The following is a 53,805-nucleotide window of genomic DNA, read 5'->3' as shown; positions in this document are numbered from 1 at the left end:
CACCCGCCTGGAGCAGGAACTGGAGATGGTGGGCGCCTATCTGGTGCTGATGCAGCTGCGCATGCCGGACCGCCTGCGGTTCGCGATCGACGTCGCGCCCGGCTGCGCGCGGCTGCAATGCCCGCCCATGACCCTGATGACCCTGGTCGAGAACGCCGTGCGCCATGGCATCGACCCCGGCCTGGACGGCGGGCGCATCGACGTGCGCATCGGCGAAGCGAACGGCCGCTGCCATATCGAGGTGAGCGACACCGGCGTTGGCCTGCAAGCGGGCAGCCCCGGCCTCGGCACGGGCCTGGGCAGCCTGCGCGAACGCCTGGCGCTGATGTTCGGCGCCGAGGCGGCCTTGCGCATCAGCGAAAATGCGCCCCACGGTTTCCGTGTTTCCATCGAGTGTCCCGCATGGCCATGACCATCACCGCCCTGATCGCCGAAGATGAACCCCTGCTGCGCGCCAGCCTGCGGCGCCAGCTGGCCGAGTGCTGGCCGGAGCTGCAGGTCGTGGCCGAGGCGCGCAACGGGCCGGAAGCGCTCGCCCTGTTCGAGCGGCACCAGCCCGCCGTGTGCTTCCTCGACGTGCACATGCCGGGCCTGTCCGGCGTCGAGGTGGCCAGCCAGATCGGCCGCCGCGCCCACCTGGTCTTCGTCACCGCCTACGACCAGTATGCGGTGCGCGCCTTCGAACAGGGCGCGCTCGACTACCTGGTCAAGCCGGTGCAGCTGGCCCGCCTGGCCGGCACCGTGACGCGCGTGCGCGAACGCCTGGCGCAATCCCGGCCCGGCCTGGCCGGCGAGGCGCTGTTGCAGCAGCTGGCCGCCTGCCTGCAGGCCGCGCCCGCGCGCGCAGCGGCCCCGCCGCCGCTGCGCTGGTTGCGCGCCTCCGTGGGACCGGCCGTGCGCCTGATCCCCGTCGACGACGTCGATTACCTGAAGTCCGACGACAAGTACACGCTGGTGGCCTGGCGCGACGGCGGCAAGCCCGCCGAGGCGCTGCTGCGCAACACGCTCAAGGAATTGCTGCCGCAGCTCGATGCGCAGCAGTTCCAGCAGATCCACCGGGCCGTGGTGGTCAACCTGCATGCCGTGCGCCAGGTCGTGCGCGGCGCCCATGAAACGGCGGAACTGACCCTGAAGCACCGGCCGGAAGTGCTGCCGGTCAGCCGCACCTTCCTGCACCTCTTCAAGGCGGAATAGCCGCCGCCTGGCCGGTGCCGCCCGCCTTTCGCCGGGCGCCGCCGCACCACTCGTCGCGCCCTGGCGCGCTTCGGCACCCCGCGCGCGTGCCGCGTCGGATCGGCCTTGCCGCAGCGGCCCCGCTTGCCGACACTGCGCCCACGGGTCCTGCACGGACCGCCACTTGCCAATCCGACAAAGGTGAACCGATGAAACCACAATTTTCCGCCGCAGCCCCCCTCCATGACGCTCCCCTGCCCCGCCGGGCCGCCTCGCACGACGGCGCCGCCGCGCCGGGCCGCTGGCTGGGCGCGGGCCTGCTGGTAACGTTCGGCGTGGGCATCTGCTCGAATTTCCAGCTGCAGCCGCAGGTGTTTGCCGCGCCGGGCTTCCTGTCGCGGGCCGCCGGCATGCCGCTGCAGGTCGGCCTGATCGTCCTGCTGGGACTATTCACGGCCCTCGTCGGCGTGGCCATGGCGGCGGCCCTGCGCGGCTGGTATGGAACGCAGCAGCCCTTGCTGAGCCGCTGCTACGTGGCGCTCGTGGCGGCGGCCCTGGCCACCAGCCTGTTCGAGGGCACGCTGGTGCTGGCCATGCGCAGCCTGAGCGCTGCCTACCTCGCCGCCGGCGCCGACGCCCTCGCGTACGAGCCGGCGCGCGCCCTGCTGGCCGGGCTGCGCAACGGCGTGCACTTCCCGGACAAGCTGCTGGGCGGCCTCGGCGTGACCCTGATGTATCTGCTGCTGTACCGCGCCGCGGCGATCCCGCGCACGCTGGCCATGGCCGGCATGCTGGCCGGCGTGCTGCAGTGGATCGCCGTGGCGCGCGAACTGTTCGGCCTGGACGTCATGTATGCCCTGCTGCTCCCCCTGGGTCTCGTGTACCCGCTCACGGGCCTGTGGCTGCTGCTGCGGGGCCTGGCGCCGCGGCCAGCCGCTGGCTGATGGGCCAGCTGTGGTCGTGGCCTGCGGCAGTGCGCGGGATATTGGCAATGAGATGCAGGATATTCATAGTCTGCATCTATTGATTCGGTTGAAATATTTTACTTCCTTTTGTAAATGAGAATCGTTACTATCTAACTCAAGGATAAGCGAATTCTACAGAAAGGAGCATCCCTTGTTTACAGCCATCAAAACATTCAGCCAGGTCTGCACGCACATGTCGATCGCCTTCGGCCTCGCCTATTTGCTGACGGGGTCCCTGGCGCTCGGTGGCTTGGCGGCAATTATCGAACCCGTCATCAACGTTGCCCTGCTGCCCTGGCATGAAAAGGCCTGGCATGCGCTGCGCCGCCGCCACGCGGACAGCCCCCTGGGCCTGGCCGCGCGGGCCGGCGAAAAGATCAGCCAGACCTGCCTGCACATGGGCGTGGCCTTCGGCGTGATGTACTGGGCCACGGGATCGATGGCCTTCGGCGGCTTGCTGGCCGTGGTCGAGCCGATCTGCAACGTGATCGTCCTGCCCTTCCATGACCGCCTGTGGGAACGCATCCGTTCCCGCATGGAAAGCCGCGGCGCGGCCCGCCTGGCGGCCCTGTAATCAGCTTTCCGTATTCCCCGCCCACACGGGCGGCCGCCGTTGCCCCCATGGCGCCGCCCGCTCCAGCTGCCCTGCCAGGCGCAGCAAGGTGCCATCGTCGCCATACGCCGCCATGAACTGCATGCCGATCGGCAAGCCATCGGCCGACTGCGCCAGCGGCACGGACATGGCCGGCAAGCCCGCCACGTTGGCCAGCGGCGTGTACGGCGAGTGTTCGAACAGGCGCGCCGTCCAGCCCGGGCCGTCCAGCGCCGCCTCGTTCTCCCCATAGCGTCCCAGTGGCCACGGCAGGTCCGGCAAGGTGGGCGTGAGCAGCACGTCGTAGCGGCCGAACAGGGCGCCCGCCTGGCGCGTCACCGTGTTGCGCACGTCGAGGGCGGCGACGAAGTCCACCGCCGACACGCTCTGCCCGTAGCGGTAGCACGCCAGGGTCGCAGGCTCCAGCGTGTCCGGCGACATGGCGCGCCCGCTTTCCTGCGCCAGGCCGTCTATCCACGGCACCAGGTTGGCGCACCAGATGCGCGCATTCGCCTGCACGAAGGCGTCCCACGGCACGCCCAAGGCCGGCGAGACTTCTTCCACGTGGTGGCCAAGTTCCTCCAGCAGGCGCGCGCTGGCGTCCAGCGCGGCGCGCACGGCAGGCACGGGACGGGCACCATTGCAGGCCTCGCGCTGCACGCCGATGCGCAGCCTGCCCGGCGCCACGTCCACCTGCGACAGCCAGGTGTCGCGGGGCGCGGCCGTCACATACGGCTCGCCCCGCATCGCGCCCTGCACGCCATCGAGCAAGGCGGCGCTGTCGCGCACGCTGCGGCTCACGCCCAGCTGCACGCCCAGGCCGCTGAAGATCTCGTCCATGGCGGGGCCGTTCGAGACCCTGCCCCGGCTCGGTTTCAGGCCGAACAGGCCTGTCGAGGCGGCCGGCACGCGGATGGAACCGGCCGCGTCCGTCGCATGGGCCAGGGGCACGATGCCGGCCGCCACGGCCGCTGCCGCGCCGCCGCTGGAGCCGCCCGCGCTGCGCGCCAGGTTCCACGGATTGCGCGTGGCGCCGTACAGCACGGGTTCCGTGGTGGTGGCAAAGGCCATTTCCGGCGTGCTCGTGCGGCCAAAGGTGCTCAATCCCGCCTGGCGCAGCTGCGTCATCAGGTGCGAGTCAAAGGCGGCCACGTGGCCGGCGCCCAGGCGGCTGCCGTATTCGCTGCGCCGGCCCGCCATCGTGACGGCCACGTCCTTGATCAGGAAGGGCACGCCGGCGAAGGGCGCGGCGCTGTCGATGGCGGAACAATCGGCCGGCCACAGCTCGACCACGGCGTTGATGTGCGGGTTGACGGCGGCGCAGGCGCGCACGGCCGCATCGTGCAGTTCGGCCGCGCTGACCTGGCCAGCGCGCAGCAGCTGGGCCAGCCCCAAACCATCAAAGCTTGTATATTCATGGAGTTGCATCCGTTAGTTCCTGTAAAAGGTGAAGAATAGAAGTGACAGGAACTACTCTAGGGCTTGCGCTATCATAGTAGAAATGAATAAGGTAAATACTAGGTATAGCCATGAACAATTTGCATAAGCTGGATTTGCACAGGCTGGACTTGAATCTGCTGCTGACCCTGAACGCGCTCCTGATCGAACGCAACGTCACGCGGGCGGCCGAGCGCCTGCACCTGAGCCAGCCGTCCGTCAGCGTGCAACTGGGCAAGCTGCGCGCCGCCTTCGGCGATCCGCTGCTCCTGCCCGGCCCGCGCGGCATGCTGCCCACGGCGCGCGCCCTGGCCCTGTTCGCGCCCCTGCAAGCCGTGCTGGCCCAGCTGGAGCAGGTCCTGCAGCCGGAGCCGGCGTTCGACCCCGCCACGGCCCAGGTGCGCTGGAACCTGGCGGCGGCCGACGCCACCGAGTACGCGATCCTGCTGCCCATGCTGCCCGCCCTGCGCGCCCAGGCGCCCCTGTCGCGCATGGCCGTCTTCGAGGCCGTGCCGGCGCGCATGGCGCACGAACTGGAAAGCGGCCAGGTCGACCTGGGCTTCCTGGCGCAGGAAGAAGCGCCGCCCGGCCTGCGCCACCGCACCCTGTTGACGGAGCACTATGTGCTGGCGGGTCGCCACGACCACCCGCTGCTGCAGTCGCCGCCCGGCCTCGATCAATTCTGCGCGCTGGAATTCATCGTCGTCTCGCCCAATGGCGGCGGCTTCCGCACGGCCGTCGATGCGGCCCTGCAGCAGCTGGGACGCACGCGCAAGGTGGTGCTGTCCGTGCCCCACTTCCTCATCGTCCCGCCCCTGCTGGCCGCGTCCGACATGGTGGCCCTGCTGCCGTCGCGCCTGCTGAAAAATGCGCTGGGCGCGCTGCGCACGTGGGAGCCGCCCGTCAGCCTGCCCGATTACGACATGGCCATGGTGTGGCACGAGCGCATGCACCTGGACCCGGCGCACCGCTGGCTGCGCGAGCGCATCATGGCCAGCCTGTAGCCTGCCTACACGATTTTCCGCTGTAAGGCACTAGGGAAGATTACCTAGGCGATCGCGAGAAACTCCCAATGTTCGCCTTGGCGGCGCGTGCGTATGCTTGGCCCTGATAATAAAGGGTCACCATGAACGCCAATTCCACTTCCACCTTGTCCTGTGGCGCGCCGCGCCGCATTGCCTACCCCTTTGCACTGATGCAGGCGCTGCTGCTCCTGGCAAGCATGCTGCTGTGCGCCGTTTCCGCAACAGCCGCCGCGCCGCCAGCCGCGGCGGCGCAGGCGGCGCCATCCGCCGACCTGATTAAGCGGGGCGAATACGTGGCCCGCCTGGGCGACTGCGTGGCCTGCCACACGAGCCCGAACGGCGCCGCCATGGCGGGCGGCCTGGAGCTCAAAACCCCGTTCGGCACCATCTACAGCACGAATATCACGCCGGACGCGAAGACGGGCCTGGGCCGGTATTCGTTTGCGCAATTCGACCGCGCCATGCGCAAGGGCGTGGCGGCGGACGGCCACAACCTGTATCCGGCCATGCCCTACCCGTCCTACGCGAAGATCACGCCGGACGACATGCAGGCCCTGTACGCCTACCTGCAGCGGGGCGTGGCGCCCGTGGCGCAGCAGAACCGCGACACGGACATGAAATGGCCGTTCAGCATGCGCTGGGGCCTGTTCCTGTGGAATGCCGTCTTCCTCGACGACGCGCCGTTCAAGCCGGACGCCAGCAAGTCGGCCGTGTGGAACCGCGGCAGCTACCTCGCCCAAGGGCTGGGCCATTGCGGCTCCTGCCACACGCCGCGCGGCGTGGCCTTCCAGGAAAAAACCATGGGCCAGGATGGCAGCGGCGGCAAGCACTACCTGTCCGGCTTCACGTTTGACGGCTGGCATGCGGTGAACTTGCGCAACCTGTGGACGCCGGTGGAAATCGTGCGCCTGCTGAAAACGGGGCGCAACAGCTTCGGCACGGCAGCCGGCAGCATGACGGAAGTCATCACGCACAGCACCCAGTACTTCACGGACGGCGACCTGGACGCGCTGGCCCAGTACCTGCATGGCCTGCCGGCCAAGCCGGGCGCGCCCGTGACGCAAAAGGCCCCGGCGCCCCTCGTGGCGGCCGGCGACGATGCCCTGTACAACACGCGCGGCGGCCTGGGCTACCTGCAGTTCTGCGCCACCTGCCACCGCCGCGACGGCCGTGGCGTGGACAACATCTTCCCCACCCTGGCGCAGAATGATTCCGTGCAGTCGAAAGACCCCACCACCGTCATCCATATCGCGCTGACGGGCTGGCAGTCGGCCGTCACGCAGCACTCGCCCCGTTCCTTCGGCATGCCCGCCTACGACCAGCTGACGAACGATGAACTGGCGGAGATCCTCACCTTCGTGCGCCGCAAGTGGGGCAACCAGGGCGCGCCCGTCACGCCCGCGCAGATCGCCAGGGTGCGCAAGGACCTGCAGCTGAAAGGACCGCCGGCGACGGATTTCGACACGCCCCGCTACGCAGCACTGAAGGCGGAGCCGAATGCCAGGCAGTTGATCCACGGCATGCAGCTGATGACGGAAACGCGGGCGCGCCTGCCGAACAAGGTGGGCAACGACCTCAATTGCAGCAGCTGCCACCTGAACGGGGGCACGGTGGCCAGCGGCTCGCCCTTCCTGGGCATCGCGGCATTCTTCCCCGCCGAAGCGCCGCGCGCGGGCAAGGTGATCAACTTGGGCGAGCGCATCAATGGCTGCTTCAGGCGCTCGATGAACGGCAAGCCCCTGCCGGCGGACGGCCCCGACCTGCAGGCCATGGTCGCCTACATCGCGTGGATGAAGGGCGCCACGCAGGCGAAGGACAAGGTGCCGGGACGGGGCGTGGCGAAGATCGACCGCAGCCTGCTGCCGAATCCCGTGAATGGCAAGAAAGTGTATGCCGAGCAATGTTCCGTTTGCCACGGCGCGAACGGCGAAGGCATCCGCGGCGCCGATGGCGCGGTGGCCTTCCCGCCGCTGTGGGGCGAGCGCTCCTTCAATATCGGCGCCGGCATGGCCAGGACCTACACGGCGGCCGGCTTCGTCAAGGCCAACATGGTGATGGGCCATGGCCAGAAGTTCCCGCTGGGACAGGGCAACCTGTCCGACCAGGATGCCGTCGACGTGGCCGAGTACTTCAGCCACATGCCCCGTCCGGACTTCCCGGACAAGGTCAAGGACTGGCCGCATGGCGGCAAGCCCAAGGATGCGCGCTACTGAGGCGCAGCCGATCGCGCAATCTGCTACGCTCATGCCATGACCATCCCGGGAGTCTTGCATGAGCAGCAACATCCATCACGCGGCCGCCGACGGCTACGCCAGCGGCGCCGATACCTACGTCAAGGGCCGGCCCGACTATCCGCCCGCCACATCGGCCTGGCTGCGCGATACCCTGGGCCTGGAGCCGGGCAAGACGGTGCTGGACCTGGGCGCCGGCACGGGCAAGTTCACGCCCCGCCTGGTCGACACGGGCGCGACGGTGATTGCCGTCGAACCCGTGCCGGCCATGCTGGCAAAATTGTCCGCCGCCCTGCCGCAGGTCCGCGCCCTGGCCGGCACGGCCACGGCCATTCCCCTGCCCGATGCCAGCGTCGACGCCGTCGTCTGCGCGCAGGCCTTCCACTGGTTCGCCACGCCCGAGGCGCTCGACGAGATCCTGCGCGTGCTGAAACCCGGCGGCAAGCTGGGCCTGGTGTGGAATCTGCGCGACGCCAGCGTGCCCTGGGTGGCCAGGCTGGACGCCATCGTCAACGAGGCCGAAGGCGACACGCCCCGCTACTACACGGGCTCCTGGCGCCGCGTCTTTCCCCACGCGGGCTTGACGCCATTGCAGGAAACACAATTTTCCCAGGAGCACACGGGTACGCCCGAGGACGTGCTGTTCAACCGGGTGCGCTCCACCAGTTTCATCGCCGCCCTGCCGCCGCAGGCACGGCAAGGCATCGACGACGCGATCCGCGCGCTGATCGCGTCCGAACCGGCCCTGCGCGGCCGGGAGCGCATCGGCGTGCCCTACCGGACGGCCGCCTTCGTGGCGCAAAAGGCGGCATAGGCAGGTATGTGCGGCCTGTGTATGCCAGCAAACAGAAGAATGTGGCGTTGGCGGCAATGATGGAGCACACTCACCCATCACAAGGAAAAGCCATGTCCGCCATTCCACGCCCGCCCCTGCCCTACGAAGCACGCTACGAATATGAAGAGGAAGGCGAGCAGGAGACGCGCGCGCAGCTGCTGCAGGCCCTGTACGGCATTTCCGCCACCACCTGCGCCGATTCCGGCCACGCCGCCCGCAGCGTGCACGCGAAAAGCCACGGCTTGCTGCGCGCCCGCCTGCAGGTGCTGGACGGCCTGGCGCCCGAACTGGCGCAGGGCCTGTTCGCCGCGCCGGCCGGCTACGACGCCGTCATGCGCATCTCCACCATCCCCGGCGACATGCTCGACGACAAGGTTTCCGTACCGCGCGACCTCGCCGATTTCCCCGCCGGTTGAGCGCCATGCCCGCCGATACGCCCACGCAAGACAAGGCCGCCCCATCCGACACCTGGCTGGGCAAGCTTGGGCCGGGCCTCGTCACGGGCGCGGCGGACGACGACCCCAGCGGCATTGCCACGTATGCGCAGGCAGGGGCCCAGTTCGGCTTCGGCATGCTGTGGACCGTGTGCCTGACGTTTCCCCTGATGCTGGGCATCCAGGTCATCAGCGCCAAGATCGGCCGGGTCAGCGGGCACGGGCTGGCGACGAATATCCGCCGCCACTATCCACGCCCCCTGCTGTATGCCATCGTCGGCTTGCTGCTGCTGGCCAATGTCATCAATATCGCCGCCGACGTGGCCGCCATGGGCGACGCGCTCGCCCTCATCATCGGCGGCCCCACCCACCTGTATGCGCTGGGCTTCGGCCTGCTGTCCCTGCTGCTGCAAGTGTTCATTCCGTATCAGAAATACGTGCGCATCCTGAAATGGCTCACCCTGGGCTTGCTGGCCTACGTGGCCACCGTGCTGACCGTGCATATTCCCTGGGGCGAAGTGGCGCTGCGCACCGTCTGGCCGGAGATGGCCTGGACGGCGGCCTCCGTCACCATGATCGTGGCAGTGTTCGGCACGACGATCAGCCCCTATTTATTCTTTTGGCAAGCGTCGCAGGAAGTGGAAGACCTGCAGGCGGACGCGGGCGCGCAAGCCCTGCGCCGCACGCCCGAGCAGGCGCCGCGGCAGTTCCAGCGCATCAAGCTGGACACGGCCATCGGCATGGGCTTTTCCAACCTCGTGGCCTTCTTCATCATGCTGACGACGGCCGTGACCCTGGGCGCGCAAGGCATCACGCACATCGACACCTCGGCCCAGGCCGCATCGGCCCTGCGTCCCATCGCGGGCAACTTCGCTTTTGCCCTGTTCAGCCTGGGCATCATCGGCACGGGCTTGCTGGCCATCCCCGTGCTGGCCGGCTCGGCCGCCTACGCCATGGCGGGCGCCTTCCACTGGAAAAGCAGCCTGGAACTGGCACCGCGGGCGGCGAAAAAATTCTATGGCATCATCGCCACGGCCACCCTGATCGGCGTGGCCCTGTGCTTTACGCCGCTCAATCCCATCAAGGCCCTGTACTGGAGCGCCGTCATCAACGGCGTCATCTCCGTGCCCATCATGGCCCTGATGATGGTGATGGCCTCGCGCTCCGCCATCATGGGCACGCTCACCATTTCGCGCCGCCTGCGGGCGCTGGGATGGCTGTCCACCCTCGTCATGGCGACGGCCGTGCTGGCCATGTTTGCCAGCATGGCGTTCTGATCCCCGTCAACCCCGTGGCTTGAGCATGCCTTCCACGATGCCCAGCACGGTTTCACGGGGCAGCAGGCGGGGCAGCCAGGCCAGCAGGCGGTTGGGGCGGCCCGCCACGTGGCTGCTGCGGCCCCGGTCCAGCGCGCGCAGGGCTTCGTCGACGACGGCCTGCGGCGCCATGCGCCTGCCCACGGCCGCCTCGGGCGCGGCTACCACGTCGAAGAAAGCCGTTTCCGTGGCGCCCGGGCACAGGGCCAGCACGCGCACGCCCCGCTGGCGGTGTTCCGCCCACAGGGCTTCCGAGAACGACAGCACGAAAGCCTTGCTGGCGCCATACACGGCCATGTAGGGATCGGGCTGCAGGGCCGCCGTGGACGCCACGTTGATGATGGCGCCCCGTCCCTGCGCCAGCATGTGCGGCAAGGCGCAGTGCGCCAGCTCCATGAGGGCCGTGCAATTGACGGCCACCTCCAGCCGTTGGCGCGCCAGGGGAATGGTCTCGAACCTGCCATGCGTGGCAAAGCCCGCGTTATTGATCAGCACATCGGGCGCCATGCCCAGCGCGCAAGCCTGCGCGTAGGCCGCTTCCGCGGCGCCGGGCTGGCCCAGGTCGGCCACGAGGGCATGGGCGCGGATGCCGTGGCGCCGGCTCAGATCGGCGGCCAGCGCCTCGAGCACGGCGCCGGAGCGGGCCAGCAGCAGCAAATCGGCGCCGCGCGCGGCCAGGGTTGCCGCAAAGACGCGGCCGATGCCGGACGAGGCGCCCGTGATCAGCACGGTTTGCTTGGTGTAGTCATATGGGAGCATGGCAAAAGTGTCGTAGTTGAAAGTGTTTCTACTGTAAACTGTGGTCTTTAGTCCACGGTCAAGGAAAAACCATGCGCATCGGGGAAATCACCCGCCTGACGGGCGTCAGCAGGGACACGGTGCGTTTCTACGAGCGCCAGGGCCTGCTGGATGAAGCGCCGCAGCCGGGCATGACGAACAACTATAAAGAGTACTCGGCGCAAGCCTTGCGGCGCATCGAGCTGATCGGCCACGCCAAGGCGCTGGGTTTTACCTTGAAGGAAATCGCCGAAGTCATTGCCGTCTGGCAGGAAAATGCCCTCGATGCGCACACCAAGCGGGCCATGCTGGAAACCAAGATCGCCCAGATCGACGACAAGGCCCGCTCGATGGCCGTGCTGCGCGCCGGCCTCGTCGATGCGCTGGCCAAGGTGGAGACGGGCTGCAACGATGTTGCGCCAGTGCATATATAGATACAAGAATAAATACAAGGAGAATCAATGAGCAACCATTACACGCAATACCGTCACCTGGCGCTCGAGGGCGCCAAGCCGGCCCCCACCGCGCAGCAGGTCGCGGCCATCGAGACCCTGCTGGAAGCGCCGCTGCCGCCCGCCTTCCTCGCCTTCCTGCAGGTGGCCAACGGCGCCTGGTTCGACTACACGACGGATGTGCCGGACGGCAATGGCAACGTGGAAAAAATGGGCTTCAATACCTTCTTCAGCGCCGATGAAGGCGATTTCTGCGATGAAACATTAATTGGCGAAATCCGCGCCGCGCGCGAGCATACGGGCATGCCCGTGAAAATCCTGCCATTCGCCCGCGATGGCGGCAATTCCATGCTCTACCTGGACTTGACGGAGGACGGCGGTGGCCGCGTGCTGGCCTATGTGCAGGAGTTGCCGGAGTGGACGGGCAAGCGCGCCCACGGTTTCATCGAACTGGCGCCCTCGTTCGACGCCTGGCTCGACAGCCTGTACATCGACCGCGACTCGGTGCTTGACGAACTCGAACACAGCGTCTCGGAGCCATCGCACCTGGACGCGATGGCCGAATGGCTCGATATCGGCATGCCTGCCTGGCGCCGCGATGCGGGCATCGCCGCCTTGTTTGCGCTGAAACAGGTCGAACTGTACGCCAGCGAACAGGACTAGTCCTACGGGAATCATCGTGCGTGTCCTATGGGTGTGCGCAGGCGGCTGGCTTAACATTGTCATCAGCTTGCAGAAAAAACCACACTTGAAAGGATTTCCCATGCGCATCGCCACCACCAGTTCCCGCACGCCGTCCCTGAAAAGCGTGGCCATCGGCGCCGCCGTGGCCCTCCTGAGCGGCATCGCCATCAACAGCATCGCGGCCGCCGCGCCGGGCGCGTACGACAAGCAATTCCTCGGCAAGGCCGCCGACGCGGGCAGCACGGAAATCGCCGCCAGTAAATTGGCGCAGAGCAAGAGCAGCAACGCCGACGTGAAGCAGTTCGCCGATGCCATGGTGACGCAGCATGCGCAAGTGGCCGACGAGCTGAAACAGCTGGCCGGCAGCAAGCAGATCGTCGTGAGCGACGCGCCCGGCGCCCGCCACAAGGCGCTGCTCGACAAGCTGGGCCGCCTGGAAGGCCGGCAGTTCGACACGGAATACGCGGCCAGCATCGGCGTGGCGGCGCACAAGGATGCCGTGAAACTGTTCACGGATGCCAGCCAGAAGGCCAGCGATCCCGACATCAAGGCCTTTGCCGTCAAAACCTTGCCAGCGTTACAACATCACCTGGACATGGCCAACGCCTTGCACGCGGCATTGGCAAAATAGACGGCAAATAGGCAGCAATAAGCGGGAAAATACTTGCCGTACGTGCTGTACAGCAAGTATTTCCGCTCTTGGCATACAATGCGGCAACTTCGTTTTTGGCGCCGCCATGACCTCATGCAGCTACTCAAGAAAACCGGCCTGACCGCCGCCGCCATCCTCTTCCTCGTCCTGCTGGCAGGCTGGCTGTTCATCAAGGTGGCGGCCGCCCGCAACGCCACCGTGTATGCGCAGCAATGGAACGACCAGGGCACCTGCGTGATCAAGACCCTCGTGCCCCATTACGGCACGGGCGTGCCGCAAAATATCGTGCGCGCCTTCAGCACCTCGAATTTCTTCCGCGTCTATCACAAGGATGGCACCTTGCTGGAAAGCACGGAATGGGTGCTGGACATGCATGAAGATGGCATCCTCGACCATGCCCGCTGGGGCCAGAACCGCGCCATCTATCCCACCGACCTGGGCTACGAGGGCTGGACCCTGCCCGCATGCGCGTGAGCGGGGAACCAGCATGCAAAAAATGAAACAGAAAGGCTTGCGCGGTCCCTGGAGCGACGCCCTCTACGTTCCCACGCTGCATCACTTCCTCGGCCCCTTTGACGTGTACGACCGCGAAGAGACCCTGGGCGCGGAGCTGGACGCCTGGGACATGAACGACCCGCTCCAGCGCGCGGCACTGATACGCCGCGACATCACTTCGCAATACCGGGAGCTCAGCTACCGGCACCGCTACCTGCTGCTGCAGGTGCTCGAACGCGCCCTGCAGGACCCTGCCTACGATTTTGCCGCCATCCTCGCGCATGACCCGGAAAGCACGCATGCCCTGCCCGCCCGCTGGGACGAAATGGACGCTCCGCGCGCCTTCTTCGCGGATATCTACGCCCTGGCGCAGCAGGACTGGCGCGACGACCTGGCCAGGGCGGCGGCGGAAGACCCGGCCACGTGGTAAGGCGCCGCCGGCGCCGCCCCTGCTGAATCGCAGGTCCGGCAGCCAAGCGATCAATGCGGCAGGTCGGTATGGCAGGCGCAGTCGTGGCCGCTGGCCGCTTCCGACAGGTTCTGCAGGATGGCGCAGTCTTGCGACGACTGCGGCTGGTCGCACTGGTGGCGCAGGGTCACCAACTGCTGCTGCAGGGTCTGCAGGTTCGCCATCTGCTCGGCGATGCGCAGGATGTGGTGATCCAGCAGTTCGTTGACGCTCTGGCAGCCTTCGGCCGGGTTGTTCTTAAACTCCAGCAAGGCGCGAATATCCGTCAGGCCGATCTGCAGCGAGCGGCAATGGCGAATGAATTGCAGCCGTTCCTGGTGCTCTTCCCGGTATTCGCGGTAGCCGGCACTGTTGCGGCCCGGTTCCTGCAGCAGCCCCGCCTTTTCATAGTAACGCACGGTTTCCACGTCACAATCTGTCCGTTTGGCCAGTTCTCCGATACGCATGGCATCTCCTTTTCATTCTTTCGTGCAAATTCTGCTTGACCCTGTAGCGGCTACAGGGTTTCTAATGCAAGCATACACGAATCCTGAAGGACGATGCGATGCCGCACGATACCCATAACCACGCACAGAATGATGCCTCCGGGCACGGCCATGACCACGGCCATGGGCACCCGCCTGCGCAGGGCCACGATCATGCGCACGGCGCGCAGCCGGCCACGGCGCCCAAGGCGGCCGGCTGCTGTTCCAGCCAGCACGCCTGCTCCTCCACGCCCGCGGCCCCGGCCGCGCCAGTGCTGCCGAGCAAGGCCATCGTCGGCGCGCAGACGGTGCAGTACCGCATCGTCAACATGGATTGCCCCACGGAAGAGCGGTTGATCCGCAACAAGCTGGCGAACATGGCCGGCGTCGTTGGCCTCGATTTCAACCTGATGAACCGCGTGCTCGACGTGCACCACACCCTGCCCTCGCTGGCCACGGTGGAAGCGGCCCTGCACGGCATCGGCATGCAGGCCGTGCCCATGGAAACGGGCGCCGCCATCGTGCGCGATCCGGCCGAAGGCAGCCTGTCCGGCCTGCAAAAAGGCTTGCTCGTCGTTTCCGGCCTGGCTGCGGCGGGCGCCGAGGCGCTGGCGTGGACCACGCATGCGGACAGTTCGCCCCTCGTCATCGCCCTGGCCCTGCTGTCCATCGCGACGGGCGGCTGGCCGACCCTGAAAAAGGGCTGGATCGCCCTGAAAAGTTTCACTCTCAACATCAATTTCCTCATGAGCCTGGCGGTGTTCGGCGCCATCGCCATCGGCCAGTGGCCGGAGGCGGCCATGGTCATCTTCCTTTTCGCCATCGCCGAACTGATCGAAGGCCTGTCACTGAACCGCGCCCGCAACGCCGTGCACAGCCTGATGCAGCTGGCGCCCGACGTGGCCACCGTCGCCGGCGCCGGCGGGGCATGGCAACAGGTACCGGTCGTCTCGGTGGCCATCGGCACCTTGATGCGCGTCAAGCCGGGCGAGCGCGTGGCCCTCGACGGCATCGTGCAAAGCGGCGTGTCGTCCGTCAACCAGGCACCCATCACGGGCGAAAGCATGCCGGTCGACAAGACCGTGGGCGACGTCGTGTATGCGGGCACCATCAATGAACGGGGCGTGCTCGACGTCACCGTGACGGCCAACAGCGGCAACAGCACCCTGGCCAAGATCGTCAAGGTGATCGAGGAAACGCAGGGCAAGCAGGCGCCCACGCAGCGCTTCGTCGACAGCTTCGCCCGCTACTACACGCCCGCCGTCGTCGTCTTCGCCATCCTCGTGGCCGTGCTGCCGCCGCTGCTGCTGGGCCAGCCCTTCATGGCCTGGGTCTACAAGGCCCTGGTGATGCTGGTCATCGCCTGCCCCTGCGCCCTCGTCATTTCCACGCCCGTGACGGTGGTCAGCGGCCTGACGGCAGCCGCGCGCCGCGGCATCCTCGTGAAAGGCGGGCAATTCCTGGAGACGGGCTACCGCATCAAGGCCATCGCCGTCGACAAGACGGGCACCCTGACCATGGGCAAGCCGGCCGTCACGGACGTGGTGGCGCTCGATGGCGGCGGCCGCGACGCCATCCTGCTGCTGGCCGCCAGCCTGGACGCCCATTCCGCCCATCCCCTGGCCGCCGCCATCGTCAAGGCTGGCCCGCCCGCCGGCAGCCACCTGCCCGTCACCCAGTTTGCCGCCCTGCACGGGCGCGGCGTGCGCGGCAGCATCGCCGGCCAGACGTATTATCTGGGCAATGCCCGCCTGATGGCGGACCTGAACGTCCTCACGCCGGCACTGCAAGCCATCCTGGCGGGACTGGAACAGCAAGCCTACACGGCCATGGTACTGGCGACGCAAGCGGGTCCGCTGGGCGTGATCGCCGTGGCCGACGTGCTGCGTCCGACGGCCGCGTCCGCCATCGCCCGCCTGAATGCCCTGGGCGTGGCCACCGTGATGCTGACGGGCGACAACCTGCTGACGGCGCAGCGCATCGCCGCCGAGGTGGGCGTGAACCTCGTCAAGGCGGAATTGCTGCCGGAAAACAAGCTCGATGAAATCAAGGCCCTGCAGCAGCGGTTCGGCGTGGTGGCCATGCTGGGCGACGGCGTCAACGACGCGCCCGCCCTGGCGCAGGCCGACATCGGCTTCGCCATGGGCGCGGCCGGCAGCGACACGGCCATCGAGACGGCCGACGTGGCCCTGATGGACGATGAACTGGGCAAATTGCCCGAATTCATCAGCCTGAGCCGCCGCACGCGCGCCATCCTCGTGCAGAACATCAGCTTTGCCATCGGCATCAAGGCCGTCTTCTTCGGCCTGGCGCTGGCCGGCATGGCGACCCTGTGGATGGCCGTGTTCGCGGACGTGGGCGCCAGCCTGCTGGTGGTGGCCAACGGCTTGCGCTTGCTGCGCGGCAGCAAGCCGGCCTCGTCCCAGGCATAAATAGTTTCATCTGGACAATTCATGCAAAAAACGCTACTTTGGGGGCTGTCCACAACCGCCCCAGGGTAGCCGATGCCTCCTTTGCTCCGCCTCACCGTGCTGGCCGCCCTGCTGCTGCCGCTGGCCTGCCTGCACGCCGCAGGGCCGCCGCCTCCCGCTGCGACCGCGGCTACCGCTGCCGCCTGCACCTCGCCCGCCCAGCCCCTCCGCGAACAGGGCTACGTGCCCATCAACGGCATCGGGCAATGGATCACGATCACGGGCGCGTCCTGTCGCAATCCCGTCATCCTCTTCATCCATGGCGGCCCGGGTAATGCCTTGAGCCCGTATGCGGAAGCCATCTATGCGGGCTGGCAGCAGGATTACACCCTGGTGCAGTGGGACCAGCGGGGCGCGGGCATGACGTACGCGCAGCAGCGCCCGTCCGACGACGTGCCCCTGACGGTGGCGCAGATGCGCGACGACGGCATCGCCGTGGCCGCCTATCTGCGGCAGCACCTGGGCCAGGACAAGGTCATCCTGATGGGCAGTTCCTGGGGCTCGATCCTGGGCGTGCACATGGCCAAGGCCCGGCCCGACCTGTTCCACGCCTACGTGGGCGCGGCGCAGGTGGTCAATGCGCGGCAGAACGAGGCGGGCATGTACCGGGAGGTTCTGGCGCTGGCGCAGGCGGCCGGCGATACGGCCACGGTGGACAGGCTGGCGGCGCTGGGTGCGCCGCCATGGCGCGACCCGCGCAACTTCGGCATCCTGCGCCGTTTCGACCGCAAATATGAAGCGCTGGCCACGGATGCGCCGCCGAAACACTGGTGGCAGCCGGCGCCGTTCTACGCCACGCCGGCAGCCCTGGCCGCTGCCGAGGCGGCCGACGATTATTCCTACCTGCAATTCATCGGCCTGCACGGCGACGGCATGTTCGCCAGCATCGACCTGCCCGCGCTGGGCACGCGCTTCGACGTGCCCGTGTTTCTCGTCATGGGCGAGGCGGACCTGCTGACCTCGCCCGCCATCGCGCGCACGTATTTCGACAGCATCACGGCGCCGGCAAAGGGTTTCACCGTGGTAAAACGGGCCGGGCACGACCCGAACCAGGCCATGCTCGACGCGCAATGGAAGGTCCTGCGCGAGCAGGTGGCGCCCCTGCTCAGGTAGAGCGCCCGGCGCCGCCCGCCTTAGGGCATGGCATCCCTGTCGATCCGCGCCGTCAGCCGGCGCTCGAAATCCCGCAGTTCCGCCCCGTTGAGGTCCGATATCAGCTGATAGTGCATGCCGGCGCGGCTCCAGCGTATCAGGTGATAGCCCTGCCGCGTGCTGGCGCGGGGCGGCGCCTCTGCCGCGTCGGGCCAGACATACAGGTTCAGCACGTGCTGGTGCCGGCGGTACGCGAGGGCGGCGACGGGACGCTGCCCGATATAGTCGAGGCGCCCGCCCACCAGGGGATAGCCTTCCTGCGCCAGGTCCACCACGGGCGGTGAAAAGTCGAGCTTGCCGCTGAACCACGGCTTGACGGTGTGCTGGTCGGACGATGCCACGTCGGCCAGGCGGTCGGGCAGCAGCGAACGGAAATGGCTGGCGACGATCTCCTGCTCCAGCCGCTCCGTGTCCGAGGGCGCGGACAGGTACAGGGCCAGGGTGACGGCCAGGGCGGCCGTGCTGGCGCTGGCCACGCCGAAGTTGATCCACGCCCACGGCAGCTGCGCCCAACGCCGGCCACGGCGCGCCTCTTTCGCCTCTTGCACCTTGGTCCCGTCCACCTCCTCCCGCAGCGCCGCGTGCAGGCGCTGGCGCAGGGCGGCCGGCGCCGCATGCCGCGTGCCATGCGTGCCGACGGCCGCGCGCAGGGCCTGCATCTGCGCGCTGGCCCTGGCGCAGTCCGGGCACCGGGCCAGGTGCTGGCGCAATTGCGCCGCCGCCTGGGCATCGAGTTCGCCATCGGCCAGGGCGGACAGCTTGCGTTGGGATTCCTTGCACTCCATTTCATTTCTCATCGGTATGTTGTTTCAGGTAGTCAAGCAGCAGCTTGCGTCCGCGCGCCAGGCGCGACATCACGGTGCCCAGCGGAATGCCGACGATGTCCGCAATCTCCTTGTACGAGCAGTCGTCCATCTCCTTCAGGACCAGCACTTCCCGGAAGTGGCGCGGCAGCGCTTGCAGGGCGTGATCGACGGCGTCCTTCACGTCGGCGCGGGCGAGGATGTCTTCCGGGTTGCCGACCGCCGCCGGCGCAATGCCGCATGCCCCGTCGTCCTGGCCATGGAGTTCCTCGTCAAAGCCGATGTCGCCCTGTTCCGCGCGGTTGTCGCGCAGGGAGGTGTAATACGTGTGGCGCACGATCGTCAGCAGCCAGGCGCGCGCGCCATCGCCATGGAAGCCATCCATGAAGCGGTAGGCCCGCAGGAACGCCGTCTGCACCAGATCCTGGGCATCCTGGTCATTGCGCGTGAGCCAGCGCGCCAGGTTGTAGGCGGCGTCCAGGTGAGGCAAGGCCATTTTTTCAAAGTACCTGGTTTTATCGATGTCACTCAAATGAACACCCGTCAGCCTGTCTATCGTCTCGGTCTCTCTTGTTAAGACTCGCCTTGCCCGCCGTTTATTCCCGCCGCCGCGATTTTTTTTACGCTGTGCCGGTATTTCACGGCCAGCCCCCCGCGCCCGCAAGAAAACTGGCGCAGGCGGGAATATTTTCCGCGCCTTTGGAGTTATAGCACTTGCAGGCCCCGGCTGCATCGCGCCGGTGCCAGGCAACTGCCAAGCGAAAGGATGCCGACATGAACCACCCCCGTTTTCTCCCCGGCCTGGCCGCCGCCATGCTGCTGGCCGCCGGCGGCGCCGCCAGCGCCGGCGATGCCGTGCATGGCCAGGTGCTCTACAAAACCATGTGCATGTCCTGCCACTCGATCGACTACAACGGCGTCGGTCCCGCGCACAAGGGCGTGTTCGGCCGCAAGGCGGGCAGCGCCGCCGGCTATGCCTACTCGCCCGCCGTGAAGGCGTCCGCCATCGTGTGGAACGAAAAAACGCTGGACCAGTGGCTGGCGGGGCCGGAAAAACTGATACCGGGCCAAAAAATGGGCTATCTGGTGCCGTCTGCGCAGGACCGCGCCGACCTGATCGCCTACCTGCGGCAGGAATCCGCCCCGGCCAGCCCGGCGCAAGCCGCCAAGTAAAGACCGTTGTACCACCGCCTGCCAGCCATGCCAGGCATTCAAGGAGAGTCATCATGATGGACCGCAGAAGTTTCATGAAACTGACCGCCATCGGCGGCGGCGCCGTGTTCATGTCCGGGCTGTACGGGCACGCACAGGCGGCAGCCGGCAAGACGGCCGTCCCCTACGACGATTTTTACTTCGTCCAGCTGTCCGACGTGCACTGGGGTTTCACGGGCGACGCCAATCCCGACGCCCGCAATACCTTCCGCAAGGCCGTCGCCACGGTGAATGCGCTGGCGGTGCAGCCCGACTTCATCATCTTCACGGGCGACCTGACGCACACGACGGACGACCCGAAGGAACGGCGCCAGCGCATGGCCGAGTTCAAGGATATCGCGGCGGGGCTGCAGGTGAAAACCGTGCATTTCATCCCCGGCGAGCACGACGCCTCGCTCGACAACGGCGCCGCCTACCAGGAAAACTTCGGCCCGTCGACCTACACCTTCGAGCACAAGGGCGTGCATTTCATTGCCCTCGACAACGTGTCCGACCCCGGCGCGCGCATCGGCGAGGCCCAGCTGGCATGGCTGAAGAACGACCTGGACAAGCAGGCACACGACGCGCGCATCGTCGTCTTCACGCACCGCCCCCTGTTCGACCTCGTGCCAAAATGGGACTGGGCCACGCGCGACGGCGACAAGGCGATCGCCCTGTTAATGCCTTACAGCAATTTGACGGTGTTCTATGGCCATATTCACCAGGAACACCACCACATGACGGGGCAAATCGCGCACCATGCCGCCAAGTCGCTGATTTTCCCCCTGCCCGCGCCCGGCTCGCAGGAAAAGCGCACGCCCCTGCCATGGGACCCGGCCGTGCCGAACAAGGGACTCGGTTTCCGCGAGGTGGAGGCGCAAGCGGGTAATGATTACAAGCTCGCGGAATTTCCCGTGGCCGGGAGCTGAACCATGGACCGCGCAAGACGACAGTTCTGCATCCGCAGCGCGTGCGGCCTCGGTGCGCTGCTGGCGGTGGCCGCCATCGAGGCCCAGGACCTCAAAAATGTTGTTGCGAAGGAAAGAATCATCGCCATCGAGGCGAAGAAATTCGTCTATACGCCCAACGAGATCACCCTGAAAGCAGGCGAGCCGGTCGTGCTGGCCTTCACGGCCATCGATTTCATGCATGGATTTTTCATCCCCGACATGCACATCCGCGCCGACCTGCAGCCGGGCCAGGTCACGCAAGTGCGCCTGACGCCCGCGCAGGCCGGTGAATACCCCTTCCTGTGCGACAATTTCTGCGGCAGCGGCCACGAGGAGATGAGCGGCAAGATCATCGTCACGGCGTAGCCGCCCTGTCCGCGCCGATCAGGCCACGCGGCGCGCCCGCAGATGCAGATGGCGGATGGCGGCGGCGGCCGCCATCAGGATGGCGGAAGCCGTTGCCAGCACGGCAACAAATGCCTTGTCGAAGGCCGAACGGGCCAGTTCCGATACTTGCAGGCCCAGTTCGGCCGGCAGCTGCTCGGCGGCCTGCAGGGCCGCGTCCAGGGTGTCATGCACGTTAGGCAATACGCCCGCGCTTTCCGGGATCACCAGGGTGGCGCTGTAGACGGCCGACAGGATGGTGCCCAGCACTGTCACGCCGATCACGGCGCCCAGCTCGTACGACACTTCCTCGATCGAGGCGGCCATGCCGGCCTGTTGCGGCGCCACGTTGAGCATCACGGCGCTGGACGCGGCCGTCATGACGGCGCCCAGGCCCAGGCCCAGGATTACCAGGCTGGCCACCTGCGCCGCGACAGTGGCGTTGTGCAGCAGCAGATACGATGCCATGCCGATGCCCGACAGCAGCAAGGAACCCCACAGGACCTTGGCCTTGTCGGCGCGCGGCAGCAGGAAACCCGTCAGCGGACCGGCAAAGACGGACGCCAGCGGCAGCGGCAACAGCAGCAAGCCCGCTTCCAGCGGCGACAATTCCCGCACCAGCTGCATGTGCTGGCTCAGCGCCAGTTCCATGCCGATCAGGGCGGCGGACGCCACCATGGCAGCGGCCACGGCGCTGGAAAACGGCAGTTCGCGGAACAGGGCGAAGTCGATCAGCGGCCTGGCCTGGCGCTTCTGGCGGCGCACGAATTTGAGCATGAAGAAGGCGCCCACGGCGAACGAAGCGGCGGCCAGCGCATACGAGGGCTGCGACTTGCCCAGCTCCTTGATGGCATACACGCCGCCAAGCAGGCCCATCATGATTTGCAGCGAGCCCTTCAAGTCCCACGGCTTGTCGCGGTTACCGGCCCGTTTCGGCAGGATGACGGTGGCCAGCACCAGGGTCAGCACGACGATGGGCACGTTGATCAGGAAGACGGAACCCCACCAGTAATGTTCCATCAGGAAACCGCCGAGCACGGGGCCGAAGGCGGCGCCGCCGGAGGCAATCGCCGCCCACACGCCGATGGCGAACGAGCGCTCGCGGTTGTCCGTAAAGGTCAGGCGGATGATGGACAGGGTGGCCGGCATCATCAAGGCGGCGCCGATGGCCAGCAGCACGCGGGCAAAGATCAGCCATTCCGGCGCGGGCGAAAACGCGGCGCACAGTGAGGCGATGCCGAACACGGCCAGGCCGGCGAGGAAGACGGGTTTGTGGCCCAGGCGGTCACCGAGGGTGCCGAGGCCGGGCAGCAGGCCGGAGACGACCAGCGCATAGACGTTGATGATCCACAGTTTTTCGGAAGCGGAAGCTTGCAGGTCGCGCGTCAGCGCGGGCAAGGCGGTGTAGAGCACGGTCATGTCGACCACGATCAGGAACAGGGCGCTGGAGACGATGGCCAGCGTCAGCCATTTTTTCATTGGATGCATAAACAACTCATGGATTTAATGTAACTTTTAACAACTGTCGGTGTGGATGAACTTGGTGCTGCGCAAATATTTACGTTCCAGGCTGCCACGGGCCTGGGCTGGACGGGGGCGGCGGGCGTCAGCCACGGTCGCCATGCTTGTCATCCACGGCCGCACTCGCTGTGGCTGCGTCGAGTTCGCGCAGCATGACGACGGACACCTGCTTGAAGCCGCGGCCCTGGAAGAATGCCTGCGCCGTCAGGTTGTGCGCGCCGCATTCGAGGAACAAACGGGCGATGCCGTGGCTGCGCAATTCGCCGGCGATCCACTCCACCAGCAGGCTGCCGATGCCGCTGCCGCGCACGGACGGCAGCAAGACCAGGTCATCCAGCGCGGCGAACGATTTCGAGGCGCGCTGGCGCGTGTCGATGGACACCAAGGCCATGCCGACGATGGCCTCGCCCGCCGTGGCGACAGCCAGCAGGGTCGAATCGCCATGCGCCCAGTCATGCGACAGGGCGGCGCGGATTTCGCCACGTATGACTTCCGGCAAGTTTGCGCGCCAGTTGCCGGGCGCATCGGCGCGTTCGCCCTGCAGCTCCGAATGGGAGATGTAGTCGGCGCTGACGTTGTCAAGGTAGAGCTTGCACAGCGCATCTTCGGCGGTGGCGTCGTGACACCAGCTGAAGCTGATGGCGGGGGTAGGGGCTTGGGCGTTTTTCATGGCGGATCTCATGTTATTGAATTAGTAAAAGCATTTTATGTCGCCCCTGAATGGCATTCAAGTTAAAATCCATCTGGAAAACAGATAGGTGGATGCCATGCAATGGACTTTGGAACAGATGCGCTACTTCGAGGCGGCCGTCGCGGCCGGTTCTTTCTCGGGCGCGGCGCGCCGGCTGGGCCGCGCGCAATCGGTGGTCAGCACCTCGATCGGCCTGCTGGAAGCGGAATTCGGCGTGGAACTGTTCGACCGCTCGCGCCGCAGCGCCGTGCTGACGGAAGCGGGCAAGGTGATGCACCTGGAAGCGTGCGAACTGCTGCGCCAGGCCGAGCGCCTGCAGCTGCGCGCCCAGCTCCTGAGCGCCGCGCCCGAAGCGCAGCTGACCCTGGCGCTGGACGAAGCCCTGCCCTACCTGGCCATCGGCACCCTGGTGAAGGAACTGGCGGCGCGCTACCCGGCGCTGGAACTGGTCATGCTCAACGCCACGGCATCCGAGGTGGCGCAATACGTGGAGCAGCAGCAAGCCGATGTGGCCTTTCACTTCGACCGCGGCCCGATTTCTCCCGTGCTGGAACAGCAGCACATCGGCAGCGTGGCGCAAGGCGTGTTCGTGGCCAAGGGCCACCCCATGGCGCACGGCCAGGAAGTGAGCCGCAACGAGCTGACCCGCTACCGCCAGCTGATCATGGATTCCGAGCTGAACCGCGAACACGCCTTCAGCCCCGCCGTCTGGTTTTCCGACAGTTTCTACAGCATCGCGGAAATGGTCGCGGACGAGCTGGGCTGGGCGATTCTGCCGCTGAATATCGCCAATTACGACAATTACAAGGGCTATCTGCAGGAAGTGCCCTGCCCTGCGCTGGCTTTATCGCGCCTGCCGGTGCGGCGGCTGGCTATCCACGGGAAGAAGCTGAGCGAGACGAGTTTGTGGCTGACGGACAGGCTGGCGGAGTTGTTGGCGGATGGGCCGCGGGGGTGAGGGTATGTGACTTACTACAGGAAATAATAGTTATGCCGTTGATTTTTAACTATGATGCATGAGATTGCCTTAAAAGACGCATGGTGGTTTAGCTTACCACTACCCCGTGGGGGCATTGACGAGACATTCCCAACTTTTTTTGTATACCAAGATGATGATGAAGTGAAAAAGTAGAAGTGAATAAGGATATAGCCGAAATGAAGGCATGCGCTTAACCAGTACCTGATTTTTTATGCCAATAAATATTACTTACTAAAAATAGAGAAAACGAGAATATGAAAAAAGTTGCAAAAACAGAATTTAATTCCTCGCCAGAAATTGTGGAGTCTAAAGAGGGTGAGAGGTCCATTGACGCCGTTGAAATTGATGATGAGGAAAAAATTTCTCGTGAGCGGGAATTTAATAAATTCACTGCAGCAATCGGTGACGAAGGTGATCCAACAATGCTCATACTAAGAGCGCATTTATTTTCTGAGAGTTTACTCGAACGCTATATCACATTCAAGTTTCCACGTGGCGATAAGATAATCGAGAGTGGCACTCTGTCCTTTCATCAAAAATTGACAATTGTTGATGCATTCAATGAACTTGGCGATCATGTAATTTCATCTCTTAGAAATTTAAATAAGCTTCGCAATCAATGCGCACACCAACTAGACAAGAAAATCTCTGATGGTGATGTATTGAAGGTGGGTAGTCCATTGGGCGTCACATTTACTCGTCTTAGAAGAGAAGCAAAATTCGACGAAATTATACTGCTTAGGAAAATAATTAACTATATTTGCGGCTATTTAACTGGGCATTGTCATTATTATGAAAATTCCACTTCGCAACAGAGCAAGAAATAAGATAATACTGCAGGTTTAATTTAATCTATTCCGACAGCAATTCTTACAAGGAAGTGCTTGGAACTTCGTTTAGTGCTTTGTTTTCCAAACCTAAACATCCGGCGTCGACGTTTGCTATAAAAGCACCAAAAACCTCAGACGCTTCCTGTTGGATCAGTGCGGTCCCGAATTCAAGCTTGACCGTGATTTCATGGCTTGGATAGGTGATGGCGTTGCTAAAACCATGGGCGAAGTCGCGGATGAATGGACACGTCGGCATAATCCAGCCGGTTATGCGCAAATAAACAAATATTAATAAGTACTGAAAGCTTCACATGATTCATTCAACTGTCGTCAACAGCTGGCTAGCCATGGCCAAGGACGATGCCGTGGAGATTGATCCCGACGACATCAGCCACGAAGCCAGAACCAATATGTGGAGCTTTTCGCCCACGGACGAGGAAACGCCGCAGATCCATGCGGCCGATATCGTTGCCTTCATCGGTGAGGTGATCGCGGCGCGCCGCAGCGCGCTCGCTGGCGAGGATATGCTGTTCTATTGCTGGCACGATGCGCAAAGCCGCCAGTTGCGCTTCAGCCTGGTGTCGCGCTCGCATGGCCGGCTGCCGTTTCGCTGCGCGCTGCGCGAAACGCAGGATCTGGCGCTGATCGCCGAGCGCGTGGTGAACGGGGACTGGCGCAACGAGCACTATATGCAGGCCCCGTCGGAGGAAGGCGATGCGCAGGAGCCGGAGCCGTTCATCCTGGCAGTGTTCGTGGCGCGGGTGCCTTAAGAATCAGCACGCCAGAAAACGCGCGGGCCGGCAAGCCTCCAGGGCCGGCGCTGGCTCGCCAGTGACAATTTCCCCGCTGGCCAGCTGCCCCACGACGACGGCCAGCACCACGCCCGGATGCATGGCGCATACGTACACCCCTTTGATATTTGGCAGATAGCCGATGACGGGCACCCCGTCTGCGGGCATGGGGCGCAGGCCGATGCAGGCGAATTCCGGCGCGATGGACTCCGCCCCTTCCAGTTCTTCCCGGATCGCGCTGGCCGTGCGTAGCACCATGGCGGCGGGCTGGTTTTCCGGCGCGTCGTCCACGTAATCTTCCGCTGCCAGCATGGTCCCGTCCTCGGCTTGCCGCACTTCCATTGCATGATTGGAAATGATGCCGCGGACGAGGCCCGGCGGCGCCTGGTAGCGCAGGAAGATGGCGGGCGAGGCGAGAATCGGCAAGTCAACTCCCAGCTGCGCTGCCAGGCTGGCCGTGCCCGTGCCTGCCGCCAGCACGACCATATCAGCCTCGATGCGGCCCGCAGCCATTTCCACGCCCGTCACCTGCGCGTCCCGGACGGTAAAACCCAGCACGGGCGTGTGCGTGCGGACCGTCGCGCCGAGCGCCTCGGCCGCCGCCAGCAAGGCGTGCGTGGCGGCAACCGTGTCGACGGCGCCCTGCTCCGGCTCGTGGACGGCCTGTTGCGGCGGCCGCCGCAGTTGCGGTTCAAGCCGGGCGATGCGCGAGCGGTCTATCAAGATGGATTCGGGCGACACGCGCCCATCTTGCGTGCCATACGACAAGGCGCCGTGCCAGCAGACGGTCAAGCCGGGCACCTGCGTTGCCAGCTGGCGCCAGGCCGCGATGGCGTCGCCGCGCAGGGCCGCAATGGGATCAATCCCCGCGCAGGACGTGTTAATCCACGCAAACGAAGTGCCCGTCACACCGGACGCGATGCCGCCCGCCTCGAGCATGGTGACTTGTGCTCCCTTGCTGGCCAGGTGGTATGCGAGCGACGCGCCGACGATGCCGGCGCCGATGACGATGATGTGTTGAGGCCTTTCGCGATTCATATCTGTCAACTTTATTTTTATAACAGGATAGAGTCTACCCCAGCCGCCCGCACGTCCAGCGCATAGGCATGGCCATCGACAACCTTGCCGTCCACCACGGCAATCTGCGGCACGGGCGCGGCGCGCACAAAGCCGCAGCGCTCCAGCACGCGGATGGAGGCCGCATTGCCGTCGATGGCGTAGGCACACAGGCTGGCCAGCTGCCATTCGTCTTGTGCCAGGGTAATCAGATGGCGCAGCGCGGCCGTGGCCAGCCCTTTTCCCGCCTGCCGCTGCCCGATACGGTAGCCGACTTCGGCCGTGCCCAGGTCCACGTCGATATCCTTCAGGTTGGCGCGGCCGATCACCTGCCCCTGCCCGTCCACGATGACGCAGGGGTGCAGCTGCCCCTGCGCATGCTGGCCGAGGAACTGCGCGACGTGCGCGGCAATGCCGCCGGCACTGTAGAAATCGTCCGGGCGCGGGTCGATATGGCGCTCGAACCAGGTCCGGTTGGCCAGTTCGAAGGCCAGCAGCGGCGCGGCGTCGCCTGCGCGCAGGGTGCGAATGGTGTGTGTGCTCATGGAGGCTCCTGGAAAGGCATGAGTCTAGTGACGCGCCGCCCGGCCCGTCAATCTTGATTCCATCAATCAATATAAAGTGACAGCCGCTACAATGGCCGCCATGCACAACGACCTATCTGCCCTCGACGCGGCGCGCCTGCTGGGCGTCAGCCTGCCCACCCTGTATGCCTATGTCAGCCGGGGCTTGCTGGTCTCCGCCAGCAACGGTACATCGCGTCGCAAGCGCTATCCGCGCGAGGACGTGCTGCGCCTGGCAGCGCGGAAAAATGACGCGAAGCGGGGCGGCCAGGCGGCCGTGGCCGCCATGCACTGGGGCTTGCCCGTGCTGGAGACGCAAATTTCCCACATGCTCGACGGACGCTTGCTGTACCGGGGCTGCGATACGACGGCATTGGCCGAGTCCGCGACGCTGGAGACGGCTGCCGGCCTGCTGTGGGACGATAAGGCGAGCGACTATTTTCAGCAGGACGCGCCAGCCCTGCCGCCAGGGCTGGCCTGTGCGCCGGACGGGCCGCCGCTGGCGCGCGCCATGATCGCCATGGCCATGCTGGCATCCGGGCCTGAACCTGCGGACATGCTGCAGTCCGGCCCCGCCCTGATGCGTATCCTGGCCGCCGCCCTGCTCAGGACGGCGCCATCAGCCTTGCCGCTGCACTTGCAACTGGCCCGGGCGTGGCAAGCCGATGCGGAGCAAACGGAAGTGCTGCGCGCTGCCCTCGTACTGCTGGCCGACCATGAATTGAATGCCTCGACGTTCGCCGTACGCTGCGTCGCCTCGACGGGCGCCAGCCTGCCGGCCGCGCTGGGCGCCGGACTGGCGGCCCTGTCCGGCCATAAACACGGCGGCGGCAGCGCCGCGGCCCGGCGCATGCTGAGCGCGGCGCTGGCCGTGCCAGACGCCAGGGACGCCATCGGCACCTTTTACACGGCCACCGCGCCGGCATGCGCCGGCTTCGGCCACCCGCTGTATCCGCAAGGCGACCCGCGCGCCGCGTATCTGCTGGAGCGTTTGGCAGCGATGGCGCACGGCTACCCGCGGCTGGGTGCCATCCTGGCCGCATGCGCGACGGCGGAACAGTTGCTCGAAATGAAACCGAATGCCGACCTGGCGCTGGCGGCCATGGAGCTGGCCTTCGGCTGGCCCGAAGGTGCGGGCACGAGCGTGTTTGCCCTGGCCCGTTCGGCCGGTTGGATCGCCCATGCCGCAGAACAGGCGGCCAGCGCGGCGCTGATACGGCCACGCGCCCGCTACGTGGGGCGCCACCAGCGGGATTAGCACATCACGCTTGATTTATTACGCATACGTAGTAGTATACTCCGCATGCGTATCAATTCCTCCTCTCCAGACCATCCCGACACGACAGCAGCCTGCCCGCTGGGCGAGCGTTCGCCGCGCCTGTTCAACCTGCTCAGCCTGGCGCGCCAGAACCTGTTCCGCTCGGCCGACGCCGTGTTTAGCAGCGAACTGGGCTTTTCCGGCACGCAAGTCGTCGCCCTGTTTGCCCTGAAGGGCGAGGAAGGCTGCCAGCTGAAGGATCTGGGACGGCAATTGCAGCTGAAAAATTCCGCCGTCACGGGCCTCGTGGCGCGCATGGAAGAAAACGGCCTGATCGTGCGCGGCCAGTCCGCGAAAGATGCGCGCGCCGGCACCCTGCACATGTCGCCCAGGGGCGCCGAGGTGCTGGCCGCCGCCCTGCCCCTGCTCGACAGCCTCAACGAACAACTGAAATCCGGTTTCAGCGAGGAAGAGCTGGCCGTCGTCGCCCGCTTCCTGCTGCACGCCTCGCGCCTGCGTTTTGCGCAGGACGCCTGACCCATCCCCACATCACTACCACAGGAGTTACCATGCACCCCAACGACATGACCGGCTTGCAACTGATGCAAGCTTTCGCGCAAGGCCTGTTCCCCCGGCCCGGCATTTCCAGGACCATGCCCATGGATGCGCACACGATCGAGCACGGCCGCGTCATCTTCACGGCCACGGCGAATGAAAACCACACCAATCCCATGGGCGGCGTGCACGGCGGTTTCGCCGCCACCGTGCTCGACACGGTCACGGGCTGCGCCACGCACACGGTCCTGCCGGCCGGCGAAAGCTACGGCACGACGGACCTGAACATCAAGATGTGCCGTCCCCTGCCCTTCAACGTGACGGTCTACGCCGAAGGCAAGGTCATCAATGCAGGCCGCAACCTGGTCATTTCCGAAGGCACGATCCGCGACGAAGCCGGCAAGGTGTACGCGCACGCGACGGCCACCTGCATGATCATCCGCCCTTCCGAGCGCGAAAAAGCGGCCGCATGATACGCATCGGCAGCATCGCGCAAGCCTGGCAGGTGCTGCAAGCCATCCCCGAATTCGACCAGCGGCGCAGCCTGGCACAGCTGCGGGAACGCCTGCCCGTCGGTACGCTGGTGCTGATCGCGGAAGCGGATGGCCAGCTCGTGGGCTGCAAGCTGGCGTATGCCGCCGACGATGGTTCTTTATACAGCTGGCTCGGCGGCGTGTTGCCCGCGCATCGCAAGACGGGCTTAGATTCCGCTTAACGCATTATTTCTTGCATAATAGTTGGATTTTATTTTATTTGAAACTGATATGAAAAACAAAGGCATTCAAAGGGGAACGTTGATAACCTTGTGTGGATTTCTGATTGCCGGCTCAATGGTACTGATAAGTTTCGAATCGAGAAATTTTTTTTGATTTATTTGCAAAAATTGGTTTTTTGGTATTCTTTTTAGGAATGATTGTTTCTGTCTACGACTTCCTGAAAAATAAGTAAATTATTTACATGTCAAAAAAACGGTGGCATTCTCTAAAAGCGAGAGGAGCACCTGCTCCTGCAAGGTATTGCGATGCCCGGAATTTATTTCCACTCAACGAGCCAAGAGCGCGCCGTCGGGATGACGGTGCGCGATGACCAGTGCAGCGCCCGAATTATTGCTGAACGCCTTGGCCGTTCACCCAGTTCGATCAGCGGCGAAATCCGGCGCAAGGCCGGCCTTGGCAAACGCCCGGCTGGAAAACGCCATCTGCCGTACTGAACACATGATCGGACTGCAATTACAAGCCGATTCGATACATTAAGCCGGTGTTGCACTTGGTACGAGAGACCGCCAGCATTACCCTGGAACGTCTCGTTAAAATACTTTCCTGTCTTTCGCTATTCAAAAGAGTGACAATGCCATACACTGAGCCGTTCTGGCTTTCTGCTATCGGCCACAAGCGGACGGTTCAAGAACTCAACGGAGATGAGCATGAAACGACTATTGGCCCTTACTTTTTTTACTTGTATTTCAGCATATGCTCAGGAAGCGCCTTTGCCCGAGTCCGGACAGTCAGGCATTGAGTATAAATCTGTGTCCGAAGCTTTGGCTGCGCTACGAGCGAAGCCGGGTACCGAAGTAAGCAAACAAGGTAACTGGACAATTGCAATTGAGCGGGACATGGATGTGTTTTGGTCCTTTGCTCCAGAAGGCCATCCAGCTTATCCGGCTATGGTCAGGCGAGCCATCGTTTCTCATGACGGAACGATATCCGTCAACATGAATGTGCAGTGTCAAGCTAGCAAGTCGGCTTGCGATAAGTTGGTACGTGAATTTATACAGCTGAATGAAGACATGCGGGCATCATTTCAATCGAAAGAAAATAAATGAAATTGGCGGCAACCGGCCACAAGCGGTCACTCGCGAACTTGATATGTATGGCGACAAACCCGATCTTGCCTTGTTGATCAACGATATTCAAGACGCTGTGAATTCACTTCATTGATCCTACTCAACGGCATTAATATTTGTACAAGACAGTAAAGGAAGGTCCATGAGATATGCAAAAGGTTTGCGAACATTTATTGTTGCTCTAATTTGCATATGCACCACCGCCGATGCGAGCGAACTCCTCGACGTCTCGATGATCCAGCTCATAGCCAATCCCAGGCAGTATGACGGTACGTCGATTCGTCTGATCGCCTTCTTGAACTTAGAGTTCGAGGGTGATGCCCTATATCTGCATCGCGAGGATTTTGTTAAGTCTTTGCCATCAAACGCAATTTCGATATCGCTTACAGATCAACAATCTCGCAGTTCGAAGAAATTGAGTGGGGGTTATGTATTGGTCGAAGGTATCTTCAGTGCGAAGGACAAGGGGCATTTTGGTATGTTTTCCGGGTCGATTCAACAAATTACTCGCATACAGAGTTGGGAGCGCCGGCGAAAATGAGACGCCGACCCAGCGTCCGCTATGGGGCGGAACCTGCGGATGACTGCAACCGGCCAAAATCGGTCACTCGCGCGAGCAAGAAAAAATGGAAAGTCAAATAATGGTCTTGCTGAAGAGTCAACCAGCTATTCAGCAGATTCAGCCTCTGGCAGTGAAAGGCTGGCCGCCAGCGCTTTGCGCCGAACCCGCCACGGTGTGGTTGCTAAGCAGCAGAAAGATGAAATGGATATTTTGATGATTTTTTCTGGCAGAAAACTGCGGACATGAAAGCGCAGTTTTAGACGACCGGGTTAGCCGGAAGAAGAGCACGGCGCGGGGCTGGGTGGCAGTCTTGGTAACGCACTCAGCGCAACGATTGGAAAGAATTGATGGTTCGACTTGACTGTTCTGGCATCACCTTCGCCTCGCAACGTGACGAACGACATGCGTTCGAGTGGGGCATGCAAATTTCGGGCACGCTTCGGTGGGAGCAAGATACGCTTGTGACGAGGTCATCGAATCTCAGTCAAGCGTCCTTACGGGACTTGCTAGCACTTTTTTCCCGGTACCCAATACCCATGAAGCAGCTGGCTCAGTTCAGAAATACCAGGAATGAAGGTTGGTTTGCTGCTCCGAAGATGTATTGGTACAAACAGGTTTTCGGCTAGACGGCAACCGACCACGAGCGGACACTTCCCACCTGGCAGGGACCGCTACTTTGCCGCCCAACGAATAAAAACACGTCGCCGAGACGCCAAAGCGCCCGGTGGGCGGTTAGATGGAGAACAACATGTTTCGAGTTTTGCTAGCCTGTTTCTTGATGGTCGGTACCGCTGCAAAGGCGGACAATATCGAGCGCGACCTCGATGCCATCGTACAAAGCTACGGTAAGGTCGGCATATTCGCCGGCACGGTGCTGGTGGCGCATGACGGCAAGACCGTCTATGAAGCGGCCGTGGGCCTGGCCAATCGCGAGACCAATGTGCCAAACCGCGCCAACACGCGCTTTAACATTGGCTCCATCGGCAAGACCTTCACTGCGGTGTCCATCTTGCAGCTGGCCGAAGCAGGCAAGCTCAAACTAAGCGACCCGATCTCCCGCTTCCTGCCCGACATCCCTTACGCGGAGAAGGACACGATCACCGTCGCCCACTTGCTGAACCACTCGGCCGGCACCGGCAACTACATGGCGCACAAGGACTTCGCCGCGAACATGGGCAAGCTGCGCACCATTGACGCCTTCCTGCCCCTGATTTACGACCAGCCCCCCAGCTTTGCGGCCGGCAGCCGCTTCCAGTATTCGAATTCGGGCATGGTGCTGCTCGGCGCCGTCGTCGAAAAAGCCAGCGGCCAGTCCTACCGCAACTACCTGCGCGACCATATATTCAAGCCTGCCGGCATGACTGACAGTTCGCTCACCCTCGAAGACGAGCCATTGTCTAAGCGCGCGATCGGCTACACCCGCAACGGCGACGGCAGCATAAGCTCCAACGTGAGGTCAGTCCCCCCGCCGTCCTCCGATGGCGGCATGCGCACGACCACGCGCGATATGCTGCGCTACGATCAGGCGCTTAAGCGAACGGCGTTGTTGTCCGAAGCGAGCAAGGCAGCCATGTGGACCCCTGTGGGACCGGACAAGGAATACGCCTTCGGCTGGTGGCGCAAGAGCGCTTTCGGCGACACCGTCATTGGCCATAATGGCGGTGCGCCCGGCATCGAAGCGGTGTTCCGCCGCTACCAGGGCAGCGGCTATACGCTCATCGTCCTTTCCAACACGGGCATGGGAGCAAGCGACGTTGCCGAGAAGATCGAGGCACGCCTGTACGGCAAACCGGTGCAACTGGCCGTGCAGGCCGATTCCGACATGATGCTAGCCCTCGATCTGGTGATGCGCGGCGACCTGCGCGGCGCCGCCAAGCTGTATGACCGCAATCCGAGCCACGCACCGTCGGTGTACCAGGCTGCAAGGACCCGCATCGACGGCGGCTATGAAACCACCGAGGCGATAGCACTGCTGGATCGCTACCTGGGCTTCGACGCCGCAGTCCAGGTGGCGCCTCCCGCTGGTGCCTGGTGGCGCAAAGGCATGGCCTACGAGCAACTGGGCGACAAGGCCAAGGCGCGCGCGAGCTATATGCAGTCGCTGGCGCTCGATCCCGCGTTCGACAAGGCCAGGCAGGCGCTGGCGAAGCTCGATACGCCAAAGACCTGAGGCCAGGCGTGGCGAGGGCGCGAATCGGGCGGCGCTTCCGCCTGTGCCGGCATGCCGTAATGGCGCACAACATGGGCCACCCGAAGGCGGTAGTGGGCGAAGATGTCGCCTCGCCTGCTTCCTGAACGGCGCGGTGCGGTGCGGTTCGAGGTTGCGCCGGCGCTTATGGATACGTAGGCTACGCTCAAAACGGATTCGCGCTTTCCAGAAGCCGGAAAACCAGTTGCACGTGCATCGCCCGTAGGTCTGCATCGGGGCGGAACCTGCCAACGACGGCAAGCGGCCAGAAGCAGACAGCCAGCCGTCGTTGGCCAATGTGCCCACCACATTTTTATACTAGATCAAGAAAGATCACATCTCTATGCAGCCACTTCGCCTGTTAACCTGCGCGACGTTGGTAATTGCATGGTTTGCAGCATCGACAGTCTTTGCTCAAACGTCAATTGCCGAACAACAGGATGCACGGGTCATAGAAACGCTGCGTCAGAACGGCGCGGATTTTACCAAAGTACATGACATCGATTTTTTTCTTGTCTTTACACGAAAGGACGACGCGGTTGCCACTGCAGAGAAAATCAGTACCTTGGGATACGCGATTGTAGGCGTTGGCCAGCCGCCCACCACGAAGCAATGGGAAATTCACGCCAAGCGCAAGATGGTGCCAGAGTTGCAAGCAATGCAGGCGACTACACGCGCGCTGCAATCCCTGGTGGAAGTTCGCAATGGGTATTACGATGGCTGGGGTGCCGTCGGAGTCAAATAGCGGAATTTGCGGGACAGACGGCTTCATTGCGGCCACCGGCGGCAACCGGCCAGAAGCGGACAATCAGTTATCCAATTTCGCTAGGATGAACTCTTTTCTCACTAACAGCAATTTGCATATGAGTCTTATACCTGTTGGCTTTATTCTTGGTGGATTTTTACTTGCCGCCGTAATTTCTGAGCGGTCATTGCGATACGGTGATGAGACGCAGCATGGCCGTTTGCTCAAGGAGACTGCAACTTTGAGGAAGATGCACCTTGTAGGGATTCCACTTCTTCTTTTGCTTAGTTACTTCTTTCCCATGGCATTCTGGCCCGGTCTCACGGGATACTTCATTTGTGCTACTTGGATGGCCGCTACACGAATCCGGACATTGGAGCTTCCCCGTAAGCTTCAACAGATGCAAATTGCGTCAGTAGCTTCGTTGGCATCTGGCGCGGGATTAGGATGGATTGCGGCCTCACTTGCTTTGCCGAACAACGTCTGACGGTCTGAGTTCGGCCAAGAGCGGCCACTTGAAATTTTTGGAAAAAAGCTATGCATTTTAGTACCTTATCAATACACGACGCTACGCTTTCAGCCATCTACGTCAGCTGGGAGGCCGCCCGATGCGATATACGTTTACTGCCAGTTGGCTTGCCACCTCATATGCTTGTATTTGAAGGATTTACAAGCATCGAACTTCCAAGACGCAAGAGTTGGGGACCGTCCTCATCTGTCAACAGTTCTGCGGAATTAAAGACTGGGCAATTTGAAATAGAGCTGCAGTCTGGCGACACGCTTAGGATTGAAGCCGCCCATTGGTCATTTCGGCCGGAAGTCGGCTGACGGCAAGCGGCCAACACCGGACGTTGCTGCGTAACAGGAGTCTAAGCCTCAGCAATCAATTTACCGAGGTAGTCATGGGAAAATATGGAGTGGCAGCAATCGCTGCGGTTCGCGCATACACCGAAGGAAAGGCGGCAACGGTAGAGGATGCTTGGGCCGTTGCCGTCCAGGAGATTTTTCCGAATAGCCCATCCTCGCAGGCAAAGTGCTGCCCAAGGGCAACATTCCTTGGTATTTGCGAGAGCGGAAAAATTATTGGAATTCCCCGTGGCAAATACACTAGGTCTCAGAAAAATAAAATCTATGGACTGAAAGCGCTTGAATTGCTTCACGCCACCCCTAGCCTTGCCGACGATGAGGCGACCCTTTGGAAACTGGTACTCTCTGGTCAAAGCAAGGCTCCAAATCATCAAATGGAGGTCACATCTTCGCTTTGGAAAGCAGGACTAGTGAATAGGTAGGCCTGAGGGTAAAAGCTTTCTGTCGCTGAAATGGAAATCGCCTCGCATATTCAGGAAGGAGCGGGCGCGCCGGGTTCACGAAAGCGGCGCAAACGAAACGATTGGCTGTATCTGGTTATACGAGCGAAAAAACAGGTCGCAGAGTCCTGTCCATATTGGAGTCTTTTGCAATGGATATTTCTGAACTTTGGCACTCATCTAATTCCTCGGCTTGGGAGCAGGCATTGCAACGCTACTGGCATTTTGTCAAGTTGCAAAATATTGAATTGGAACATGCGCTGAACGCATTGGATAAAAATAGGCTTCAGCGGTTCACGCCACAAGAATGGTACGACTTCCTACGTAACGAGTACTTCCGCTGGAAATACACTGCGGACAATCGCTACGCCACAACCACTAGCCATCTCAGGAAGTACACTGAAACCAATGAACTGAGCGCATTGGACAGCGTCCGGAAAAAACTCCTGAATCTGGACCCCAGCAATATTCGCTTGGGCCTCTGCACCGCGACAGAAATAAAGGGCCTGGGAATAGCCGGCGCATCGGGGTTACTTTCATTGATGTACCCTGAGCACTTCGGAACTGTCGATCAATTTGCTGTTAAGGCCTTGGCGCAGATAGAGAGCCTACCAGAGGCGAGCGCCATATCGAAAATGAACCAAAAGAACAAGAAGGGCGATCTGAAACAACTGCGCTTACCTGATGGAGTACTGTTAGTCGATATCTATGCCCGAAAGGCTAAAGAATTGAATCACTTACTTGGCTCTACGGAATGGACGCCGCGTAAGATCGATATGGTGCTTTGGGTTGGTGGTAGATAGTGCATGAACGTCCTGCTGCCCAACTGATTGGGCAAGCTGCTGACGCCAACCTTATGGCTCCTCCCACCCCAGTCGCAGTGCCCCTTCCCCGGCGCAGCTTACCTCGGAGGAGGTCAATGTCCGCTTCGGGAAAAATCCAATGACTCCTTTGGGGCGGCAGCGGACGGTGCCATTGGGGTCTTAGACACTCCTGATCCATAGTTCTTGAAAGATGAGAAACCGATGGATCGTGTTGGAGCTCAGGCGTCCTGCCAGGCAACGGGGCTGCGATCCCGTCTCTGCCTGATCCAACGACGAGATCGGGTCTGCCGTGCCAATCGCCCTGCCCTGCAGCGGCTACTACGGCGCTCAAGCAAAAGCTACTTGAGCTTTTCGGTGGATTCCACCATGAACTCTTCCGTTGTTAAACCACTTGCAACGTTAATCACGGTTTTCGCGGTACGCGGAGCACTCAATTCGAGTGCTCTTTTGCATCATTTCCGCTCTACAACGATGCATTTAAGTTAAAGTGTTGCGTTGATCGATTGAGTCCGCAGCCAAAAGCGGCCATCCATTGTTAGCGGCCCCGATACGGGACCAAAATATTTTCTTGACCTCTATGCTCGAAATTTTTTCTCCGTTTAGTTACGCCCCAGATGTCCTGCCGCTGTAGTGATGCCAGCCAAGGGTGGTCGGCCGCCTCACCTCACCGGCTTGCCCTTCGCCTTCAACAAGCTGCCCGCCGCATTTTCCTCGAAACGCCCCGCCTCCTCGATGTAGCCATGCACGGTGCCGTCGTGGCGCCAGCCGCCCTGGCGCTTGATGGCCTGGAAATCGGCGCCGGCCCGGTGCGCGCTGGTGGCCATGCCGCGGCGCAGGCTGTGGCTCGATAATTCCGGCACGTAATCGAGTCCTGCCAGCCGGGCGCAGCCTTCCAATATCGTGTTGATACTGCTCGCGTGCAATCCTTTTCCTCCCACGTGGCCCCACTGATTGACCGTGCGCAATAGCGGCCCCGTGCGGATGTGCGCCGCGTCCAGCCAGGCGCGCAAGGCCGTGGCCGGGCAGCAGACGCCGTCGCCGAACGGGATCGCCTTGACGATGCCCTCCCCCAATTGATCCGTTTTCGAGCGGGGCAAGGTGATCACCAGGCCCTGCTTTTCCCAGCTCACGTCTTCCACCGTCAATCCCGCCAGTTCGCTGCGCCGGAAAGCGCCAAAAAATCCCAGCTGCAGCAAGGCGCTGTCGCGCAAGGCTTTCGTCGTGCCCAGCGCGTGCAATTTTTCCACGATGGTTTCCAGGTCTTCCAGCGGCAGGGCCTTGGCCTTCTTTTTCGGCTTGCCATGCATGCGCGCGATGCCGGCCAGCGTCTTGCGCACGGTGGGCGTGGACGCCGGGTCGGCAAAGCCCTGGTACACATGCCATTGCGACAGGGCCGTCAGGCGCAGGGCCAGGGTGCGGGCGTTCAGGCTGTCCGCATACGCCAGCAGGTAGCGGATGACGGCAGACTCGTCGGCGGGCAGCGCCCCGCCCCAGGCCTGGAAGTGGCGGATGGCGGAGCGGTAGGTGCGGCGCGTGTTGTCCGACGTGGCGGCGGCGAGAAACGCCCGGTGGCGCGCGGCCAGCCCGGCGTCGACGAGGGCGCCGTGTAACGGCGCATCAGCGATCGCGGTGTTTTTTGGCACGGCAAGGCGGCGTTTAGTCAGGGGCAAATCGGGCATGGCAGTGGCGATATCGTGGCGGTGTACTGGGAGATACGCAGAATACCATGCAAACCACCCCCATAACACGCGATAAGCAATCTTATAGCGCCTTATATTTTTCAAAATAGAGTAAAATTTATATCGTAATATTATTCAATATTACGTATCATGTAATACGTTACTAAATTTCGCTCATAGGTGATTTCATGGCCCGCACTGGCATTCTGTACTCTGATGTTATGAAAGCAGCCCAGCTCGTTGCTGCCGATGGGCGCAATCCCACGGTCGACAGCGTGCGCGAAGCGCTGGGCAGCACGGGCAGCAAGAGCACCATCGCGCCCCTGCTCAAGCGCTGGAAGGAAGAGTTCCAGGGCGCGGGCGCCGTGAAAACGGAAGCGGGCTTGCCGGTCGAACTGATGGAGGCGATGCGCGGCGTCTATGACAAGCAGCAGCGCGACGTGGCGCAGCAGCTGGAAACGGGCATGCAGCAACACCGCGCCGAACGCGACGCGGCGCTGGAAACACTGAAGAAGACGGAGAGCGAACGCTTGAAACTGACGGAGGCGCGCGCCGCCCTCGCCCAGGAATTGCGCGCCACGCAGCACGCGCTGGCGCAGCTGAAGGAAGAACACCATTTCCGCGCCGTCACCCTGGCCACCCTGCACAGCGACAACGCGGGCCTGACGCAGCGCCTGGCCGACCGGAGCGAGGAAATCGCCGCCCTGAACCGCCAGCTGGCGCAGGTGCGCTCGCAGTTCGACCATTACCAGGAAGCGGCCGCCGCCCAGCGCAGCGAGGAACGGGCCCAGGCGCAGCAACGGATCAGCCGGCTGGAGCAAGACAACGCCCAGCTGCAGCAGCGCCTGCAAGGCCAGCAAGCGACGCTGGTGCAGCAGGACATGCGCCTGGCCCAGCTGCAGGCGGAGCACGCGCGTCTGGCTGACGAAGCGGCCACCGACCGTGCAGCGCTGGCCACCGTGCGCCCCGAGCGCGACCAGTTCGAATTCCAGTACCTGCAGGCGGCCGCCTCCGCCGACGCCCTGCTGGCCAAGCTGGACGCGGCCTTGCAGGCGCTCAACGATGCGCGTGTGGCGCTGGCCGCGCAGGACAAACAGCTCGACTTGCTGGCGGAAAATGCGCAGGCATCGCAGCAAAAAATGAAAACATTGGCGCAGGAGCGCGACGGCTTGCTGCGCGAGCATGCCGGCATGGCGGCACGCCTGACCCTGCTCATGGACAGGCAGGAACAGCGCGGCGCCTGACGCCGCCGGCAAGGGACGCGATATCGGCGATGACCGCCACGCAGCGCGCGACGGCGCCACGCTGGCAGCGCCGCGATGCGGCGGCGTTCAGCGAACGGCCCGCTGCCCGCCTGCGCGGTGCACGCGTGCAACAAGCAATGGCCGTCCGGCGCGCCAGCTGCCACCGGAAGTATCACGCTTCCCGCCCCACCGTGCCCAGGCTGTTGCCGCCAAGTCCATGGTGGGCGCTGGCGCAGGGACGCGCCCTGGCCGGCACACCCTCGGCAGGCTACAGGCGGCGGTTCAGCACGCTGTCGATATCGTGGGTTTTCAGTTCCACCTGGCGCGTGCCGTCCTGCAGCCAGTAGCCGTCGTCGCCCTGTTCCAGGGCATCCATGTCTAGCGTGCCCAGCCATGGCGGGATGGCCCCGGCCAGCAGCCGGGCCGCGTCGTCCCACGCCGCATACAGCAGTTTCAAGTACCAGCCGTCGTCGTGGGCAAAGGCGAGGAAGCGGCCGCGCAGGGCCGGCAGCGGGGCGCGCGCGCCGCCGTGGTCGAGCATCGCGGCCATGTCCCCGTCCAGGCAGGCCGGCCGCCGGCCCTGGCCATCCGCCTGCCAATCGGCCCAGGCATGGCTGCCCCAGGCGTGCATATCCTCGTGCGCCAGGGCCGGCAATTGCTGCGGCGCCAAGCCCTGCCAGACGGCGGGTTTCCTGGCCGTTCCGGCGCCGCCCCTGCGCAGGACGATGCCGTCGGCCCTGACCAGGACCGGAATGACATCCCTGAATTCCAGGCCGGAAGCGACCAGCATGCGCTCGGCCGGGTCGTGCCAGATGTACAAATACGGCCTCACGTGGCGGACCGTTTCGGCTTTTGCGCCGTGTTCAGCGCCACGGCGGCGCGGATCAAGGCCTTGAACGCCGCGACATCGAGCCGTGCGCCTTCGTGCAAGTCGATGGCGCGGCGCGTGTTGCCGTCCAGGCTGGCGTTGAACAGGCCGGCCGGATCGGACAAGGCGGCGCCCTTGGCGAAGGTGAGCTTAACGGTCAGCTTGTAGGTCTCGCCCGTGCAGAGCATGCCACCGTGCGACCACACGGGCACGCCGCGCCATTTGACTTCCTCGACCACGTCCGGGTCCGCCTGGTGGATCAGGGCGCGCACGGCGGCCAGGGTCTGCCCCCGCCAGTCCGCCAGCGAGGCGATCTTCGCGTCGATCTGGCTGGCGGCGGGCATGGCGTCCTGCGCCCCGTCATCGGGCGGCAAGCCCGCTTCTGCTTTTTTCATGCTTTAGTTCTCCTTGACTGCGCCCTCGCCTTGCCGCCCGGGTGCGGCCATGCAGGCGGCAAGCGAGGCGATGAGCTCGCCCCGCAGCGCCTGGTATTGGGCATCCGTCGCGAAGTCGCGGGGATCGGCAGGCTGGTTCAGCAGGTAGGCGGTGGCCACCGTGCCGCTGGCGGCGTGCAGCAGCGTATACATGCTGATGATGCCCGGCGCGTGCGCGATGCTGGGGTTATTCAATCCTAGCACTTCCACGCCATCGCGCGCGTCCGTTTCCAGCGGCCGCTGCTGCGGCAGCCTGGCCTTGGCGCCCATTTCCTGCATCTGCGCGACGATGACCTCGCGGTCGGCGGCAAAACTGCCTGCGGCGCTGCGCTCGATCTTCAGGTTCGCGACGGGCAAGCTGCTGCTGCGAAACAGCATCAGCCGGTAGCCATCGGCCGTCGATACCTGCCGCTCCGCCGCCGCCAGCTTGACGGTGCGCGTCGTCGCGCCGGCCGGCAGGCGGTCCTGCGTCCGCGCCTGGAACGGCCCCCGCTGGATGCACCGGGCCAGCGGCGCCAAAGGGTCGGCAGCGCGGTCCTGGGCGTGGGCGCCCAGCGCGGCTGGCAAGCAAGGGGCGGCGTGTCATGGGGCGACATTCTTCATGGTGGCAAAGTGCGTGGAGCATACCCGTAGGTATTGCCAGAAGGCAAATTGTCATTTAGTTGCCATCCTCTACATCGCCGTGGCCATGGGCTTTCTTCATATGAACTTCACCTGGCCTGCGTAGCATTCAGGCTGGCCAGGCTCTCATCGTGCAGCGCCTGCCATTTCCGGGTGGACCCATGACTGACATTGCCATCAATTCGCGCGCGCGCCACGGCGCAGCCCTGCCGCGCCGCGCCCACGGCCACCGCCTGAAGGCGGCGCTGGGCGCCCTGTTCTTTCCCCGCCAGCGCACGCGCTGGCAGGCATTCCTGGACAGCATGCCGGGCCTCGATTCCCTGGCCCAGCTGCATCCCTGCCTGCGCTTCAAGATCTACCGCCCTTACGCCTCGCGCCAGCTGGGCTGCGCGGCGCGCCTGGCCTTGCTCGAAGGCCATTACCGCTTCCTGTGGCAGGCCGGCGCCCGCGCGCTGGTGGAGCGGGCGGCGCGCCAGCCCCTCGTGCTGGCCGCCTTCGCCGGCAAGGATGGGGCGCTGTACCGCCTGCAACTGACGGCCATCCACGACAGTTACCGCGAAGGCGAGCTGTGCCTGCGCCTGACGCGCGACGGCCTGCCCCTGTACCTGGCCAGCTTCCTCTTCCTGCCGCGCGCGGACGGCGTATCGCTGCAGCTGGGCGCCCTGCAAGGCCTGCGCTCGGAAGCGGGCAAGCTGGCCGTCAGGGAAGCGACGCGGGCCCTGCACGGCTGCCGGCCAAAGAACCTGATGGTCACGGCCCTGCGCGATGTGGGCGATTTTTTTGCCTGCAATAATGTGTTTTTGATCAGCAACGACAACCGCATCGCCCTGAATGCGCGCCGGCGCCGCCATATCGCCGCCGACTACGACCAGGCGTGGCAGGAATTGCACGCCTTGCGCATGTGCGACGGCAATTATTACCTGCCCTGTGCGGCGTACAGGGCACCCGACCTGGCCGCGGTGCCATCGAAAAAGCGCGCCGACGCGCGGCGGCGCGGTGAATTGCTTCAATGCATGACGAATGACATGCGCGCGCAGCTGGCGGCCCTGCTGCACGCGCCAGCGGCCATGCCAAGTACGCCATCTTGCCAAAACAGCCATCCTGGCGGCGAAGATGCTATGCTTTCTTTTTATTAACAACCAACCTGACGGAACCGACGATGCCCCTACGCCTGCGCACCTTGCTGCTCCCCATCCTGTCCCTGTCCGGCGCCGCCGCCCTGGCCGCGCCCGTGCTCGATGCCGCCGTGCGCGAGCGGGCAGAAACACTGGTGCGTGACGGCAAGCACGCCAGCCTCGTCATTGCCGTGATCGACGGCAAGGACAGCGCCGTCTACGGCTTTGGCCGCGCGCAGCCCGGCGACGCGGGCGTGCCCGATGCGGACACCGTGTATGAGATCGGCTCCCTGACGAAAACCATGACAGGCCTGCTGCTGGCGGACGCCGTCGTGGCGGGCAAGGCGCGCCTGGACCAGCCCGTGGCCGAGCTGCTGCCCGCCTACGCCATCCCTGCCCTTGCCGGCCAGAAAATCACGCTGGGCCAGCTGGCGACGCATTTTTCCGGCCTGCCGCGCCTGCCCGCCAACCTGGCGCCGGCGGACATGAACAATCCCTACGCCGACTATGGCGACGCGCAGCTGCGCAGCTTCTTGGCTGGCCATGCGCTGGCGCGCGCGCCGGGCGCCGCGTATGAATACTCGAACCTGGCATACGGCTTGCTGGGCACGGCCCTGGCCGCGCAGGCGGGCATGTCCTACGCGGACTTGCTGCAGGCGCGCCTGTTCCGCCCGCTCGGCATGGCTTCCAGCGCGGCGGTGACGACGCCCGCCCTGCGCGCGCGTCTGGCGCCGGGCCACCTGGGCGACGGCAAGCCGGCCGCGAACTGGGATTTCCAGGCCATCGCGGCGGCCGGCGCCGTGCGCTCCAGCGCGCGCGACATGATTGCCTACATGCAATCGTACATGCGGCCCGCCGGCCCGGCGCAGCAGCTGGCCGTGCAGCCGCGCCTGGCGCTGGCCGGCGAAGGCGATGGCGACGGCGTGAAAAAGATCGGCCTGGCGTGGATGCTGGACCGGGTCAAGGGCCAGCCGCTCGCCTGGCATAACGGGCAGACGGGCGGCTATGCCAGCTTTGCCGGCTACACCCTGGATGGCAAGCGGGGCGTGGTGGTGCTGAGCAGCACGGCGCGCGAAGTCGACGCCCTTGGCATGGGCACCTTGGTGCCCGGCAGCCTGCCGCCGCTGCCGCAGGCCGGCGCGGCGCCCCGGGAAATCGCCATCGCGCCCGCCGACCTGGCCCAATACACGGGCCAGTACGCGCTGCTGCCCACCTTTGTCCTCAGCGTGCGCCAGGGGCCGGACGGTTTGCTGGTGGGCGCCACTGGCCAGCCCGAAGCGCCCGTGTATGCCAGCGCGAAAGACACTTTCTTTTACAAGGTGGTCGAGGCGCAGCTGGTGTTCCAGCGCGATGCCCAGGGCGCCATCACCGGCCTCGTCCTGCACCAGAATGGCCAGGCCATGCCGGCCACGCGCAAGCCTTGATCTTTAAGCAACAATGACATAAAACTCAGGCAACCTTCATGTAGCGGGCCTATGCTCGGCGTTCATTCCAGCCACCTTATCCGGGGGCTGGCGTGAACTTGCCGTTCCGTTCAACTCTTGACAGGTTCCCATGACACCCACCCTCGCCCTCCTTCCCCTTTGTCTGCTGGGCACGGCCGCCCTGGCCGCGCCCGTGCTGGACGATGCCGTACGCCAGCGCGCGGAGGAACTCACGCGCAACGGCATGCATGCCAGCATCGTCATCGCCGTCATGGACGGCAGGGACAGCGCCGTCTACGGTTTTGGCCGCGCGCAGACAGGCAAACCCGGCAAGCCGGACGCCAAGCCGGATGCCGACACCGTCTACCAGATCGGTTCCGTCACCAAGACCATGACGGGCCTGCTGCTGGCCGATGCCGTCGCCGCAGGCAAGGCCACCTTCGACGAACCGGTGGCGACGCTATTGCCGGGCTATACGGTGCCCGCCTTCGAGGGCAAGGCCATCAGCCTGCTCGACCTGGCCACGCATTATTCCTCGCTGCCGCGCCTGCCGGACAATTTCGCGCCGGCCAACCCCGCCAATCCGTATGCCGACTACACGGCAGCGAAGCAGCGGCAGTTCCTCGCCGCCTACCGGCTGCCGCACGCGCCGGGCACGGCATTTGACTACTCGAACATTGGCTACGCCGTGCTGGGCACGGCCCTGGCGGCGCGGGCGGGCAGCAGCTACGAGGCGCTGCTGCAGTCGCGCATCGCCGTGCCGCTGGGCATGCGCTCCACGTCGAACCAGCCCACGCACGGCATGCTGGCGCGCCTGGCGCCCGGCCACCTGCTGTCGGGCGAGCCGGCGCCCGCGTGGGACTTGAACGTGGTGGCGCCGGCCGGCGGCGTGTATTCCAGCGCGCGCGACATGGTTGCCTACTTGCAAGCGTACATGTTCAAGCCCCTGCGCCCGTATGCGCTGGCGATCAAGCCGCAGCGCCCGCTGGCGCCCGGCAGCGACATCCACATCGGCCTGGCATGGCTGCTGCAGCAGCAACAGGGTCTATCCTACGCCTGGCACAGCGGCCAGACGGGCGGCTACACCAGCTATGCGGCGTTCACGACGGACGGCAAGCGGGGCGTGGTGGTCTTGACGAACACGGCGCGCAGCGTCGACGCCCTGGGCCTGTCCGCCTTGCTGCCCGGCACGCCGCTGCCGCCGCTGAAAAAGCCGCCGGCGGCCATCGCCGTGCCGCGCGCAACGCTGGCCGAGTACGTTGGGGACTATCCGTCGGGGGCGGAATTCACGCTCAGCGTCACCCTTGGCAAGGCCGGCCTGGAAGCGGCCGGCACGGGCGTCGGCTCGGCGCCCCTGTTTGCCAGCGCGAAAGACCAGTTTTTCTTCCGCGCCATCGACGCGGAACTGGCATTTACGCGCGACGCCACGGGCAAGATAGTCAGCGCCGTGCTCACGCAGGGCGGACAGGACGTCGTCCTGCCGCGCAAGCAGTAAAACTCAGCGTGCCGGCCCGCGCATGAACTGCTCGACCCGCTCGATGAACGCCGCCCTGCTGCGCGTGCGAAATTCGCCCAGAAAAGCCTCGCTGCCGTGGACGGCCTTGCCGTGGCGGTCGTATGCCACCTTGCCCATCTCCAGCACGAATTCGCCCTGTGGGTCGTCCTCCGGCTCGAAATGGGAATTGAAGCAGTAGCCGCTGTCGCGGCAGTGGCCCCACAGCAGCAGCGCGCTGCTGAACCATTCCATGGTGTCGGGGCCGGGGTCCACCTCGAACAGGGTGTTGACGGTGATGTGCCAGCCGCCGGGCACGCGCAGCGGCTGCAGCGGATAGGGAAAGCGGGTTGGGGTCATGGGGCAGAGGGCGCGCGGCGGCTTGCGTAAAAGGCGAGGAAGTCCGGGGCCGGCAGCGCTTTGGCGAACAACCAGCCCTGGCCGAATTCAACCTTGCGTTCCAGCAGATAATCGGCTTGCTGCTGCGTTTCGATGCCTTCGGCGACGATCAGCATGTTCAGGGTGCGCGCCATGGCGATGATGTGCGGCGTGACGCTGCTGGTGGCGGCGTCCGTGCCGATGGTGTCGACGAAGGATTTGTCGATCTTCAGGGCGTCGAGCGGCAGGTTTTGCAGGCTCGACAGGCTTGAGTATCCCGTGCCGAAGTCGTCGATGGCCACGGCGTGGCCGCGCGCGCGGGCCTTTTCGATGGTGGCGCGGGCCGCTTCCACATTGATGAAGCCCCGCTCCGTCGCTTCCAGCCAGATTTGCTGCGCCTCAATGCCCGTGCCGGCCAAGGCCCGCTCGAGCACGTCGAGCACCCGGCCCGTCTCGATATCGCTGGCGCACAGGTTGATGGCGATGTGCAGGTCGCGGTCGGCCAGCAGCGCGGCGCGCATGTCGGCGATGACGCAAGCGATCACCTGGTCCGTGATGGGCAGAATCAGCTCGCTTTCCTCGGCCACGGGGATGAACAGGTCGGGCCGTATCATGCTGCCGTCGGGCCGGCGCCAGCGTATCAGCGCCTCGGCGCCCACGCACACGCCCGTGTCGAGCGCGATGATAGGTTGATAATGGACAAAGAATTCGCGCCGCTCGACCGCCGTTTCCAGTTCGCCGCGCAGCGACAGGCGCCGGCGCGACAGCCACACGACGATGCCGAAGATAAAGGCGGCCATCAGCAGTCCCAGCGGCAGGAGCAGCAACTGTTCGCGGCGCAGCCTGTCGTTCAGCTTGCTGCGCGGCTCGATCATGACGGCCGTCAAGCCGTCGCGGTACAGGATGGCATGGATGCTGCCATCGGGCTCGGCCCCGGCCGCCGCGGGCAGGCCGGCGAGCAAGGCTTGCACCTGTGCGGGGTCCGGATGGTGCAGGGTGTCGAGCACGCCTTCCTTGCCGATGGCTACGGCCATCTGGATATCGCTGTCGACGATGACGTCGGAAAAGCGCACGGGATCGATCAGTACCTTGTAGGCACGGTAGGACAGCCCCACCATGCGCTTGCCGCCGCTGACGACGGGGCGCAGGTTGAAATCGATGCCCATGCCATTGTCCAGGGTGAAGTCGGCGGGCGTGACGGCGATGCGCGCCTCTTCGGGTCCCGTGGACGTGCATTTGAGCAAGCCGTTTTCCACATAACCAATATCGTCGATGCTGCGCGTGGTGATGGTGATGCGGCGCAATTGCTGGATATGCGCTTCCGAGCACGGCGCCAGGTCCAGCGCATCGGCGCTGCGCAGGGCGGCGCTGGCCGACGCAATGGAGCGGTGGGCGCGCTCGAGCGCGTAGCCGGCCAGCAGGCGCAGGCGCTCCTGCTCGCCCTGCTCGGCGCGCACGGACGATAAATAAAAGGCCAGGCTCAGGGGCGCGGCCACGCCGATGACGGCCACCAGCACGCTGGTGATGATAATGCGTTTTCTGCGCATGCGATTCTCCGCACCGAACATAACCTACTGCGCGTCGCGATTTGCGGCTTCCGATGCTCACTGCCTCGGCGGCCCCGTGCTTCGCACAGCTCCGCTTCTCAGCCACAACTCACTGCCGCTCGCTACGGTTCTGTTCGGCGCTCTTGATTGATCGTGTTATATGATTGCCATGTATTTCTCGATGGCATCATATTACAAGTGCAGGCCGCGCACGTGCATCTTGCTGAAGAGTTACACTTTTTCCAGCGGCCTGGCCAGCACGAACACCAGCGCCGCCACCACGGCTGCCAGCGCGCCCGCCAGGTACAGCACGCCGGCAAAGCCGTCGATGAAGGCCTGGCGCGCCGCTTCCTGCGCCACGGCCCGCAGGGCGGGCGGCAGCTGGCCGAAGGCGTCGGCCGCGTTGCCGGCAACGATGCGCCCTATCATCTCGGGCGAAGCCTTCAGGCCGTGCAGCCACGCCAGCCTGTCGAACGAGGCGGCCGTGCGCATGGCCAGCACGGCGCCCAGGGCGCCCACGGCCAGCACGATGCCGACGAAGCGCGTGGTGGTGCTGATGCCGGAACCCATGCCCGTGCGCTCACGGGGGATGCAGGCGAGGATGGCCTTCTGGGTCGTGCCGTTGAGCAAGCCGGCGCCCGCCCCCGTCACGACCATGCCGGCCGCCACCCAGCCGTATTGCAGGCTGCCGGCGGCCAGGGCCGTGGCGACATTGCCCACGGCGACGATCAGCAGGCCCGTCACGAGGATGCCGCGGTCGTCCAGGTGGCGCATGACGCGCGGCGCCAGCCGCGAAAACAGCACCATGGCGACGGCGAACGGCAGCATGGCGCAGCCGGCCAGCACGGCGGAAAAGCCGAAACCGTTCTGCAGGTATAGGGGCAAAAACGTCATCATCACCTGCGCGGCGATGGCGTAGCCGAACATGCCCAGCACAGCGCCGACGAAGACGCGCCGGCCGAACAGGCTCAAATCGACCATGGGCGCGCGCTGGCGCCGTTCCACCACAATGAACACGGCCAGCAGCGCCGCGCCGGCCAGAAAGCGCAGCGTAGTGGCGCGGCTGGACCAGCCTGCCACGCTGGCGTCGATCAGGCCCCAGATGATGCAGAACAGGCCGGCGGAGAACAGCGCCGCGCCCAGGGGGTCGAAGCTGGCGTTGGACGTATCCTGCGACTCGTCCACGTGCTTGCGCACCAGCCACATCAGGATGGCGACGACGGGCAGGTTCAGGTAGAAAATCCAGCGCCAGTTGATGGCGCTCGTGACGAGGCCGCCCAGCAGCGGCGCCACCGTCATGGCCACGCCCATGGCTGCGCCCCACACGGACCAGGCCCGCGCCCGTTCCTGTTCCGGGTGGAAGGTGTGGCCGATGACGGCCAGGGCGGACGTCAGCAGCAGCGCGGCACCCAGGCCCTTGACGGCGCGCGCCACGTTGAGCACGAACGGCGTCCACGCCAGGCCGCACAGCAGGGAGGCCAGCGCGAACACGGCCAGGCCGCACAGCATCACCCTGCGGCGTCCCAGGCGGTCGGCGATACTGCCAGCCGGCAACAGGAACGAGGCGAACGCCAGCATGTAGGCACTGACCACCCATTCCACGTCGACGAAGCTGGCGTTCAGGCTGCGGGCGATCGAGGGCAGCGAGACGGCCACGACGTTGGTGTCGAGCATGATCAGCGCGCACACGCCCGAGCACGTATATAAAGTCCAGTTGGTGTTTTTCATGCCTGTATTTTAAGCAGGCTTGTATTATTTCCTGTTATAAGACAAGCGCCTTATAATTCACCGATGGTGAATACTGAAAAATCCCTGGAACTGCGGCATTTCCGCTGCGTGCTGGCCGTCGCGCACAGCCTGCACTTTGCGCGGGCGGCGGCGGAGCTGGGCATCTCGCCGCCCGCCCTCACCAAGCAGGTGCAGGAAACGGAAAGCCTGCTGGGCACGCGGCTGTTCCAGCGCAGCAAGCGCGCCGTAGCCCTGACGGCGGCGGGCGAACTGTTCGTCATCGAGGCGCGGCGGGCGATGCAGCAGCTGGCGCAGGCGCAGGAAACGGCGCGGCGGGCGGGACGGGGCGAGCTGGGACGGCTGGAAATCGGCTACGTGGCCTCGGCCGCGTATGCCGGCGTGCTGCAGGGCCAGTTTGCCCGCTTCCGCGCCAGCCACCCCGGCATCCGCATCAGCGCGCGCGAATACGCGATGGATGCCCTGCCGGCACTGCTGGACCAGGGCCGGGTCGACCTGGCCTTCGTGCGCCCGCCCCTGCACTACCCGGACGGCATCGACAGCGTGGTGCTGCTGCGCGACCGCTTCTTGCTGGCCGTGCAGGCCGACAGCCCGCTGGCGCAGGCAGACGTGGCCAGGCCTGGCGCGGCGCAGCCGGCCGCGCTGGCGCAGCAAGCCTTCATCGTGCCGGAACAGGAATGGGGAACATTGGAAGTGAGCCGGCGCGGCGGCTTTGCGGCGCAGGTGGCGTCGCGCCCCGGCAGCCTCGTGGCCGTGCTGACGGAAGTGTCGCTGGGCGTGGGCTGCGCCATCGTGCCCCACTCCGTGATGGCCAGCGTGCAACTGCCTGGCGTGGTATTCCGCGAACTGGCGGGCCCGCAGATCAGTTCGGAAATCGCGGCGGCCTTCCGCCGCCACGAACAGGCGCCCGCCGCGCGCGCCTTCATCGGGCAATTGCGCGCGGCGGCGCTGCCTGAAAATTAAGGGTCCAGTTCCGGCGCGGGCCGGCGCAGCGCCATGTGTTCCCACACGGCCACCAGGACCAGCACGCAACTGGTGATGCAGGCCAGGGTCAGGGGCGCATACAGGCGTCCGTAGGCCATGGGGATCAGCGCCAGGATGATCAAGATGCCCAGCAGGTGCGACAGGGGCGGCGCGGCGCGGTCGCTGCTGACCCATTTGAACAGGGCATTGCCCAGCAGGTACAGGATCGGGCCGCCCAGCAAGGCGCTGATGCCGGCGAAGCTAGCCTCGTCCGGATGCACGAGGGCCAGTTCGTCGGCCACGGCGGACACGATCACGCCGCCCACGATCAGCACGTGGATGTAGGTGTAGGCCTTGCGCGCGATGCTGCCCGGGTCCTTCGCGTGGGCGATGCGGTGGTGGCCCGCCTCGGCGCCCGTGTCAAAATAGATCCACCACATGGCGATGCTGCCGACCAGGGCGGACAGGAAACCCAGCCAGTTACCGGCCGTCCATTCGAGGCCGGCGAACGTGGCGCCCGTCACGAGCAGCGATTCGCCCAGGGCGATGATGACGAACAGGGCGCAGCGTTCGGCCATGTGGCCGCCGTCGACGTCCCAGTCGGCCGTCGACGACTGGCCCAGGCCCGGCACGCCGAAGCGCAGCCACGGGCCGGCCAGGTCGATCGCCAGGGCCGCGGCCCACCAGAACAGGCGCTGTTCCGGGTCGGCCAGGCCGCCGGCGATCCAGAAGATGCCGGAAAGCACGGCCCACAGGCTGATGCGCTGGAAATTGCGGCGGCGCGACAGGGTATCGCCGCGCACGGCCCACCAGGCAAACAGGGGGCGCCCGACCTGCATGGCCACGTAGGCAAGCGCGAAGGCCAGGCCCCGCGTGCCGAACGCTTCGGGGATCGAGGCCGACATGAGCAGGCCGCCCAGCATCAGCACGAACAGGCTGACGCGCACGGGGATGCGCTCCGGGTCCAGCCAGTTGGTGATCCACGAGGTGAAGATCCACACCCACCAGACGGCCATCAGCAGCAGGCCCGTCTGCAGCCAGCCCATGGCGCTCAGGTGGCCCAGCAAGCCGTGCGACAGCTGCGTCACGGCAAACACGAACACGAGGTCGAAGAACAGCTCGATCATGCCCACCTTGCCGCTGTCCTGCCCGCCGCGCTTGCGCAACAGCGATTTTGTCAATTCCATAGCTACTCTTTCATCAATTCAATCCTGGCCGTACTGGCGATGCTGCCTCAGGCGGACGGCTCAGGCGCGTTGTAAACGCCACCACAAAAAACCGGCCAGCAAGGCTGGCACGGCAAAAATTACTGCAAAAATCGGTAGTTCCTCGGTCACGGAGTAGCCGGCCGCGAGCACGCCCACGGCCAGGTTGATGCCGGCGCCCAGCAGCCACAGGGGAATGAACGCCAGGGCCGCCTGCGCCATCGCGCCCCTGCCCCGCCCCACCAGCAAACACAGTGCCAGCAGCGCGAAGCCCGCGCCCATCACCAGCAAGGTATGCATCGCCATCCCTTTCGCCAGAACATCGTATAAAAATGCCATGCAACTGATGCTAACGCATTTCCCCGGCGTCCGGCGCGATGGGCGGACGTGGCAGGTCTCAGACGGGCGTGGGCAGCGGCAGGCCGGCGAAATGCGCCGCCAGGTTGTCGACCACCAGCTGGCCCATCGCATGGCGCGTTTCCACGGTCAGGCTGCCCACGTGCGGCGTCAGCACCACATTGGGCAAGGCGCGCAGGGCGGCGGGCACGCGGGGTTCGTCCGCAAACACGTCGAGGCCGGCCGCGCCCAGGTGGCCGTCCTGCAAGGCGGCGATCAGCGCATCCTCGTCGACGAGGGCGCCGCGGGCGATATTGATCAGGGTGCCTTGCGGCCCCAGCGCATCGAGCACGGGGCGGTCGATGATCTTGCGCGTGGCGGGCGTGCCCGGCGCGCAGACGATCAAATAATCGCTTTCCTGCGCCAGGGCCAGCAGCGATTCGGCGCGCGGCACGTCGGTGCCGGCAATGGCGCGCGGCTGGAAGTAGCGCACGTGGACGCCAAAGACGGCCAGGCGCAGCGCGATGGCTTGCCCGATCTGGCCGAAGCCGAAGATGCCGGCCGTCTTGCCGCGCAGGCTGGACGCGGGGGCGATGGCCTCGCGGCGCTCCCAGCCGCCGTCGCGCACGAAACGGTCGAGCGCGGCGATGTGGCGGGCGCTGGCCAGCAGCAGGCCCAGGGCGATGTCGGCCACGTCGTCCGTCAGCACGTTCGGCGTGGTGGTGACGGCGATGCCGCGCGCCCGTGCCGCGTCGAGCGCCACGCCATCGAGACCGACGCCATTGACGGCGATGATTTCCAGGGCGGGCAGCCGTGCCATGTCCGCCGCGCTCAGGCCCAGCGCGCCCGTCGTGACGACGGCGCGGATGGCCGGCGCCCGCGCGGCCAGCCACGCATGGCGCTCGTCCGGCGCCACTTGCCAGGCGTGATGGCAGGCGTACTGTGCTTCCAGCTGCGCGTTGACGGCAGCCGAGGGGCTGGGGGCGAGAATGAGGATATCGGGTGGCATGGGCGTCCAGGGTGGGGTAGGCATGGTTTCAGACCAGACGCAACTTAGCATATTTGACGCCCCGCCGGGGAAGGTGGCGCCGGAATCGCCGTCAAAACCCTGCTCCGGGCACGGTCTTTGCGCGCGCCACCGTGCCGCGGCCTGGCGCCCGTCGCGCCAGTCAGCGCCTCCTGCTGGATCAGGCGACTAGCCCGGGCAAGGCACGCGTTTTAGCTTGCCGCCCGTCTTGAACGGATCGGCGCCCGCGCCCGGGTTCTCGCCCATGGCGTAGCAGGTCGAACCGCCCGGCGTGCGCACGCGCGAGGCGGGCCGGCCATCGGCCGTCAGATAGTCCTCCACCGTCAGCACGGGACCGCCGCGCCAGGCCGAGGCCAGCTGTTTCTGGAATGCCGTGTCGCTCGCCAGGTCCGCCGCGGCCAGCCACGGCTTGTCTTTCTTCAGCTCGGCCCGCAGCGCCTTGTCGGCGGCACCCGCCGCCTGGCGCGCGCGCGTGCGCAAGTCTTCCCCGGACACGGCAGGCACGGCGGCAGGCACGGTGATCGCCTCGGCGGTGACGGCAGCCGGCTCGGGCTGCGCCTGCGCTGGCGCAGTGGCCGGCGCGGCGGGCGCCACGAACCGCGCCCGCGGCATGGGCATCGGCAAGGGCATGGGCGGCGTTGCCGGCAGCGGCCGGGGCGGCATCAGCGTCATGAAGGCCACTTCCGTGTACTGCTTCAGCTGCCGCGCCGGCAGGAGCAGGAAATACAGGCCCAGCACGTGCATGGCGAGGATCAGCGCGACGGCCGCGCCTTTCGCGCTGAAGCGCCAGGTGCGGTGCGGGAAAGCGGGCTGGTCTTGGTCAAGCATGGGCAACAACATCCGGTGGGCGCAGTGCGCGATGCCACAGTGTAACGATCATGGCGCGAACGTGTTAATCAATCCGCAAGGTATCGCCTGGCGCGCCTTTTCTCTGCAAAATCCGGTGCCTGCCGCCCGCCCTGTTGCACGGCGCGCCATTTTATTAGGCTATGTCACCATCAAGTGTGGGAACGCTCCCAACGTTGCCTTCAATAAGGTTTCTGGCGAGCGGATGCGCCCGG

61 protein-coding genes and 1 pseudogene (1 of these 62 only partly in view) are annotated in these 53,805 nt (G+C 64.7%); 42 read left to right on the top strand and 20 right to left on the bottom strand.

Features of this window, described 5'->3' with window-relative positions; all coding sequences use genetic code 11:
• From AC07VL_RS25215 to AC07VL_RS25200, 4 genes are all read left to right on the top strand, one after another.
• A protein-coding gene (locus tag AC07VL_RS25215) for a sensor histidine kinase (protein WP_494808271.1) crosses the window boundary here: on the top strand, positions 1–412 show its 3' end. It extends 644 nt beyond the left edge of the window; the window shows 412 of its 1,056 coding nt (coding positions 645–1,056); its start codon lies off the left edge, out of view; the stop codon is at positions 410–412.
• Positions 403–1,194, top strand: a complete 792-nt coding sequence (locus tag AC07VL_RS25210) for a LytR/AlgR family response regulator transcription factor (RefSeq protein WP_494808270.1) — start codon at positions 403–405, stop codon at positions 1,192–1,194. The genes AC07VL_RS25215 and AC07VL_RS25210 overlap by 10 nt, the downstream gene beginning before the upstream one ends.
• A 188-nt stretch (positions 1,195–1,382) precedes the next feature.
• On the top strand, positions 1,383–2,117 hold the full coding sequence (locus AC07VL_RS25205; protein ID WP_494808269.1) for a DUF4386 family protein: 735 nt from the start codon (positions 1,383–1,385) through the stop codon (positions 2,115–2,117).
• Between the two features lie 172 nt (positions 2,118–2,289).
• A complete protein-coding gene (locus AC07VL_RS25200) occupies positions 2,290–2,712 on the top strand; it encodes a DUF2061 domain-containing protein (protein ID WP_290600520.1) in 423 nt (140 codons plus the stop codon).
• Here AC07VL_RS25200 and AC07VL_RS25195 read toward each other — a convergent pair whose 3' ends face one another.
• Positions 2,713–4,158, bottom strand: coding sequence for an amidase (locus tag AC07VL_RS25195; RefSeq protein ID WP_494808268.1), 1,446 nt, complete (start codon positions 4,156–4,158; stop codon positions 2,713–2,715).
• 101 nt (positions 4,159–4,259) lie between these two features.
• Here AC07VL_RS25195 and AC07VL_RS25190 point away from each other — a divergent pair, with 101 nt between their 5' ends.
• The 5 genes from AC07VL_RS25190 to AC07VL_RS25170 all read left to right on the top strand — a co-directional run bounded on the left by AC07VL_RS25190 (position 4,260) and on the right by AC07VL_RS25170 (position 9,969).
• Positions 4,260–5,171, top strand: a complete 912-nt coding sequence (locus tag AC07VL_RS25190; RefSeq protein ID WP_494808267.1) for a LysR family transcriptional regulator — start codon at positions 4,260–4,262, stop codon at positions 5,169–5,171.
• 218 nt (positions 5,172–5,389) lie between these two features.
• On the top strand, positions 5,390–7,405 hold the full coding sequence (locus AC07VL_RS25185) for a c-type cytochrome (RefSeq protein WP_494808307.1): 2,016 nt from the start codon (positions 5,390–5,392) through the stop codon (positions 7,403–7,405).
• Between the two features lie 58 nt (positions 7,406–7,463).
• Positions 7,464–8,237 (top strand): class I SAM-dependent methyltransferase, encoded by a 774-nt coding sequence (locus tag AC07VL_RS25180; RefSeq protein WP_494808266.1) that lies wholly within the window; start codon positions 7,464–7,466, stop codon positions 8,235–8,237.
• 92 nt (positions 8,238–8,329) lie between these two features.
• Positions 8,330–8,674 carry a hypothetical protein gene (locus AC07VL_RS25175; RefSeq protein WP_494808265.1) on the top strand — a complete coding sequence of 115 codons (345 nt, stop codon included), beginning with the start codon at positions 8,330–8,332 and terminating at the stop codon, positions 8,672–8,674.
• A gap of 5 nt (positions 8,675–8,679) precedes the next feature.
• Positions 8,680–9,969, top strand: a complete 1,290-nt coding sequence (locus AC07VL_RS25170) for an NRAMP family divalent metal transporter (RefSeq protein ID WP_494808264.1) — start codon at positions 8,680–8,682, stop codon at positions 9,967–9,969.
• 6 nt (positions 9,970–9,975) lie between these two features.
• Here AC07VL_RS25170 and AC07VL_RS25165 read toward each other — a convergent pair whose 3' ends face one another.
• Positions 9,976–10,767, bottom strand: coding sequence for an SDR family NAD(P)-dependent oxidoreductase (locus tag AC07VL_RS25165; RefSeq protein ID WP_494808263.1), 792 nt, complete (start codon positions 10,765–10,767; stop codon positions 9,976–9,978).
• Positions 10,768–10,838: 71 nt separating this feature from the next.
• Between AC07VL_RS25165 and AC07VL_RS25160 the strand changes: the two genes are divergently transcribed.
• The 5 genes from AC07VL_RS25160 to AC07VL_RS25140 all read left to right on the top strand — a co-directional run bounded on the left by AC07VL_RS25160 (position 10,839) and on the right by AC07VL_RS25140 (position 13,498).
• Complete coding sequence (locus tag AC07VL_RS25160; RefSeq protein ID WP_494808262.1) at positions 10,839–11,219, top strand: MerR family transcriptional regulator; 381 nt, start codon at positions 10,839–10,841, stop codon at positions 11,217–11,219.
• A gap of 27 nt (positions 11,220–11,246) precedes the next feature.
• Entirely contained in the window at positions 11,247–11,900 is a 654-nt protein-coding gene (locus AC07VL_RS25155; protein WP_494808261.1) for an SMI1/KNR4 family protein, read from the top strand.
• 100 nt (positions 11,901–12,000) lie between these two features.
• Positions 12,001–12,552: a DUF4142 domain-containing protein gene (locus AC07VL_RS25150; RefSeq protein ID WP_494808260.1), complete on the top strand. Its 552-nt coding sequence runs from the start codon at positions 12,001–12,003 to the stop codon at positions 12,550–12,552.
• A gap of 114 nt (positions 12,553–12,666) precedes the next feature.
• Positions 12,667–13,047, top strand: coding sequence for a hypothetical protein (locus tag AC07VL_RS25145; RefSeq protein ID WP_494808259.1), 381 nt, complete (start codon positions 12,667–12,669; stop codon positions 13,045–13,047).
• 13 nt (positions 13,048–13,060) lie between these two features.
• Positions 13,061–13,498: a hypothetical protein gene (locus AC07VL_RS25140; RefSeq protein WP_494808258.1), complete on the top strand. Its 438-nt coding sequence runs from the start codon at positions 13,061–13,063 to the stop codon at positions 13,496–13,498.
• A 50-nt stretch (positions 13,499–13,548) separates the two neighbouring features.
• Here the strand turns inward: AC07VL_RS25140 and cadR are convergent, their stop codons facing one another.
• Positions 13,549–13,983 (bottom strand): Cd(II)/Pb(II)-responsive transcriptional regulator, encoded by a 435-nt coding sequence (gene cadR, locus AC07VL_RS25135; protein WP_494808257.1) that lies wholly within the window; start codon positions 13,981–13,983, stop codon positions 13,549–13,551.
• A 98-nt stretch (positions 13,984–14,081) separates the two neighbouring features.
• Here cadR and AC07VL_RS25130 point away from each other — a divergent pair, with 98 nt between their 5' ends.
• Together AC07VL_RS25130 and AC07VL_RS25125 are read left to right on the top strand one after the other, a co-directional pair.
• Positions 14,082–16,433: a heavy metal translocating P-type ATPase gene (locus AC07VL_RS25130; RefSeq protein ID WP_494808256.1), complete on the top strand. Its 2,352-nt coding sequence runs from the start codon at positions 14,082–14,084 to the stop codon at positions 16,431–16,433.
• Positions 16,434–16,505: 72 nt separating this feature from the next.
• Positions 16,506–17,585 carry an alpha/beta hydrolase gene (locus AC07VL_RS25125; RefSeq protein ID WP_494808255.1) on the top strand — a complete coding sequence of 360 codons (1,080 nt, stop codon included), beginning with the start codon at positions 16,506–16,508 and terminating at the stop codon, positions 17,583–17,585.
• Between the two features lie 20 nt (positions 17,586–17,605).
• On the opposite strand, the gene AC07VL_RS25120 is transcribed toward AC07VL_RS25125, so the two are convergent.
• A complete protein-coding gene (locus AC07VL_RS25120) occupies positions 17,606–18,409 on the bottom strand; it encodes an anti-sigma factor family protein (RefSeq protein WP_494808254.1) in 804 nt (267 codons plus the stop codon).
• Between the two features lies 1 nt (position 18,410).
• Entirely contained in the window at positions 18,411–18,923 is a 513-nt protein-coding gene (locus tag AC07VL_RS25115; RefSeq protein WP_494808253.1) for a sigma-70 family RNA polymerase sigma factor, read from the bottom strand.
• 278 nt (positions 18,924–19,201) lie between these two features.
• On the opposite strand from AC07VL_RS25115, the gene AC07VL_RS25110 reads away from it, so the two are divergent.
• Genes AC07VL_RS25110 through AC07VL_RS25100 form a run of 3 tightly spaced genes read left to right on the top strand, consistent with a single transcriptional unit; the run spans position 19,202 to position 20,934 of the window.
• A complete protein-coding gene (locus AC07VL_RS25110; protein WP_494808252.1) occupies positions 19,202–19,600 on the top strand; it encodes a c-type cytochrome in 399 nt (132 codons plus the stop codon).
• A 56-nt stretch (positions 19,601–19,656) separates the two neighbouring features.
• Entirely contained in the window at positions 19,657–20,547 is an 891-nt protein-coding gene (locus AC07VL_RS25105; protein WP_494808306.1) for a metallophosphoesterase family protein, read from the top strand.
• Between the two features lie 3 nt (positions 20,548–20,550).
• Entirely contained in the window at positions 20,551–20,934 is a 384-nt protein-coding gene (locus tag AC07VL_RS25100) for a cupredoxin domain-containing protein (RefSeq protein ID WP_494808251.1), read from the top strand.
• 18 nt (positions 20,935–20,952) lie between these two features.
• Here AC07VL_RS25100 and AC07VL_RS25095 read toward each other — a convergent pair whose 3' ends face one another.
• Positions 20,953–22,431 (bottom strand): MFS transporter, encoded by a 1,479-nt coding sequence (locus AC07VL_RS25095; protein WP_494808305.1) that lies wholly within the window; start codon positions 22,429–22,431, stop codon positions 20,953–20,955.
• Between the two features lie 127 nt (positions 22,432–22,558).
• Complete coding sequence (locus AC07VL_RS25090) at positions 22,559–23,143, bottom strand: GNAT family N-acetyltransferase (protein ID WP_494808250.1); 585 nt, start codon at positions 23,141–23,143, stop codon at positions 22,559–22,561.
• Positions 23,144–23,240: 97 nt separating this feature from the next.
• Here AC07VL_RS25090 and AC07VL_RS25085 point away from each other — a divergent pair, with 97 nt between their 5' ends.
• From AC07VL_RS25085 to AC07VL_RS25070, 4 genes and pseudogenes are all read left to right on the top strand, one after another.
• On the top strand, positions 23,241–24,122 hold the full coding sequence (locus AC07VL_RS25085) for a LysR family transcriptional regulator (RefSeq protein WP_494808249.1): 882 nt from the start codon (positions 23,241–23,243) through the stop codon (positions 24,120–24,122).
• Between the two features lie 275 nt (positions 24,123–24,397).
• Positions 24,398–24,970 carry a hypothetical protein gene (locus tag AC07VL_RS25080; RefSeq protein WP_494808248.1) on the top strand — a complete coding sequence of 191 codons (573 nt, stop codon included), beginning with the start codon at positions 24,398–24,400 and terminating at the stop codon, positions 24,968–24,970.
• A gap of 115 nt (positions 24,971–25,085) precedes the next feature.
• Positions 25,086–25,265, top strand: a pseudogene (locus AC07VL_RS25075) (DUF6434 domain-containing protein); the annotation flags it as partial.
• Between the two features lie 55 nt (positions 25,266–25,320).
• Positions 25,321–25,743, top strand: a complete 423-nt coding sequence (locus tag AC07VL_RS25070; RefSeq protein ID WP_494808247.1) for a hypothetical protein — start codon at positions 25,321–25,323, stop codon at positions 25,741–25,743.
• A gap of 3 nt (positions 25,744–25,746) precedes the next feature.
• On the opposite strand, the gene AC07VL_RS25065 is transcribed toward AC07VL_RS25070, so the two are convergent.
• The gene (locus AC07VL_RS25065) at positions 25,747–26,802 is read right to left on the bottom strand and encodes an NAD(P)/FAD-dependent oxidoreductase (protein ID WP_494808246.1); all 1,056 of its coding nucleotides are present in this window, start codon (positions 26,800–26,802) and stop codon (positions 25,747–25,749) included.
• A gap of 17 nt (positions 26,803–26,819) precedes the next feature.
• Positions 26,820–27,365, bottom strand: coding sequence for a GNAT family N-acetyltransferase (locus AC07VL_RS25060; RefSeq protein ID WP_494808245.1), 546 nt, complete (start codon positions 27,363–27,365; stop codon positions 26,820–26,822).
• Between the two features lie 76 nt (positions 27,366–27,441).
• On the opposite strand from AC07VL_RS25060, the gene AC07VL_RS25055 reads away from it, so the two are divergent.
• The 13 genes from AC07VL_RS25055 (at position 27,442) to AC07VL_RS24995 (ending at position 36,644) form a co-directional block, all read left to right on the top strand.
• A complete protein-coding gene (locus tag AC07VL_RS25055; protein WP_494808244.1) occupies positions 27,442–28,641 on the top strand; it encodes a citrate synthase family protein in 1,200 nt (399 codons plus the stop codon).
• A 45-nt stretch (positions 28,642–28,686) separates the two neighbouring features.
• Entirely contained in the window at positions 28,687–29,178 is a 492-nt protein-coding gene (locus tag AC07VL_RS25050; RefSeq protein ID WP_494808243.1) for a MarR family winged helix-turn-helix transcriptional regulator, read from the top strand.
• Positions 29,179–29,210: 32 nt separating this feature from the next.
• Positions 29,211–29,669, top strand: a complete 459-nt coding sequence (locus AC07VL_RS25045; RefSeq protein WP_494808242.1) for a PaaI family thioesterase — start codon at positions 29,211–29,213, stop codon at positions 29,667–29,669.
• Positions 29,666–29,911, top strand: a complete 246-nt coding sequence (locus AC07VL_RS25040; protein ID WP_494808241.1) for a GNAT family N-acetyltransferase — start codon at positions 29,666–29,668, stop codon at positions 29,909–29,911. Before AC07VL_RS25045 ends, AC07VL_RS25040 begins: the two co-directional genes overlap by 4 nt.
• Before the next feature lie 306 nt (positions 29,912–30,217).
• Entirely contained in the window at positions 30,218–30,406 is a 189-nt protein-coding gene (locus tag AC07VL_RS25035; RefSeq protein WP_494808240.1) for a helix-turn-helix domain-containing protein, read from the top strand.
• Between the two features lie 213 nt (positions 30,407–30,619).
• Positions 30,620–31,018, top strand: a complete 399-nt coding sequence (locus AC07VL_RS25030; protein ID WP_494808239.1) for a hypothetical protein — start codon at positions 30,620–30,622, stop codon at positions 31,016–31,018.
• Between the two features lie 163 nt (positions 31,019–31,181).
• Positions 31,182–31,580: a hypothetical protein gene (locus AC07VL_RS25025; protein ID WP_494808238.1), complete on the top strand. Its 399-nt coding sequence runs from the start codon at positions 31,182–31,184 to the stop codon at positions 31,578–31,580.
• Between the two features lie 39 nt (positions 31,581–31,619).
• Positions 31,620–31,847, top strand: a complete 228-nt coding sequence (locus AC07VL_RS25020) for a hypothetical protein (RefSeq protein ID WP_494808237.1) — start codon at positions 31,620–31,622, stop codon at positions 31,845–31,847.
• A 490-nt stretch (positions 31,848–32,337) separates the two neighbouring features.
• Complete coding sequence (locus AC07VL_RS25015) at positions 32,338–33,771, top strand: serine hydrolase domain-containing protein (RefSeq protein WP_494808236.1); 1,434 nt, start codon at positions 32,338–32,340, stop codon at positions 33,769–33,771.
• Between the two features lie 361 nt (positions 33,772–34,132).
• Positions 34,133–34,534 carry a ribonuclease E inhibitor RraB gene (locus AC07VL_RS25010; protein ID WP_494808235.1) on the top strand — a complete coding sequence of 134 codons (402 nt, stop codon included), beginning with the start codon at positions 34,133–34,135 and terminating at the stop codon, positions 34,532–34,534.
• The gene (locus AC07VL_RS25005; protein ID WP_494808234.1) at positions 34,494–35,021 is read left to right on the top strand and encodes a hypothetical protein; all 528 of its coding nucleotides are present in this window, start codon (positions 34,494–34,496) and stop codon (positions 35,019–35,021) included. The genes AC07VL_RS25010 and AC07VL_RS25005 overlap by 41 nt, the downstream gene beginning before the upstream one ends.
• Before the next feature lie 415 nt (positions 35,022–35,436).
• Entirely contained in the window at positions 35,437–35,823 is a 387-nt protein-coding gene (locus tag AC07VL_RS25000) for a DUF6979 family protein (protein ID WP_494808233.1), read from the top strand.
• Positions 35,824–35,993: 170 nt separating this feature from the next.
• Complete coding sequence (locus tag AC07VL_RS24995; RefSeq protein WP_494808232.1) at positions 35,994–36,644, top strand: hypothetical protein; 651 nt, start codon at positions 35,994–35,996, stop codon at positions 36,642–36,644.
• A gap of 680 nt (positions 36,645–37,324) precedes the next feature.
• On the opposite strand, the gene AC07VL_RS24990 is transcribed toward AC07VL_RS24995, so the two are convergent.
• Positions 37,325–38,308: a site-specific integrase gene (locus AC07VL_RS24990; RefSeq protein ID WP_494808231.1), complete on the bottom strand. Its 984-nt coding sequence runs from the start codon at positions 38,306–38,308 to the stop codon at positions 37,325–37,327.
• Between the two features lie 257 nt (positions 38,309–38,565).
• Between AC07VL_RS24990 and AC07VL_RS24985 the strand changes: the two genes are divergently transcribed.
• The gene (locus AC07VL_RS24985; RefSeq protein WP_494808230.1) at positions 38,566–39,588 is read left to right on the top strand and encodes a DNA-binding protein; all 1,023 of its coding nucleotides are present in this window, start codon (positions 38,566–38,568) and stop codon (positions 39,586–39,588) included.
• A gap of 268 nt (positions 39,589–39,856) precedes the next feature.
• Here the strand turns inward: AC07VL_RS24985 and AC07VL_RS24980 are convergent, their stop codons facing one another.
• The 3 genes from AC07VL_RS24980 to AC07VL_RS24970 are packed head-to-tail and all read right to left on the bottom strand — an operon-like array spanning position 39,857 to position 41,457.
• Positions 39,857–40,408: a hypothetical protein gene (locus AC07VL_RS24980; protein ID WP_494808229.1), complete on the bottom strand. Its 552-nt coding sequence runs from the start codon at positions 40,406–40,408 to the stop codon at positions 39,857–39,859.
• A gap of 8 nt (positions 40,409–40,416) precedes the next feature.
• On the bottom strand, positions 40,417–40,851 hold the full coding sequence (locus AC07VL_RS24975) for a DUF1801 domain-containing protein (protein ID WP_494808228.1): 435 nt from the start codon (positions 40,849–40,851) through the stop codon (positions 40,417–40,419).
• A gap of 3 nt (positions 40,852–40,854) precedes the next feature.
• Positions 40,855–41,457, bottom strand: a complete 603-nt coding sequence (locus AC07VL_RS24970; protein ID WP_494808227.1) for a hypothetical protein — start codon at positions 41,455–41,457, stop codon at positions 40,855–40,857.
• 215 nt (positions 41,458–41,672) lie between these two features.
• Here AC07VL_RS24970 and AC07VL_RS24965 point away from each other — a divergent pair, with 215 nt between their 5' ends.
• The 3 genes from AC07VL_RS24965 (at position 41,673) to AC07VL_RS24955 (ending at position 45,545) form a co-directional block, all read left to right on the top strand.
• Entirely contained in the window at positions 41,673–42,647 is a 975-nt protein-coding gene (locus AC07VL_RS24965) for a VirK/YbjX family protein (protein ID WP_494808226.1), read from the top strand.
• A gap of 23 nt (positions 42,648–42,670) precedes the next feature.
• Complete coding sequence (locus tag AC07VL_RS24960; protein WP_494808225.1) at positions 42,671–44,050, top strand: serine hydrolase; 1,380 nt, start codon at positions 42,671–42,673, stop codon at positions 44,048–44,050.
• Between the two features lie 130 nt (positions 44,051–44,180).
• A complete protein-coding gene (locus tag AC07VL_RS24955) occupies positions 44,181–45,545 on the top strand; it encodes a serine hydrolase (protein ID WP_494808224.1) in 1,365 nt (454 codons plus the stop codon).
• Positions 45,546–45,548: 3 nt separating this feature from the next.
• On the opposite strand, the gene AC07VL_RS24950 is transcribed toward AC07VL_RS24955, so the two are convergent.
• The 3 genes from AC07VL_RS24950 to AC07VL_RS24940 all read right to left on the bottom strand — a co-directional run bounded on the left by AC07VL_RS24950 (position 45,549) and on the right by AC07VL_RS24940 (position 49,195).
• Positions 45,549–45,902: a hypothetical protein gene (locus AC07VL_RS24950; protein WP_494808223.1), complete on the bottom strand. Its 354-nt coding sequence runs from the start codon at positions 45,900–45,902 to the stop codon at positions 45,549–45,551.
• Entirely contained in the window at positions 45,899–47,467 is a 1,569-nt protein-coding gene (locus tag AC07VL_RS24945) for an EAL domain-containing protein (RefSeq protein ID WP_494808222.1), read from the bottom strand. The genes AC07VL_RS24950 and AC07VL_RS24945 overlap by 4 nt, the downstream gene beginning before the upstream one ends.
• 231 nt (positions 47,468–47,698) lie before the next feature.
• Positions 47,699–49,195, bottom strand: coding sequence for an MFS transporter (locus AC07VL_RS24940; RefSeq protein ID WP_494808221.1), 1,497 nt, complete (start codon positions 49,193–49,195; stop codon positions 47,699–47,701).
• 63 nt (positions 49,196–49,258) lie between these two features.
• On the opposite strand from AC07VL_RS24940, the gene AC07VL_RS24935 reads away from it, so the two are divergent.
• Entirely contained in the window at positions 49,259–50,176 is a 918-nt protein-coding gene (locus AC07VL_RS24935; RefSeq protein WP_494808220.1) for a LysR family transcriptional regulator, read from the top strand.
• Here the strand turns inward: AC07VL_RS24935 and AC07VL_RS24930 are convergent.
• The 4 genes from AC07VL_RS24930 to AC07VL_RS24915 form a co-directional block, all read right to left on the bottom strand.
• Positions 50,173–51,357, bottom strand: a complete 1,185-nt coding sequence (locus AC07VL_RS24930; protein WP_494808304.1) for a low temperature requirement protein A — start codon at positions 51,355–51,357, stop codon at positions 50,173–50,175. The genes AC07VL_RS24935 and AC07VL_RS24930 overlap by 4 nt on opposite strands.
• A gap of 66 nt (positions 51,358–51,423) precedes the next feature.
• Positions 51,424–51,687 carry a hypothetical protein gene (locus tag AC07VL_RS24925; RefSeq protein WP_494808219.1) on the bottom strand — a complete coding sequence of 88 codons (264 nt, stop codon included), beginning with the start codon at positions 51,685–51,687 and terminating at the stop codon, positions 51,424–51,426.
• A 91-nt stretch (positions 51,688–51,778) separates the two neighbouring features.
• The gene (locus AC07VL_RS24920) at positions 51,779–52,726 is read right to left on the bottom strand and encodes a 2-hydroxyacid dehydrogenase (RefSeq protein ID WP_494808303.1); all 948 of its coding nucleotides are present in this window, start codon (positions 52,724–52,726) and stop codon (positions 51,779–51,781) included.
• 186 nt (positions 52,727–52,912) lie between these two features.
• Positions 52,913–53,572 (bottom strand): hypothetical protein, encoded by a 660-nt coding sequence (locus AC07VL_RS24915; RefSeq protein WP_494808218.1) that lies wholly within the window; start codon positions 53,570–53,572, stop codon positions 52,913–52,915.
• Here AC07VL_RS24915 and AC07VL_RS24910 point away from each other — a divergent pair.
• The coding region (locus AC07VL_RS24910) for a hypothetical protein (RefSeq protein WP_494808217.1) at positions 53,571–53,805 on the top strand (235 nt) is incomplete at its 3' end. The two genes, AC07VL_RS24915 and AC07VL_RS24910, sit on opposite strands and share 2 nt — an antisense overlap.

It is taken from the genome of Janthinobacterium sp. GW821-FHT03C08 (assembly GCF_059420905.1).
This window is presented reverse-complemented; position numbering and strand designations above follow the sequence as displayed.

What these genes read in the sequence shown, in the direction of transcription:
- AC07VL_RS25085 (WP_494808249.1), top strand. Translation starts at nt 23,241, where the DNA reads ATGCAATGGACTTTGGAACAGATGCGCTACTTCGAGGCGGCCGTCGCG.
- AC07VL_RS24945 (WP_494808222.1), bottom strand. Translation starts at nt 47,467, where the DNA reads ATGCGCAGAAAACGCATTATCATCACCAGCGTGCTGGTGGCCGTCATC.
- AC07VL_RS25205 (WP_494808269.1), top strand. Translation starts at nt 1,383, where the DNA reads ATGAAACCACAATTTTCCGCCGCAGCCCCCCTCCATGACGCTCCCCTG.
- AC07VL_RS25005 (WP_494808234.1), top strand. Translation starts at nt 34,494, where the DNA reads ATGGGTATTACGATGGCTGGGGTGCCGTCGGAGTCAAATAGCGGAATT.
- AC07VL_RS25155 (WP_494808261.1), top strand. Translation starts at nt 11,247, where the DNA reads ATGAGCAACCATTACACGCAATACCGTCACCTGGCGCTCGAGGGCGCC.
- AC07VL_RS25080 (WP_494808248.1), top strand. Translation starts at nt 24,398, where the DNA reads ATGAAAAAAGTTGCAAAAACAGAATTTAATTCCTCGCCAGAAATTGTG.
- AC07VL_RS25010 (WP_494808235.1), top strand. Translation starts at nt 34,133, where the DNA reads ATGCAGCCACTTCGCCTGTTAACCTGCGCGACGTTGGTAATTGCATGG.
- AC07VL_RS25190 (WP_494808267.1), top strand. Translation starts at nt 4,260, where the DNA reads ATGAACAATTTGCATAAGCTGGATTTGCACAGGCTGGACTTGAATCTG.
- AC07VL_RS25025 (WP_494808238.1), top strand. Translation starts at nt 31,182, where the DNA reads ATGAGATATGCAAAAGGTTTGCGAACATTTATTGTTGCTCTAATTTGC.
- AC07VL_RS25195 (WP_494808268.1), bottom strand. Translation starts at nt 4,158, where the DNA reads ATGCAACTCCATGAATATACAAGCTTTGATGGTTTGGGGCTGGCCCAG.
- AC07VL_RS25170 (WP_494808264.1), top strand. Translation starts at nt 8,680, where the DNA reads ATGCCCGCCGATACGCCCACGCAAGACAAGGCCGCCCCATCCGACACC.
- AC07VL_RS25030 (WP_494808239.1), top strand. Translation starts at nt 30,620, where the DNA reads ATGAAACGACTATTGGCCCTTACTTTTTTTACTTGTATTTCAGCATAT.
- AC07VL_RS25065 (WP_494808246.1), bottom strand. Translation starts at nt 26,802, where the DNA reads ATGAATCGCGAAAGGCCTCAACACATCATCGTCATCGGCGCCGGCATC.
- AC07VL_RS24915 (WP_494808218.1), bottom strand. Translation starts at nt 53,572, where the DNA reads ATGCTTGACCAAGACCAGCCCGCTTTCCCGCACCGCACCTGGCGCTTC.
- AC07VL_RS24960 (WP_494808225.1), top strand. Translation starts at nt 42,671, where the DNA reads ATGCCCCTACGCCTGCGCACCTTGCTGCTCCCCATCCTGTCCCTGTCC.
- AC07VL_RS25045 (WP_494808242.1), top strand. Translation starts at nt 29,211, where the DNA reads ATGCACCCCAACGACATGACCGGCTTGCAACTGATGCAAGCTTTCGCG.
- AC07VL_RS24985 (WP_494808230.1), top strand. Translation starts at nt 38,566, where the DNA reads ATGAAAGCAGCCCAGCTCGTTGCTGCCGATGGGCGCAATCCCACGGTC.
- AC07VL_RS25110 (WP_494808252.1), top strand. Translation starts at nt 19,202, where the DNA reads ATGAACCACCCCCGTTTTCTCCCCGGCCTGGCCGCCGCCATGCTGCTG.
- AC07VL_RS24965 (WP_494808226.1), top strand. Translation starts at nt 41,673, where the DNA reads ATGACTGACATTGCCATCAATTCGCGCGCGCGCCACGGCGCAGCCCTG.
- AC07VL_RS24955 (WP_494808224.1), top strand. Translation starts at nt 44,181, where the DNA reads ATGACACCCACCCTCGCCCTCCTTCCCCTTTGTCTGCTGGGCACGGCC.
- AC07VL_RS25100 (WP_494808251.1), top strand. Translation starts at nt 20,551, where the DNA reads ATGGACCGCGCAAGACGACAGTTCTGCATCCGCAGCGCGTGCGGCCTC.
- AC07VL_RS25035 (WP_494808240.1), top strand. Translation starts at nt 30,218, where the DNA reads ATGCCCGGAATTTATTTCCACTCAACGAGCCAAGAGCGCGCCGTCGGG.
- AC07VL_RS24950 (WP_494808223.1), bottom strand. Translation starts at nt 45,902, where the DNA reads ATGACCCCAACCCGCTTTCCCTATCCGCTGCAGCCGCTGCGCGTGCCC.
- AC07VL_RS25095 (WP_494808305.1), bottom strand. Translation starts at nt 22,431, where the DNA reads ATGAAAAAATGGCTGACGCTGGCCATCGTCTCCAGCGCCCTGTTCCTG.
- AC07VL_RS24975 (WP_494808228.1), bottom strand. Translation starts at nt 40,851, where the DNA reads ATGAAAAAAGCAGAAGCGGGCTTGCCGCCCGATGACGGGGCGCAGGAC.
- AC07VL_RS25000 (WP_494808233.1), top strand. Translation starts at nt 35,437, where the DNA reads ATGGGAAAATATGGAGTGGCAGCAATCGCTGCGGTTCGCGCATACACC.
- AC07VL_RS25210 (WP_494808270.1), top strand. Translation starts at nt 403, where the DNA reads ATGGCCATGACCATCACCGCCCTGATCGCCGAAGATGAACCCCTGCTG.
- AC07VL_RS25180 (WP_494808266.1), top strand. Translation starts at nt 7,464, where the DNA reads ATGAGCAGCAACATCCATCACGCGGCCGCCGACGGCTACGCCAGCGGC.
- AC07VL_RS25115 (WP_494808253.1), bottom strand. Translation starts at nt 18,923, where the DNA reads ATGGCCTTGCCTCACCTGGACGCCGCCTACAACCTGGCGCGCTGGCTC.
- AC07VL_RS25130 (WP_494808256.1), top strand. Translation starts at nt 14,082, where the DNA reads ATGCCGCACGATACCCATAACCACGCACAGAATGATGCCTCCGGGCAC.
- AC07VL_RS25160 (WP_494808262.1), top strand. Translation starts at nt 10,839, where the DNA reads ATGCGCATCGGGGAAATCACCCGCCTGACGGGCGTCAGCAGGGACACG.
- AC07VL_RS25105 (WP_494808306.1), top strand. Translation starts at nt 19,657, where the DNA reads ATGGACCGCAGAAGTTTCATGAAACTGACCGCCATCGGCGGCGGCGCC.
- AC07VL_RS24925 (WP_494808219.1), bottom strand. Translation starts at nt 51,687, where the DNA reads ATGGCGATGCATACCTTGCTGGTGATGGGCGCGGGCTTCGCGCTGCTG.
- AC07VL_RS25145 (WP_494808259.1), top strand. Translation starts at nt 12,667, where the DNA reads ATGCAGCTACTCAAGAAAACCGGCCTGACCGCCGCCGCCATCCTCTTC.
- AC07VL_RS25015 (WP_494808236.1), top strand. Translation starts at nt 32,338, where the DNA reads ATGGAGAACAACATGTTTCGAGTTTTGCTAGCCTGTTTCTTGATGGTC.
- AC07VL_RS24995 (WP_494808232.1), top strand. Translation starts at nt 35,994, where the DNA reads ATGGATATTTCTGAACTTTGGCACTCATCTAATTCCTCGGCTTGGGAG.
- AC07VL_RS24940 (WP_494808221.1), bottom strand. Translation starts at nt 49,195, where the DNA reads ATGAAAAACACCAACTGGACTTTATATACGTGCTCGGGCGTGTGCGCG.
- AC07VL_RS25140 (WP_494808258.1), top strand. Translation starts at nt 13,061, where the DNA reads ATGCAAAAAATGAAACAGAAAGGCTTGCGCGGTCCCTGGAGCGACGCC.
- AC07VL_RS25090 (WP_494808250.1), bottom strand. Translation starts at nt 23,143, where the DNA reads ATGAAAAACGCCCAAGCCCCTACCCCCGCCATCAGCTTCAGCTGGTGT.
- AC07VL_RS25150 (WP_494808260.1), top strand. Translation starts at nt 12,001, where the DNA reads ATGCGCATCGCCACCACCAGTTCCCGCACGCCGTCCCTGAAAAGCGTG.
- AC07VL_RS25125 (WP_494808255.1), top strand. Translation starts at nt 16,506, where the DNA reads ATGCCTCCTTTGCTCCGCCTCACCGTGCTGGCCGCCCTGCTGCTGCCG.
- cadR (WP_494808257.1), bottom strand. Translation starts at nt 13,983, where the DNA reads ATGCGTATCGGAGAACTGGCCAAACGGACAGATTGTGACGTGGAAACC.
- AC07VL_RS25050 (WP_494808243.1), top strand. Translation starts at nt 28,687, where the DNA reads ATGCGTATCAATTCCTCCTCTCCAGACCATCCCGACACGACAGCAGCC.
- AC07VL_RS25020 (WP_494808237.1), top strand. Translation starts at nt 31,620, where the DNA reads ATGACTGCAACCGGCCAAAATCGGTCACTCGCGCGAGCAAGAAAAAAT.
- AC07VL_RS25185 (WP_494808307.1), top strand. Translation starts at nt 5,390, where the DNA reads ATGCTGCTGTGCGCCGTTTCCGCAACAGCCGCCGCGCCGCCAGCCGCG.
- AC07VL_RS24935 (WP_494808220.1), top strand. Translation starts at nt 49,259, where the DNA reads ATGGTGAATACTGAAAAATCCCTGGAACTGCGGCATTTCCGCTGCGTG.
- AC07VL_RS25060 (WP_494808245.1), bottom strand. Translation starts at nt 27,365, where the DNA reads ATGAGCACACACACCATTCGCACCCTGCGCGCAGGCGACGCCGCGCCG.
- AC07VL_RS24920 (WP_494808303.1), bottom strand. Translation starts at nt 52,726, where the DNA reads ATGCCACCCGATATCCTCATTCTCGCCCCCAGCCCCTCGGCTGCCGTC.
- AC07VL_RS25070 (WP_494808247.1), top strand. Translation starts at nt 25,321, where the DNA reads ATGGCCAAGGACGATGCCGTGGAGATTGATCCCGACGACATCAGCCAC.
- AC07VL_RS25120 (WP_494808254.1), bottom strand. Translation starts at nt 18,409, where the DNA reads ATGGAGTGCAAGGAATCCCAACGCAAGCTGTCCGCCCTGGCCGATGGC.
- AC07VL_RS25175 (WP_494808265.1), top strand. Translation starts at nt 8,330, where the DNA reads ATGTCCGCCATTCCACGCCCGCCCCTGCCCTACGAAGCACGCTACGAA.
- AC07VL_RS25165 (WP_494808263.1), bottom strand. Translation starts at nt 10,767, where the DNA reads ATGCTCCCATATGACTACACCAAGCAAACCGTGCTGATCACGGGCGCC.
- AC07VL_RS25040 (WP_494808241.1), top strand. Translation starts at nt 29,666, where the DNA reads ATGATACGCATCGGCAGCATCGCGCAAGCCTGGCAGGTGCTGCAAGCC.